Origin of the sequence: Streptomyces rectiverticillatus, from assembly GCF_013394065.1 — a bacterium.
Lineage (GTDB): Bacteria > Actinomycetota > Actinomycetes > Streptomycetales > Streptomycetaceae > Streptomyces > Streptomyces rectiverticillatus.
In genome coordinates this window covers 5647777-5705447 of the sequence record NZ_CP040752.1, presented here as the reverse complement: position 1 = coordinate 5705447, position 57671 = coordinate 5647777, and the positions used below count along the sequence as shown (strand labels likewise).

Sequence of the window (57671 nt, the reverse complement as noted above, 5' to 3'; positions counted from 1 at the left end):
AGCAGCTCGCCCGCGACGCCGTCGAGTTCCTCGAAGCTGATGGCGTTGTCCATTCCATTCCCCTTCTCTGATTACGGATTGCGGATCAGTGCTCAACGGGTGGAGATGGCCGCGGGAATGCACGTCGTCGTATAGCCGGGCTCCTGGGAGGCGAGTCCCAGGAAGACGAGGAGCGGAGGACTTCCCGCGTTCTGCCGGTACTGGCAGGCGTAGGCGACCGTCGTGCCGTGGTCGGTCTTCACCATCGCCGGGTAGACCGGCTGGTCGGTCCCCGCCGACAACACGCTCGACAGCGCGAGCCGCGGGGGGAGCTCCTCGCCCGAAAGGCGTTCGAGCTCCCCGAAGGTGACGGCGGATCCCATGGTTGTTCCCTCCCTAGGGGACGACATCGTCCCGGCGTCGATCCCCGCCGGAGACTAACCAGGAGCGGAATGTCCGACACTTCGCCAATCCTCTGATCACCCGGTCGTGTTGGGATTTGCCCCGGGAGGGTGGAGGGGCGAACGCGCGTGCCGGGGCAGGGGCTCGCACGAGTCAATTGGCTTGAATGACCGCCTACTTCCCGCCTTGTTCGACTTGGCGGCTTCCGGCCCTTTCGACAGACTCACGGCTCCTGTCAACGTGGAGCACGCAACCGGTGGTAACCCCACCGCCGCCCAGAGCCAGGGAAGGGAAGCGACGATGCCTCCGATTCCGGTCAAGCCCGGCATCTACCGTGTCTACGCCCACATCATCGGCCCGCCGGCCCTGATCACCGCTCGCGAGCACGCCGTCGACCACGGCCTCCCGGTCAACACCGACCGGCCGCTGTATCCCCCGATCCTCCAGGAGTGGACGATCCAGCCGGCCGAGGCCGTCCCGGGCTCCCCCTATGTGATCACCCTTGCCGACGACTTCGACGAGGACGGCGCGACCAACCCCGGGCTCGTCGTCGCCGCCCAGAAGCTCTGGGCCAACAATGTGAACCGTGACCAGCTGACGAAGTGGACCTTCGCGCCGGGCATCGGCGGCATCCAGATCGTCGACGAGAAGGACCAGCTGGCGCTCAGGGCCGGGCACTTCGGTCAGCAGATCGAGCTCGTCACCCCCAACAAGGCCGACTTCCACCAGATCTGGACGCTGGACTTCCTGCGCCCGATCGACGCGTAGCCACCCGCCCCGGCAGGGCGGCCCGAACGCGCGAGGGCCGCACCCCGTACGGAACGGGGTGCGGCCCTCGCTGCTGTGCTGCCGGAACCGCTTACTTGCGGATCAGCGAGCGCAGCACGTACTGCATGATGCCGCCGTTGCGGTAGTAGTCGGCCTCACCGGGGGTGTCGATGCGGACGACCGCGTCGAACTCCACGCCCGTGTCGGTGGTGACCTTGACCGTGCGGGGCGTGCGGCCCTCGTTGAGCTCGGTCACACCGGTGAAGGTGAAGGTCTCCTCGCCGGTCAGGCCCAGCGACTCGGCCGAGGCACCCTCGGGGAACTGCAGCGGCAGGACGCCCATGCCGATGAGGTTCGAGCGGTGGATGCGCTCGTAGGACTCGGCGATGACGGCCTTGACGCCGAGGAGCGCGGTGCCCTTGGCGGCCCAGTCGCGGGACGAGCCCGAGCCGTACTCCTTGCCGGCCAGGACGACCAGCGGGATGCCCTGCTCGATGTAGTTGCGCGAGGCGTCGTAGATGAACGACACCGGCGCGTCGGCCTTGGTGAAGTCGCGGGTGAAGCCGCCCTCGGTGCCCGGCGCGATCTGGTTGCGCAGGCGGATGTTGGCGAACGTACCGCGGATCATGACCTCGTGGTTGCCGCGGCGCGAGCCGTAGCTGTTGAAGTCACGACGCTCGACGCCGTGCTCCGTGAGGTACTTGCCGGCCGGGGTGTCGGCCTTGATGGCACCGGCCGGGGAGATGTGGTCGGTGGTGACCGAGTCGCCGAGCTTGGCGAGGACGCGGGCGCCCTCGATGTCGGTGACCGGGGTGGTCTCCATCGTCATGCCCTCGAAGTACGGGGGCTTACGGACGTAGGTGGACTCGCCGTCCCACTCGAAGGTGTTGCCGGTCGGGATCGGCAGCGCCTGCCACTGGGCGTCGCCCGCGAAGACGTCCTGGTAGGACTTGTTGAACATGTCCTCGCCGATGGCGTTGGCCACGACGTCGTTGACCTCGGCCTCGGACGGCCAGATGTCCTTGAGGTAGACCGGGTTGCCGTCCTGGTCGGTGCCCAGGGCGTCCTTGGTGATGTCCACCTTCATGGAGCCCGCGAGGGCGTACGCGACGACCAGCGGCGGGGAGGCCAGGTAGTTCATCTTGACGTCGGGGTTGATGCGACCCTCGAAGTTGCGGTTGCCCGACAGGACGGACGTGACCGCGAGGTCGTGGTCGTTGACCGCCTTGGAGACCTCCTCCGGCAGCGGGCCGGAGTTGCCGATGCAGGTGGTGCAGCCGTAGCCGACGAGGTTGAAGCCGACCTTGTCGAGGTAGGGGGTCAGGCCCGCCTTGTCGAAGTAGTCGGTGACGACCTTGGAGCCCGGGGCGAGGGTGGTCTTGACCCACGGCTTGCGGGTCAGGCCCTTCTCGACCGCCTTCTTGGCCACGAGCGCCGCGGCGACCATGACGTAGGGGTTCGAGGTGTTGGTGCAGGAGGTGATCGCGGCGACGGTGACGGCGCCGTGGTCGATCTGGTAGGTCGAGCCGTCGGGGGCGGTGACGGTGACCGGGTTGGTCGGCACGCCGTTGGACGCGGCCGGGGAGTCGGAGGCCGGGAAGGACTCCTCGCCCGCCTCGTCGGCGGTGGAGACGTAGTTGAGGACGTCACGCTCGAACTGGGCCTTGGCCTCGGCGAGGACGATGCGGTCCTGCGGGCGCTTCGGGCCGGCGATCGACGGGACGACCGTCGACAGGTCCAGCTCCAGCTTCTCGGAGAAGTCCGGCTCGGCGGCCGGGTCCAGCCACAGGCCCTGCTCCTTGGCGTACGCCTCGACGAGCGCGACCTGCTGCTCGGAGCGGCCGGTGAGCTTGAGGTACTTCAGCGTCTCGCCGTCGATCGGGAAGATCGCGGCGGTGGAGCCGAACTCCGGCGACATGTTGCCGATGGTGGCGCGGTTGGCCAGCGAGGTGGCGGCGACGCCCTCGCCGTAGAACTCGACGAACTTGCCGACGACGCCGTGCTTGCGCAGCATCTCGGTGATCGTGAGGACGAGGTCGGTGGCGGTGGTGCCGGCCGGGAGCTCACCGGTCAGCTTGAAGCCGACGACGCGCGGGATGAGCATGGAGACCGGCTGGCCGAGCATCGCGGCCTCGGCCTCGATGCCGCCGACGCCCCAGCCGAGCACGCCGAGGCCGTTGACCATGGTGGTGTGCGAGTCGGTGCCGACGAGGGTGTCGGGGTAGGCCTGGCCGCCTCGGACCATGACCGTGCGGGCCAGGTGCTCGATGTTCACCTGGTGGACGATGCCGGTGCCCGGGGGGACGACCTTGAACTCGTCGAAGGCGGTCTGGCCCCAGCGCAGGAACTGGTAGCGCTCCTTGTTGCGGCCGTACTCCAGCTCGACGTTCTGGCCGAAGGCGTCCTTCGTGCCGAACTTGTCGGCGATGACGGAGTGGTCGATGACCAGCTCGGCCGGGGCCAGCGGGTTGATCTTCGCCGGGTCGCCGCCGAGCTCCTTGACGGCCTCGCGCATGGTGGCGAGGTCGACGACGCAGGGGACGCCGGTGAAGTCCTGCATGATCACGCGGGCCGGCGTGAACTGGATCTCCTGGCTGGGCTGGGCCTGCGAGTCCCAGTTGCCCAGCGCACGGATGTGGTCGGCGGTGATGTTCGCGCCGTCCTCCGTGCGGAGCAGGTTCTCCAGCAGCACCTTCAGGCTGTAGGGAAGGCGTGCGGAGCCCTCGACCTTGTCCAGCCGGAAGATCTCGTACGACTCGTCGCCCACCTGCAGCGTGCTGCGGGCGTCGAAGCTGTTCGCCGACACGACAGTCTCCTTCATGCATGAATTCGCGTACTGCGGCCATCCTGCCGCCCCACGGTCCCGCCGATCCGATAAGGTGTGCCTTAGTTAGGCATGCCTTACTGGCGCGACAGCGGTACGCCTCTCGGCAGATATCTCGATGTCGAGATAACTCTAGTACATCGCCGGGGAACGGTCATGTCCTGGCGGGCCTGCACCCTCCGCGACCGGTGCCCGCCTCCTCAGGCGTGCCCGCCCGGCGCGGCCTCCACCTCGCGCCAGAACTCCGGCACGCGGCTGTTCAGCGCCTTCACCGGAATGCCGTGCCCGGCGCCGGGCACGATCTCCGCCCGCACATCCGGGATCAGGCGGCTTGCCCGCTCCCGGGCACGCTCCGAGTCCATGGCCCGGTCCGCCCCGCCGAGCAGGATCAGAGCGGGGGCGGTCACGGAGCGCAGTTCCTCGTCGCTCATGCGCGGCGGCGGCAGCAGGCGCACGCGGAAGCCGCGCATGGCCTCCAGCGACAGGCGCGTCTGCGCCTCGGCCTCCTCGGGGTCCGCACCCGTGTCACCGATGAGCGCGGTGAACCAGCGGCGCTGGAACTTCTCGGAGCCGCTGAGCATGGCGGCCACCGCGCCGAGGAGGAAGCCCGGCTTCAGCGCCGCCAGGGCGCGGGGCGGATCGTAGGCGGTGACCGAGGCCACGCGGGCGGGCTTGCGGGCCGCGTGATTGAGGGCGACCCAGCCGCCGTACGAGTGACCGGCCAGGTGCGCCCGCTCCAGACCGAGACCCGCAAGGACCTCTTCGAGCCAGCTCGCGGTGGCCTCCGCCGTGGCGATGGGAGCGCTCTGCGTGCTGTACCCCGGCTCGCCGACCCGGTCGACGGCCAGCACGGGACGGCCCTCACCGAGCGCGGCCACGTGCGGCGCCCATTCGGCGGGGGTCGCGCTCTGGCCGTGCAGCAGGACGACCGGGGTGCCGGGGCCGGAGCCGTAGGTGTGCACGCGGGTGCTCCCGAAGGACGTCGCGACGTCCTGCTGCCCGCGCGGCTCCGGCCAGAAGGCCATGGCCGCGTCGTAGGCGCCGAGTATCCGCGCCCGCGCGGCGTCATCGGCGAAGGAACTGACCTGCGCACCCATGAGGTGACCTCCCCCTGCGGCGGCACCCCCGGCCGCTGCGGGATCGATCATGGCAGGGGCCGGATCGGATACTCCGGGCGGGTGCGGCTCACCCGTTCGGGGCCCCGTCCACCACCCCAAGCCCTTCGAACTCGGCCTCGGCACGTCCGACTTCCGACCCCGTCAAGCCAGCCCTGTACGCACCAGGTCCATCACCTCTTCGTCCGACAACCCCAGCGACCGCGCTTCGGCGATGAGGCTGCGGACGACGTCGGCCAGGCGGGCGCGGCCCGGGGCGGCCGGGTCGGCCGTGACGACCGCGCCGCGGCCCCGCCGGAGTTCGATGAGGCCCTCCTCGCGCAGCTGCTGGTAGCCGCGCAGGACGGTGTGGACGTTGACGCCGAGCGAGTCGGCGAGGGTGCGGGCGGCGGGGAGGCGCTCGCCCGGGCGTACGGCGGCGTCGGCTATGGCGCCGCGCACGGAGGCGGCGATCTGATCGCCGAGGGGCACCGGGGAGCCGTGGTCGAGGCGGAAGAGCATGTCAGCCGCCGCCGTTCGCCGGGCGCGGGGTCACAGTCATGGCACCTCCGTGGCACCTCCGAGTTGTACGCATCGTAATAGAACAACCAATGGCCAGAACCGCCATGCGGATGAAATCTCATATGTGAGATAACGTCTACGGCATGACAGACGCATACCTCGCCCGCATCGGCAAGCTGATCCGCGATGCACGTCAGCACCGAGGCTGGACCCAGTCGCAGCTCGCGGAGGCCCTCGGTACCAGCCAGAGCGCCGTGAACCGCATTGAGCGAGGAAATCAGAACATCAGCCTTGATATGATCGCCAGGATCGGCGAGGCGCTGGACAGCGAAATCGTCTCCCTCGGTTACGCGGGGCCCATGCACCTCAGGGTGGTCGGCGGACGTCGGCTCTCCGGTTCCATCGACGTCAAGACCAGCAAGAACGCGTGTGTCGCACTGCTCTGCGCCACCCTGCTCAACGCCGGCCGCACGACCCTGCGCCGGGTCGCCCGGATCGAGGAGGTCTACCGGATCCTGGAGGTGCTGGGCAGCATCGGCGTCCGGACCCGCTGGATCAACGACGGCAATGACCTGGAGATCGTGCCGCCCGCGGAGCTCAACCTGGCCGCCATGGACACCGAGGCCGCCCGCCGGACGCGCAGCGTCATCATGTTCCTGGGCCCGCTGCTGCACCGCATGGACCACTTCAAGATCCCGTACGCGGGCGGCTGCGACCTCGGCACCCGCACCGTGCAGCCGCACATGACGGCCCTGCGCCACTTCGGCCTGGAGGTCACCGCGACCGACGGCACGTACCACGCACAGGTCGACCGTTCGGTCGCACCCACCCGGGCGATTGTGCTGACCGAGCGCGGGGACACCGTCACCGAGAACGCCCTCCTGGCGGCCGCCCGGCACGACGGCGTGACCGTCATCCGGAACGCCAGTTCGAACTACATGGTCCAGGACCTGTGCTTCTTCCTGGAGGAGCTCGGCGTGCGCGTCGAGGGCATCGGCACGACCACCCTCACCGTGCACGGCGTCGCCACCATCGACCGCGACGTGGACTACGCCCCGTCCGAGGACCCGGTGGAGGCCATGAGCCTGCTGGCCGCCGCCGTGGTCACCGAGTCCGAACTGACCATCCGGCGCGTACCGGTGGAGTTCCTGGAGATCGAGCTCGCGGTCCTGGAGGAGATGGGCCTCGACCACGAGCGCAGCCCGGAGTACCCGGCGAACAACGGCCGCACGCGCCTGCTGGACCTGACCGTGCGCCCCTCCAAGCTCCGGGCCCCGATCGACAAGATCCACCCCATGCCGTTCCCGGGCCTCAACATCGACAACGTGCCCTTCTTCGCCGCCATCGCCGCGGCCGCCCAGGGCCAGACCCTCATCCACGACTGGGTCTACGACAACCGCGCCATCTACCTCACCGACCTCAACCGCCTCGGCGCGGACGTCAAGCTCCTCGACCCGCACCGCGTCCTCGTCGAGGGCCCGACCCGCTGGCGCTCGGCGGAGATGATGTGCCCGCCGGCCCTGCGCCCCGCCGTGGTCGTCCTGCTGGCCATGATGGCCGCCGAGGGCACGTCCGTCCTGCGCAACGTGTATGTCATCAACCGCGGTTACGAGGACCTGGCGGAGCGCCTCAACTCGATCGGCGCCCAGATCGAGATCTTCCGCGACATCTGATCCCGCGGCTCCGCCCCGTCCCCCCCTCCCGTCTCCCGTCTCCCGTCACGGGCCGCGGCGAACCGCCGGTGGACGTTTCGCCGTGGTGAACCGGGTCATCACGAGTGATCCGGGACAGGATGGGGGGATGGGATTCCATGTCGATTCCGAGGCCGGGCGGCTGCGCCGCGTCATACTGCACCGCCCCGGCCTGGAGCTGAAGCGGCTCACGCCCTCCAACAAGGACGCTCTCCTCTTCGACGACGTGCTGTGGGTGCGGCGGGCCCGCGCCGAGCACGACGGCTTCGCGGACGTGCTGCGCGAACGCGGGGTCGAGGTGCACTTCTTCCAGGACCTGCTGGAGGAGAGCCTGACGGTGCCGGAGGCCCGGGCGCTGGTGCTGGACCGGGTCTTCGACGAGAAGGAGTACGGACCGCTGGCCACCGGCCACCTGCGGGCCGCGTTCGACCGGCAGCCGGCGGCGGAGCTGGGCGAGTGGCTGGTCGGCGGGATGACCAAGCGCGAGTTCCTGGAGCGCTGGAGCGAGCCGGTCTCCGTGCGCTTCCACGCCATGGAGCTGGACGACTTCCTGATCAACCCGCTGCCCAACCACCTGTTCACCCGGGACACCTCCGCCTGGGTCTACGACGGGGTATGCGTCAACGCGATGCGCTGGCCCGCGCGTTGGCACGAGACCGTGCACTACGAGGCCCTCTACCGCTACCACCCGCTCTTCTCGGACGGCGGCTTCCACGTCTGGTCCGAGGGCCAGGCCGCCTACCCGTCCACGATCGAGGGCGGCGACGTGCTCGTCATCGGCGAGGGCGCCGTGCTGATCGGGATGAGCGAGCGGACCACCCCGCAGGCGGTGGAGATGCTCGCCCACCGGCTCTTCGCGGCCGGATCGGCCCGCACGATCGTGGCGCTGGACATGCCCAAGCGGCGCGCGTTCATGCACCTGGACACCGTGATGACCATGGTGGACGGCGACACCTTCACCCAGTACGCCGGGCTGGGGATGCTCCGCTCGTACACGATCGAGCCGGGCGCGGGCGAGCGCGAGCTGAAGGTCACCGACCACCCGCCGGAGCACATGCACCGGGCGATCGCCGCGGCCCTCGGCCTGGACTCGGTGCGGGTGCTGACCGCGACGCAGGACGTGCACGCGGCGGAGCGGGAGCAGTGGGACGACGGCTGCAACGTGCTGGCCATCGAGCCGGGCGTGGTGGTGGCCTACGAGCGCAACGTGACGACCAACACCCACTTGCGCAAGAACGGCATCGAAGTGATCACCATCCCGGGCAGCGAGCTGGGCCGGGGGCGGGGCGGGCCGCGCTGCATGAGCTGTCCGATCGAGCGGGATCCGGTGACCGGGCCGCCCGCCGGGCCGCCCGCCGGGTCTCCCGCCCCGGGTGGCCCTTCGCACATCTGATTGCATAGCAATGCGGAAGCATGTATAGAATTCCATTTTTCCGCAGTAGTGAGCCCCGCGAGCCCGAGCCAGCTAGGAGTCCATCCCCATGACGACAGACCTCAAGGGCCGTCACTTCCTCAAGGAGACGGACTTCACCGCCGAGGAGTTCCACAGCCTCGTCGAGCTCGCGGCCGAGCTCAAGGCCGCGCGGCGGACCGGCGTCGAGGAGCAGCGGCTCCTCGGCCGGCACATCGCCCTGGTCTTCGAGAAGACCTCGACGCGCACCCGCTGCGCCTTCGAGGTCGCGGCGGGCGACCAGGGGGCCCGTACGACCTACCTCGACCCTGCGGGCTCCCAGATCGGGCACAAGGAGTCGGTCAAGGACACCGCGCGCGTGCTCGGCCGGATGTTCGACGCCGTCGAGTACCGGGGCCACGGCCAGGACGTCGTGGAGGAGCTGGCCGCGCACGCCGGAGTGCCCGTCTACAACGGCCTGACGGACGAGTGGCACCCCACCCAGATGCTCGCCGACGTCCTCACCATGTCCGAGCACACCGCCAAGTCCCTGGACCACGTCTCCTTCGCCTACCTCGGCGACGCCCGCTACAACATGGGCAACTCCTACCTCGTCACCGGCGCGCTCCTCGGCATGGACGTGCGCATCGTGGCCCCCGAGGAGCTGTGGCCCGACGCGGACGTCATCGCGATGGCGCGGCGGCTCGCCGAGGCGAGCGGGGCGCGGATCACCCTCACCCCGGACGTCGCCGAGGGCGTGAAGGGCGCGGACTTCGTCGCCACCGACGTGTGGGTGTCGATGGGCGAGCCCAAGGAGGTGTGGGACGCCCGCATCGCCCTGCTCGCGCCGTACGCCGTCACCATGGACGTGCTGCGCGCGACGGGAAATCCGGCGGTGAAGTTCCTGCACTGCCTGCCCGCGTTCCACGACCTGGAGACCTCGATCGCCCGCGAGATCCACGAGCGGCACGGGCTGACCTCCCTGGAGGTCACCGACGAGGTCTTCGAGTCGCAGCACTCCGTCGTCTTCGACCAGGCCGAGAACCGGATGCACACGATCAAGGCGGTGCTGGTGGCGACGCTCGCCGGCTGACGCCGCGGTCAACCCCGGGCCGCCGGCCGCCGTCCGCCCGGGGCAACTCCCCATCTATCGCGTACTCGTGACGACAGTCACGCACCGGTGATAACTTCACAGCGCAGGCACGCACCAGCCCCCCGGCTGAAGGAGGCCGCGCTCGATGAGTCCGTTCACCGGCTCCGCGTCCCGTACCGAGGAATGGCGGCACCTGCGCCTCACCCTCGACGCAGGCGTCGCGACCGTCACCCTCGCCCGCCCCGACAAGCTCAACGCCCTCACCTTCGGCGCCTACGCCGACCTGCGCGACCTCCTGCCCGAGCTGGCCCGCGACGGCTCCGTGCGCGCCCTCGTGCTCGGCGGCGAGGGCCGCGGCTTCTGCTCCGGCGGCGACGTCGACGAGATCATCGGCGCGACCCTGGCCATGGACACCGGGCAGCTCCTGGACTTCAACCGGATGACCGGGCAGACCGTACGGGCCCTGCGCGAGTGCCCCTTCCCGGTCGTCGCCGCCGTGCACGGGGTCGCCGCGGGCGCCGGGGCGGTCCTCGCGCTCGCCGCCGACTTCCGTGTCGCCGACCCGACCGCCCGCTTCGCGTTCCTCTTCACCCGGGTCGGGCTCTCCGGCGGCGATATGGGCGCCGCCTACCTGCTCCCCCGCGTCGTCGGCCTCGGGCACGCCACCCGGCTGCTGATGCTCGGCGAGCCCGTGCGCGCCGCCGAGGCCGAACGCATCGGCCTGATCAGCCGGCTGGCGGACGAAGGGCGGGCGGGCGAGGCGGCACAGGAACTCGCCCGCCGCCTCGCCGACGGGCCCGCCCTCGCCCACGCCCAGACCAAGGCCCTGCTCACCGCCGAGCTCGACATGCCCCTCGCGGCCGCCGTCGAACTCGACGCCGCCACCCAGGCCCTGCTCATGAACAGCGCCGACTACGCCGAGTTCCACGCCGCCTTCACCGAGAAGCGGCCCCCCGAGTGGCGGGGGCGATGACGGCCGCCGCGCGGGTCGCCGTCATCGGCGGCGGGCCGGGCGGCCTCTACGCCGCGGCCCTGCTGAAACGTCTCGTCCCGGAGCGCGAGGTCACCCTCTGGGAACGCAACGCCCCCGACGACACCTTCGGCTTCGGCGTGGTCCTCTCCGACGAGACCCTCGGCGGCATCGAGAGCGCCGACCCGCAGGTCTACGCCGCCCTGCGCCGCGAGTTCGTCCGCTGGGACGACATCGACGTCGTCCACCGTGGCACCTCGCTGCGCTCCGGGGGCCACGGCTTCGCCGCCCTCGGCCGCCGCCGGCTCCTGGAGATCCTCCACGAGCGCTGCCACGGGCTCGGCGTCCGCCTCCGCTTCCGCACGGGGGCGCCGCCCGCCGAAGAGCTCGCCCGCACCCACGACCTCGTCATCGCCGCCGACGGCGTCCACAGCCGCACGCGCGAAACCCGTGCCGACCGCTTCCGGCCCACCCTCACCACCCACCGCTGCCGCTACATCTGGCTCTCCGCCGGCTTCGCCTTCGACGCCTTCCGCTTCGAGATCGCCGAGACCGAGCACGGCCTGATGCAGCTCCACGGCTACCCGTACCGGCACGACGCCAGTACCGTCGTCGTCGAGATGCGCGAGGAGGTCTGGCGCCGCGCCGGCCTCGACCGCGCCGACGAGGAGGGCACGCTGGAGGCCTGCGGCAAGTACTTCGCCGGTGCCCTCGGCGGCCGTCCCCTGCGCTCCAACCGCTCCGCCTGGACCGCCTTCCGCACCGTCGTCAACGAGCACTGGCACCACGGTCGTACGGTCCTCCTCGGCGACGCCGCCCACACCGCCCACTTCTCCATCGGCTCCGGCACCAAGCTCGCCGTCGAAGACGCCCTCGCCCTCGCGCAGGCCCTGGAGCGGCACCCGGACGTGCCCGCGGCGCTCGCCGTCTACGAGGACGAGCGGCGCCCGGCCGTGGCCTCCACCCAGCGCGCCGCCCGCGCCAGCCTGGAGTGGTTCGAGGACCTCGCCGTGCACGTGGACCAGCCGCCGCGCCGGTTCGCCTTCAACCTCCTCACCCGCAGCCGCCGCGTCACCCACGCCAACCTGCGCCTGCGCGACGCGGACTTCGTCGCCTCCGTCGAGGACGAGGCCGGCGTCGCACCCGGCACTCCCCCCATGTTCACCCCCTTCCGGCTGCGCGGCCTGACCCTGCGCAACCGGGTCGTCGTCTCCCCCATGGACATGTACTCCGCGGCCGACGGCACCCCCGGCGACTTCCACCTCGTCCACCTCGGCGCGCGCGCCCTCGGCGGAGCCGGGCTCGTCATGGCCGAAATGGTCTGCGTGAGCGAACAGGGCCGGATCACGCCGGGCTGCTCGGGGATGTACACCCCGGAGCACGAGCGGGCGTGGCGCCGCATCACCGGCTTCGTGCACGCTCAGGCACCCGGCACGGCGATCGGCCTCCAGCTGGGGCACGCGGGCCGCAAGGGCTCCACGCGCCGCATGTGGGAGGGCATCGACCAGCCGCTCCCGGAGGGAAACTGGCCGCTGGTGGCCCCCTCGGCGCTGCCGTACCGGGTCGGCGTCAACCAGACCCCGCACGCCCTGTCGGTCACCGAAATGGGCGCCGTACGGGAGCAGTTCGTACGGTCCGCGGAGGCCGCCGCACGCGCCGGATTCGACCTCCTCGAACTCCACTGCGCCCACGGCTACCTGCTGTCCGGCTTCCTCTCCCCGCTGACCAACCACCGCGACGACGCCTACGGAGGCGACCTCGGCGGGCGGCTGCGCTACCCCCTGGAGGTCTTCGACGCCGTCCGGGCCGTGTGGCCCGCCGACCGGCCCATGACCGTACGGATCTCCGCCACGGACTGGGCCGAGGGCGGCACCACCGCGGAGGACGCCGTCGCCGTCGCGCGCGCCTTCGCCGCCCACGGGGCCGACGCGCTCGACGTCTCCACCGGCCAGGTCGTCGCCGACGAGCGGCCCGCCTTCGGCCGCTCGTACCAGACGCCCTTCGCCGACCGCATCCGTCACGAGGCGGGGGTCCCCGTGATCGCGGTGGGCGCCATCTCCTCCTGGGACGACGTCAACTCCCTGATCCTGGCGGGCCGCGCCGACCTCTGCGCGCTCGGGCGCCCGCACCTGTACGACCCGCACTGGACGCTGCACGCGGCGGCCGAACAGGAGTATGCGGGACCGGGGGTGTCGTGGCCGGCGCCGTACCGGGCGGGGAGTCGGCGGCCACCGACAGGACGCGGGGCCTGACTGCTGTCCGGCACGTATCGCGTCCGGGCTCAGTGAAAACAGAGCCGTCCGGCGATTGAGGACCGGGGGCCGGGGCGGAGCCCCGTGCGACGGCGCGGCAGCCGACAGCAGGCCTATGCCAACTCTCCCGCCACGAACCGTGCCCCCGCCTCCCGCAACCGGGAGTGCAGCGCCCCGAACACCCGCGCCGCCCGCACCCCCGGCCAGTCGGCCGGCAGCAAGCCCCCCGGCAGGCCGGGGTCCGCGTACGGCAGATGCCGCCAGGAGTCCAGCGCGAGGAGGTAGTCGCGGTAGGCCTCGCGCGGCGGCACCACCCGCCGCCGCGCCCAGCGCCGCAGCACCGGCTCGTGGGCGTCGAGGAAGGCGTGGTGCTGCGCGGCCAGGGATTCGAGGTCCCACCAGCGGCCGACGGCCTCCGCGGTCGGCTCGAAGCCCAGGTGGGATCCCCTGAACAGGTCGACGTAGGAGGCCAGTCCGAGCCGTTCGAGGGTGTGCCGCGTCTCGTCGTGGACGTGCGCGGGAGCGATCCACACGCCGGGGGCGGCGGTCCCGAAACCGAGCCGGGCCAGCCGCGAGCGCAGCAGGTGCCGCTTGTGCCGCTCCTCTTCGGGAACGGAGAACACGGCCAGCAGCCAGCCGCCGGCCGTCCGCGTGGAGGCCCGGCCGTAGATGCGCCGGTCGCCGTCGTCGAGGAGCTGCCGTGCGGCTTCCGAGAGCCCGTACCCCGCGGCCCCGTCGGGCGTGCGGTCCGCGACGAGCAGGCCACGCCGTTTGAGCCGTGAGACGGCCGACCGCACCGAGGGCGAGTCCACGCCCACGGCACCCAGCAACCGGATCAGGGCCGCGATCGGTACGGGCCTGCCGCCCGTATGGCGGGCGGCGCCCCCGCGGCCGTACGCGCCGTAGAAAGTGACGATGAGGGACCGAGGAGTATGGAGTGGTTGCTGGTCAGTCACGGGGAAACTGTAAAGCGCCGTGACGCAGCCGGAAGCGCTGCAATTTGCCGGTGGGCGTGCGGGGAAGGGCCTCCGGGAACTCGATCTCGCGAGGGCACTTGTAGGGAACGATCTCCTTTTTGGTGAACTCCCGCAGCGCCGCCGCCGTTTCCGCGGTGCGCGGCACCCCCGCCCGGAGCACCACGTGGGCCACGACGATCTCGCCGCGCCGCTCGTCGGGGCGCCCGACGACGGCCGCCTCCAGGACGTCGGGGTGGCGCAGCAGGGCCTCTTCCACCTCCGGGCCGGCGATGTTGTACCCGGCCGAGATGATCATGTCGTCGGCGCGGGCGACGTAGCGGAAGTGGCCGCCGGGCTCGCGGACGTAGGTGTCCCCGGTGAGGTTCCAGCCGTCACGCACGTACTCGCGCTGCCGTTCGTCGGCGAGGTAGCGGCAGCCGGTGGGGCCGCGCACGGCCAGCAGGCCCGGTTCGCCGTCCGGCAGCGTCCGGCCGTCGGGGCCGACGACGCGCGCCTCGTAGCCGGGGACGGGCAGGCCGGTGGTGCCGGGGCGGATCGCGTCGTCGGCGGCGGAGATGAAGATGTGCAGCATCTCGGTCGCGCCGATGCCGTTGATGACGCGCAGTCCGGTGGCCTGCCGCCAGGCGTGCCAGAGGGCCGCGGGCAGGTGTTCACCGGCGGAGACGCAGCGGCGCAGCGACGAGACGTCGTACGCGTCGTGCGCGCCGTGCGGGCCGGGCCGTTCCAGGGTCTCGAGCATCGAGCGGTAGGCGGTGGGGGCGGTGAAGAGCACGGAGACGCGGTGACGCCGGATGTCGGTGAGGAGGCGTTCGGGGCCGCGCCAGTCGGTCAGCAGGGTGGCGGCGCCCGCCCGCAGGGGGAAGATCACCAGGCCGCCGAGGCCGAAGGTGAAGCCCAGGGGCGGGCTGCCGGCGAAGACGTCGTCGGGGCGCGGCCGCAGAACGTGTGCCGAGAAGGTGTCGGCTATGGCGAGCACGTCGCGGTGGAAGTGCATGCAGCCCTTGGGGCGTCCGGTGGTGCCGGAGGTGAAGGCGATGAGGGCGACGTCGTCCGCGGAGGTGTCCACCGCCGCATACGATGAGGGTTTGTCCGCGGCCAGGCGCAGCAGGTCGCCGGGGGTGTCCCCGCCGTACGGGGTGATGCGCAGAGGTTCCGGGGCCTGCGCGAGGGTGTCCGGGCTGTCAAGGCCGTCGAGGCCGTCGAGCGAGCGGGCGTCGCACAAGGCGTGCCGTATGCGGGCCAGTTCGCAGATCGTGGCGAGTTCGTGCGGGCGCTGGGCCGCCAGGACGGCGACGGCGACGGCGCCGGCCTTCATCACGGCGAGCCAGCAGGCGGCGAGCCAGGGCGTGGTGGGGCCGCACAGCAGGACGCGGTTGCCGGGGACCACGCCGAGGTCGTCGGTGAGGGCGTGGGCTATGCGGTCGACGTGGGCGGCGAGTTGGCCGTAGGTCCACCGGCAGCCGGTGTCGTCGTGCACGGCGGGGCGGTCCGGGCCCAGCCGGGCGATGGTGGTGTCGATCAGCTCGGCACCGCAGTTGAGGCGGTCCGGATAGGCGGGAAGGACGCCGTCCCGCGGGCCGAGGAGGAGGTCGGGCCACTGGTCGGCAGGCGGGAGGTGGTCGCGCGGGAAGGTGTCGGCATGGACCGAGGGCTGAAGCTCCATCGCTGCCATCGCTGTGCGCCCCCTCGCGCCGGGTGACATGGAGGTGAACGGGGGTCTTGCCAGCTGTACGGATCCGCTGTCAGCGTAGCGACTTGGTGACGGCAGTCAACACAGCGCGATAAACGGACGTCGGCGATCAGCCTCAGCGGCCACCGTTACCCCGACCAGCCTCAGCGACCAGAAGGGGCCACCCATGGTCACCCCGTTCGCCCTCGACCCGCGGCAGCGCGCCTGGTGCGACGACCTGCGCACCCTCGCGGCGGAGCGGCTGCGCCCGCTCGCGGCCGGCGGCGAGCCGGGCCGCGTCAACCGGCCCCTCGTCGCCGCCCTCGGCGAACTCGGCCTGCTGGCCCGGCTCTTCCCCGCCGACGGGCCGGTGCGCGCGACGGACCTGTGCCTGCTGCGGGAGTCCCTCGCGCGGGAGTGCACGGAGGCCGAGACCGCGCTCGCCCTGCAGGGGCTCGGCGCCTACCCCGTCGTGCAGTCCGGGACCGCCCGGCAGCGCGCCCGCTGGATGCCGGAGGTGGTCGCCGGCCGGGCCGTGGCCGCGTTCGCGCTGAGCGAGCCGGCCGCCGGGTCCGACGCGGCGGCGCTGGAGCTGTGCGCCGAGCCGGACCCGTCCGGCGCCGGGGACGGCTGGCGCCTCTCGGGCGAGAAGACGTGGATCTCCAACGCCCCCGAGGCCGACGTCTACACCGTCTTCGCCCGCACGGGGCAGGCGCCCGGCTCGCGGGGCGTGACGGCGTTCCTCGTGCCAGGCGACAGCGCGGGACTGTCCGGCCGCAGCCTGGACATGCTCAGCCCGCACCCCATCGGCACGCTGACGTTCGACGGCGTGCCGGTCGGCGCCGGGGACGTCCTCGGGGTGCCGGGCGGCGGCTTCCGCGTCGCCATGCGCACGCTCGACCTCTTCCGGCCGAGCGTGGGGGCCTTCGCCGTCGGCATGGCCCGGGCCGCGCTCGCGGCCGCCGTCGCCCACGCCGGGGAGCGGCGCGCGTTCGGCGGCCCCCTGAAGGACCTGCAGGCCGTCTCCCACCAGCTCGCCGAGATGGCCACCCGTACGGAGGCCGCGGCGCTGCTGGTGTACGCGGCGGCCGCGGCGTACGACGCGGGCGAGCCCGGCATCGCGGCCCGCTCGGCGATGGCCAAGCTCTTCGCCACCGAGACCGCGCAGTACGTCGTCGACGCGGCCGTCCAGCTCCACGGCGCCCGCGCGCTGCGCCGGGGGCACCTGCTGGAGCACCTGTACCGGGAGGTGCGCGCGCCGCGGATCTACGAGGGCGCGAGCGAGGTCCAGCGCACGATCATCGCGAAGGAGCTCTACCGGTGAGTACCCACAAGGCCGGGGGCGCCGAAGTGCGCCGGATCAACCCGCCGGAGCTCTCCCCTCCCACCGGTTTCTCCCACGCCGTCACCGTCACCGGAACCCGGCTCGTCCTCCTCGCCGGGCAGACCGCCCTCGACGGCGCGGGCCGGATCGTGCCCGGCGGGCTGCCGGAGCAGTTTGAGCGGGCCCTGGGCAATCTGCTCGCCGCCCTGCGCGCCGCGGGCGGCGGGCCGCAGCACCTCGCGCGCGTCACGGTCTACGCCACCGACGTCGCCGACTACCGCGCGCACGCCCGGGAACTGGGCGGCATCTGGCGGCGGCTGGCCGGGCGGGACTACCCGGCGATGGCCGTCATCGGCGCGGTGCGCCTGTGGGACGAGGAGGCGCTGGTGGAGCTGGACGGGATCGCGATGCTGCCGTAAGCCGTTAGCCGTTAGCCGTTAGCCGAACCTGAGGGGATCAGAAGCCGGTACAGGTCGCCGTCGTCTCCCGGCCGGACGCCGTCGCGGTCCGCGGCTGGCCGTCGTCCACCGTCACCGAGCAGGAGACCGTACCGCCGCCCTTCCCGGTCGTGACGGCCAGCACGCCGCCCTTTTCGAACCCCGTCGTCTCCAGCTCCTTGCGCCAGGGCAGGTCCCGGGGGCCCTCCTTCTGCGTCACGAGGCCCCCGCCCTGCCAGGTGGTGTACGCGATGGCCACGCCTTTCGCATCGCCGGTGACCTCGTACCGCACCCGGACCTTCTTGTCGCTCTCCCCGGCGAGCACGACGACGATCGCCGCGCACCCGGCGGCCAGCAGGAGCACGGCGGCGAGCAGCACCCACGGCCACTTGCGGTGCCCCCGGTGGCGGACGCGCGGCGGCGCACCGTGCGCGTAGTCGTCGCCCCAGTGCTGCGTGCTCATGCGGCCAGCATGCCGTCGCCCCTGCGGGGTGGCGAGCGGGGGCCGCCCGTACGGGCGGCAGCCCATGCCCCGCCCGCGCCGGAGCGTGCGCACCGGACCCGGCCCGCGGCGCCTACAGCCGCGGGTCCACCGGCTCCGACTCCAGGGCGAGGACCCCGAAGACCGCCTCGTGCACCCGCCACAGCGGCTCGCCCGCCGCCAGCCGGTCCAGCGCCTCCAGGCCGAGCGCGTACTCGCGCAGGGCGAGCGAGCGCTTGTGGCCGAGGTGGCGTGCGCGCAGCCGGGCCAGGTTGTCCGGGCGGGTGTACTCGGGACCGTAGATGATCCGCAGGTACTCGCGGCCCCGGCACTTGACGCCGGGCTGCACGAGCCGCCCGCCGGCGGTCCGCACGAGCGCCTGCAGCGGCTTGACGACCATGCCCTCGCCACCGGCGGCGGTCAGCTCCGTCCACCACCGGATGCCGTCGGCCACGGACGCCTCGTCCTCGGTGTCGACGACGAGCCGGCGTGTGGGGGCGAGGATCCGTGCACCGGACTCCGTTCCCGGCTCCATTCCGGGCTCCGTTCCCGGCTCCGCTGCGGTCTCCGTGGTCTGCTCGGCCGCGACGAGGGGGTCTATCAGGGCGAGCTGCTCGTCGTGCGGCAGCGCGGCGAGGCTGCGCCCCTGTGCGGCCAGGATCTGGAACGGAGCCAGCCGGACGCCGTCCAGCCCGTCGACCGGCCAGCAGTAGCGGCGGTACGCCTGCGTGAACGCGGCCGCGTCCGCGGCCCGCTCGCGCTGCCGCTCCAGCAGCCCGGACACGTCCACGCCGCGCTCCGCCGCCGACTCCAGCGCGGCGATCGCCCCCGGGAACACCGCGCCGGACGCGGCACCGACGGCCGCGTACTGGTGGCGCAGCAGCCCCTGTGCCTTGAGGGACCAGGGCATGAGCTCGGCGTCCAGCAGCAGCCAGTCGGTCTCCAGCTCGTCCCACAGCCCGGCCTCGCCGATCGCCGTGCTCAGCCGCTGCAGGATGCTCTCGGCCGTCGCGCGGTCGTCGAAGAACGGCCGGCCGGTACGGGTGTACAGCGCGCCGCTCGCCCCGCCGGTCGCGCCGAAGCGCTCCCGGGCGGCGTCCGCGTCGCGGCCGACCAGCACCACGGCCCGCGAGCCCATGTGCTTCTCCTCGCACACCACCTGCCGCACCCCGTCGGCCCGGTAGGCGGCGAACGCCTCGGCCGGGTGCTCCAGGTAACCCTCCTCCTGGGAGGTCGCGCACGGCGCCATGGTGGGCGGGAGGTAGGGCAGCAGGCGCGGGTCGACGGAGAAGCGGCTCATGACCTCCAGGGCGGCCGCGGCGTTCTCCTCCTTCACGGCGACCCGGCCCATGTGCCGGGTCTCGACGACGCGGCGGCCGGTGACGTCGGACAGGTCGAGCGGGCGGCCGTCCTCCCCGCCGGGCGCCTCGCTCACCAGCGGCCGCGCCGGCTCGTACCAGACCTGCTCGGCCGGTACGTCCACCAGCTCGCGCTCGGGCCAGCGCAGCGCGGTCATCTTCCCGCCGAAGACGGCGCCGGTGTCCAGGCAGATGGTGTTGTTCAGCCACGTGGCCGACGGGTTGGGGGTGTGACCGTAGACGACGGCGGCGCTGCCGCGGTAGTCCTCGGCCCACGGGTAGCGCACGGGCAGGCCGAACTCGTCGGTCTCGCCGGTGGTGTCCCCGTACAGCGCGTGCGAGCGGACGCGGCCCGAGGTGCGGCCGTGGTACTTCTCCGGCAGGCCGGCGTGGCAGACCACGAGCTTGCCGCCGTCGAGGACGTAGTGGCTGACGAGCCCGTCGACGAACTCCTGCACCTGCGCGCGGAAGGCGGGGTCGCGGGCGTCCTCGCGCTCCAGCTGCTCGATGGTCTCGGCCAGCCCGTGGGTCGGCTGGACCTTCTTGCCCTTGAGCCAGCGGCCGAGCTTGTTCTCGTGGTTGCCCGGCACGCACAGGGCGTTGCCGGAGGCGACCATGCCCATGACGCGGCGCAGCACGCCGGGGCTGTCCGGGCCGCGGTCGACGAGGTCGCCGACGAAGACGGCCGTGCGGCCCTCGGGGTGGACGCCGTCGGCGTAGCCGAGCTCGGTGAGCAGGGTCTCGAGTTCGGAGCTGCAGCCGTGGACGTCGCCGATGATGTCGAAGGGGCCGGTGAGGTGCCGGAGGTCGTTGTAGCGGCGTTCCAGGACGACCTCGGCGGCCTCGGCCTCCTCGGCGCTGCGCAGGACGTGCACCTTGCGGAAGCCCTCGCGCTCCAGGCCGCGCAGCGAGCGGCGCAGCTCGCGGCGGTGGCGCTGGATGACGTGGCGGGGCAGGTGGGCCCGGTCGGCGCGGGCGGCGTTGCGCGCGGCGCAGACGTCCTCGGGCATGTCGAGGACGATCGCGATGGGCAGCACGTCGTGCTCCCGGGCGACGCGGACCAGCTGCCGGCGGGCCTCGGCCTGCACGTTGGTCGCGTCGATCACGGTGAGGCGGCCGGCGGCGAGGCGCTTGCCCGCGATGTAGTGCAGCACGTCGAAGGCGTCGCCGCTGGCGCTCTGGTCGTTCTCGTCGTCGGCGACGAGGCCGCGGCAGAAGTCCGAGGAGAGCACCTCGGTGGGCTTGAAGTGCTTCCGGGCGAAGGTCGACTTGCCCGAACCCGTCGGGCCGACCAGCACCACGAGGGAGAGGTCGGTGACGGCGAGGGTGCGCTTGGCGGCCGCGGGGGCGGTTGCTGTGGTCATGCGGCCTTCTCCTGCTTCTTGTCGTCCTTGCGGCTCTTGTTGTTCTTGTTGTTCTCGGTGTCCGTGTCGTTCTTCTCGTTGCCGGCACGGGTGAAGACGGCCATCTGGGTCGGCGGCCCGACCTCCGGGTCGTCCGGCCCCACGGCCTCGTACGCCACCTCGTAGCCGTACCGCTGCGCAACGCCCGACGCCCAGGCGCGGAACTCCTCGCGGGACCACTCGAAGCGGTGGTCCGCGTGCCGCACGTGCCCGGCGGGAAGGGTCTCCCAGCGCACGTTGTACTCGACGTTCGGCGTGGTCACGACGACCGTCGCGGGGCGCGCCGCGCCGAACACCGCGTGCTCCAGGGCGGGCAGCCGGGGCAGGTCGACGTGCTCGATCACCTCGCTGAGCACCGCCGCGTCGTACCCGGCCAGCCTGCGGTCGGTGTACGCGAGCGAGCCCTGGAACAGCGCGACCCGCGCCGCCTGCCGCTCGGTGATGCGGTCCAGCCGGAGCCGCCGCGCGGCGATCGCGAGGGCGCGCGCCGACACGTCCATGCCGGCCACCTCGGTGAACCGCGGGTCCTTGAGCAGCTCGCCCACGAGCTGCCCCTGCCCGCAGCCGAGGTCGAGCACGCGCGCGGCCCCCGAGGCGCGCAGGGCGCCCAGGATCGCCTCGCGGCGCTGCACGGCCAGCGGGGTGGGCCGCTCCTCGGTGTCCGTCTCCTCGTCGACGGCGTTGTCGAGCTCCTCGGCCTCGCTGTCGTCGGCCTCGGCGAGGCGGGCGAGGGCCAGGCGCTCCAGGGCGTCCCGCGTCAGCGACCAGCGGCGGCCGAGGTAGCGGCCGGCGATCAGGCGCTGCTCGGGATGGTCCTCCAGCCATCCCTCACCGGAGCTCAGGAGCTTCTCCACCTCGTCGGGCGCCACCCAGTAGTGCTTGGAGTCGTCGAGCACCGGCAGCAGGACGTAGAGGTGGCGCAGGGCGTCGGCGAGCCGCTGCTCGCCCTCCAGCACCAGCCGTACGTAGCGCGAGTCACCCCACTGCGGGAACCGCTCGTCCAGCGCGACCGGCTCGGCGGACACCGTCCAGCCCAGCGGCGCGAACAGCCGCTCCACGAGCGCCGCCCCGCCGCGGGCGGGCAGCACGGGCACCTCGATGCGCAGCGGGCGGGCCGTTCCGGGCAGCTCGGGCCGGGCGGCGCACCGGCCCTTGAGGGCGGTGGAGAAGACGCTGCTGAGGGCGACGGCGAGCAGCGAGGACGCCGCGTACGGGCGGTCGTTGACGTACTGCGCGAGGGCGGAGTCGGGCGCGCCGCCGCGGCCGCCCTTGCCCTTGGAGCGCCGCACCAGCGCCACCGGATCGATCTCCAGCAGCAGCGCGGCGGTGCAGCGCTCGGCCGTGGCCTCGGGGTAGAGGACGTGCGCGGTGCCGTGGGAGGTCGAGAATCGCTGCGCCTTGCCGGGATGCTTGTGCAGCAGGAATCCGAGGTCGGTCGCAGGGGATCCGGTCGTGCCGGTGGTGGATATCGTCAGGAACACGCGGTCGAGTATCCCCGGATTTGTGCATCCGTTGCTAATGTTTTTCGTCCGCCGCGTCCGCCGGGTCCGCCCTGTCCTTCGCATCCGCCTTGTCCAGCTTATCCGCCCTGTCCGCCGTATTCCCCTTCCCGCTCTCCGGGTTTCCCAGGAGCCCCTTCAGGAGGGCGCGGGTGAGGACGGCGATGGTGAACGCGCAGGTGATCGTGCCTGCTGCGACCATCTCGGCCACCTCCGGCCAGGGGCGGGTGACGATCCTGCGGATTCCTTCGGAGGTCTCCGGAGAACCGAAGCCGTCGATACGGGTGGCGAACAGCTCGACGTGGTCGCCGAGCAGTCCGCTGTCGGGGTGCAGCCGGCCCAGGGAAATCAATTCGCCGGCCTTCGCACCGATTTCCTCGGCGAGTTCCCGGACGGCGTTCTCCGCGCCGGTGGCGCCCGGTGAACCCATGCCGCGGGGCACCTCCCAGTGCCAGGATCGGGTGGCGTGCCGGTAGTGCTCGACGAGGACGACGTCACCCGTGCCGGTCAGGGGGAGGACGACGGCGCCGGGGCTCGCGGAGGTGGCCAGCATGCGGACGTAGAGCCCGAGGGCGCCGCCGGGGAAGCGGACGGCGTCACGGACGAGGGTGACGAACCGGTCGGCGTACACGACGCCGACCGGCGGCGCCGGGTCCTGCGCATCCGCGGTGCGCCGGGCCTCCTCGACGTCGGCCGGGTCGAGGAGGATGTCGATGCCGCCCGGGGCGTTGTCGAACAACTCGGGGCGGGCGGCGCGCAGGCCCTCGTAGTCGTGGAGGGGCGGCGGGGTCTCTTCCGGCACTGCCTCGTACTCCGGTTCTCAGTACTCAGGGAGCTCGTCCTGGACGGTGGCGGAGCCGGTGGCGGCCGGGGAGCCGCCCTCCTCCCGGTACCCGGGCAGCTTGCGCACCATGTCGTGGAACCTTTCCCACTCCCGCGCGCCGTCGAACCGCACCGCCGCCATCTCCCGTGCGAACTTCTGCTCGCGCCGGCCCTCCAGTCTGTTGCGCAGCACCAGTTGTACGGATCCGCCGTATTTGGCCGAGACCCCGCCGAGGCTGCCGGCCACGCTCCAGGTCTCGTCCCCGGTGACGGCGGTGAAGGCGGCGCCGCCGACGGTGACGACGACCTCGATGACGGGCAGCCACTTGTTCGCGCGGGCCCGGCTGTCGCCGCGGGCCCCGGCGAGGCGGACGATCTCGGAGTTGAGCCTGACGTAGCGGTCGAAGACGGGGCCGACGCGCTCGTGGAAGGAGGCCGGGTCGGCGGTCAGTTCGTCGAAGGCGCGTATGTAGGCGTTCCACGGGTCGCTCTGCCGCAGGCTCCAGATGTCCTCCAGGGCGAGCGCGTCGACCGCGGCGGGGGTGAGGGCGAGCCGGTCCTGGACCGTGGAGAACGCCTGCCGCTGCAGGAACAGCAGGAGCTGCTCGGGGTCGGTGACCGTCCCGGCGGGGGTCGTACGGATGTCGCGCCACTCCTGGAGGGCCACCCTCCGCAGGCTGCCGGCCGGGGTGAGCGGATACATGCCGAGGGCGTCGGCGAGATTGACGTTGTAGATGAGGTCGAGGAGCTGCTTGATCTCCCCTGCGAAGGGCTTGGTCCTGTCGTACCTGCCCTCGGAGACGGGCGTGCCCGGCACCGTCACGAACTCCTCGTAGAGCACGTTCCGCGTGACGAGGTCGCCGCGGATGCTGCGCTCGTTGCTGAGCCGGACCACTTCGCCGATCCGGGCTGCGAACGCCGCGTGCCGCCGCTGCGGGACGCCGACCTGCGCGGCGAGCAGGGGGATGTCCTTCGCGGTGAGCCCCTGGACCCGTGCGGCGAAGGCGTTGAACAGGGCGCTCCGGGTGGCGTCCCGGTTCTCCTGGTCCTCCCAGGAGAACCGGACGCACTTGACGCGCTCGCCGGCCGGCATCCCCTCGAGCGTCTCCTGCCAGGCGGTGAAGGCCCGCTCGTCGAAGTCCAGTCCGGTGCTCGGGCGCTCGGCGGGATCGCGCTCGTTCAGCAGGTAGGGCACGAGGGCCGCCTGCGCCAGCAGCTTCTGGTGGGCGCGGCGGGCCGCGCCGCCCTCGACGAGGTCGCGGCTGACGGCGGCGTTGTTGTAGAAGAACACGCGGTTGGCCACCACTTGGCGGGTGTTGATCAGACTGCGGAAGTACTCGGCCCGCACCTCCTTCTCCCGCGCGCCTCCGACCTCCCCGAGCGATCTTCCTCCTGCGACCATCTCCCTGGTCAGTTCCGCGGTCACCCACTGGTTGTCCAGGGACTGGGCGATCACCGCGCCGGGCGCCAGCTCCGGCGGCCTCACTCTGACGGTCGTCTCAGCGGATTCCTGGGACATTCCCCACCCCCGGTCCTGGATCCCCTACGACGCATCTCTCACGTCCGCCTCCACGCTAGTGGTGAAGCCGTGGCCCGGACCCGAGGTTGCACTAACTGACGGGATCTGAAGCGGAGTTGCGAGCGCTACCGAGTCGGCGGCTGAGACGGCGACTGAGACCGCGACCGAGACGGAGTGCGGGCCAGGGTACGGGCCAGCGACGCGATCTCGGCCGGGCCCACGCGGCAGCAGCCCCCGATGAGGCGGGCGCCCGCCTCGTACCACTCGGTGACGCGACCGGGAGCGAAGGCCGGCCGGCCCGTCCAGGACCGGGCCGCGGCATCCCACTGCTCGCCGCTGTTGGGGTAGACCACGACGGGCTTGCGCGCGGCTTCCGCCGCGAGCCGCACGGCGCGGCCGGCGTCGGCGGGCGTGCAGCAGTTGACCCCGACGGCGACCACCTGATCGTTCCCGGCGGCCAGCGCGAACGCCTCGCGCAGCGGCTGACCGGCACGGGTGCACTCGCCCTCCGCGCTGTAGGACAGCCACACGGGCACCCCACAGCCCGCCACGGCCCGCAGCAGCGCTTCCGCCTCGTCCACGTCGGGCACGGTCTCCAGCGCGAGGACGTCGGGCGCGGCTTCCACCAGGGTCTCGATCCGCGGCCGGTGGAAACGCTCCAGCTCGGCGGTGCTCAGGCCGTAACGCCCGCGGTACTCGCTGCCGTCGGCGAGGAAGGCGCCGTAGGGACCGACGGACGCGGCGACCCGGATCTCCTTCCCCGGGGCTTCGCGCTCCGCGGCGCCGCGCGCCAGCTCCACGCTGCGCCGCAGCAGCGCCGCGGCCTCGGCACGGCCCAGGCCACGGCGCGCGAAGCCCTCGAAGGTGGCCTGGTAGCTGGAGGTGATGAGGACCTGGGCGCCCGCCCGCACATAGGCGGCGTGGGCCCGCTCGATCTGCCCCGGGTCATCGGCGAGCAGCCGGGCCGACCACAGGGCGTCGGACAGGTCGCAGCCCTGCGCCGCCAGCTGGTTGGACAGCCCGCCGTCGAGGACGAGCGGGCCGCGCTCCAGCGCGTCGGCGAGCGGGGTAGTGGGGACGGGCGTCACAGTTGCTCCTCGGGGGTGCGGCGGCGCCGGGCCGGCGTCAGCCCAGCTGGGACTGGACCTCCGAGGAGATCAGCTCCAGGTGGTCGAGGTCGTCCAGGTCCAGGATCTGGAAGTAGACCCGGGAAGAGCCGACAGCCGCATAGCGGCCGATCTTGTCGACGACCTCGGCGGGCGAGCCGGCCAGGCCGTTCTCCTTGAGTTCGGCCACGTCGCGCCCGATGACCGCCGCGCGGCGCGCGACCTCGGCGTCGTCCTTGCCGACGCAGGCGACGAGCACATTGGAGTAGACGAGCTCGTCGCCCTTGCGGCCGGCCTCCTCCGCGGCCGCCCGCACCCTGCCGAACTGCCGCTCACTGTCCTCGACCGAGGCGAAGGGGATGTTGAACTCGTCGGCGTACTTCGCGGCGAGCCGCGGCGTGCGCTTCGCACCGTGGCCGCCGATGAGGACGGGCACCTTCCGCTGCGCGGGCTTGGGCAGCGCGGGGCAGTCGGTGAGCTGGTAGTAGGCGCCGTCGAAGTCGAAGGTCCGGCCGGCCTCCGTCTCCCACAGGCCCGTCACGATCGCGAGCTGCTCCTCCAGGCGCCCGAACTTCTCCTTGGGGAAGGGAATGCCGTACGCCTTGTGCTCCTCCTCGAACCAGCCCGCGCCCAGACCGAGCTCGACCCGCCCGCCCGACATCTGGTCCACCTGCGCCACCTGGATGGCCAGCACACCGGGCAGCCGGAACGTGCCCGCCGTCATCAGGGTGCCGAGCCGGATGCGGCGCGTCTCACGGGCGAGCCCCGCCAGGGTGATCCATGCGTCCGTCGGCCCGGGCAGGCCGTCCGCGGAGCCCATGGCCAGGTAGTGGTCGGAGCGGAAGAAGGCGTCGAAGCCGAGGTCCTCGGTGGCCTTGGCGACCGTCAGCAGGGTGTCATAGCTCGCCCCTTGCTGGGGCTCGGTGAAGATTCGCAGATCCATGCCTCCCATCCTGCACTGCCGCACGCGCGTCAACCGACCGTGCCCTGCCCCGGTCCACCCACCCCGGTCGGGTGAAATTCCGCCGCCCCCGCCGGACGGGTGAGCCCCGGCCAGTGTCCGCCGCGGCCGGTGGTCGTTGGCTCGGGCGGAGCCGGACCGCCCGGCCCGCGCACCGGTGTGCTCTGCCGGAGGCGACGACCGCAACACCGCTCTCCCGCACCGGGAGGGCCGGGGCCGAGGAGGCCGCGATGACCCAGGAAGCCGTGCCCGACGAAACGGTGCCCGCCCAGCCCGCCACCCGGCAGCCCGGCGCGCCCAAGGGCCTGCTGCAGCAGATGGAGGAGCTGATGGCCGCGCTCAACGCCGATCTGTCGCAGCTCGACGCCGATCTGCAGCCACGCGACGAACGCTCGGCGTCCGTCGACGGAGGGGATGCCCGCTGACCGCCCGCGCCTCACGCGGCACCACCCTCCCGCTCGCGCGACGCGAGCCGTCTCTGTAACCAGCGGACTCTGTCGCTCGTCTCGTCGGCGGCGTCGATCGCCTCTATGCACTGCCAGTACATGGCGTCCTCGCCGGAGGAGCAGGCGACGCCCACCAGGGCGATGCCCACTTCGCCGAGGAGCCCGCAGAGCCCCGCCAACGCGGCCCAGGGGTCGCGCACTTCGGTGAGCTGCCCGGCCCGTATCGCTCCGGCGCGCAGCGTGTGACGCAGCGCGCCGGACGCACGGGTGCCGGCCTCGCTCAGACTTCCCGCGGCGGCGCGGGCCTCGAAGGGCCCGTGCACCGCGAGGTGGCCGCCGACCGCTCCCGCCAGCGCCTGGGTCTGCCATGCCTCGGTGACGATGTCGTGGACGGCCCTGGCCTGCGCCAGGGCCGTCCGGGTGGCTCCGATGAGCCGCACTGCATCCATGACCTGAATCCACCATCTTTCCGACTGCGCCTTCGACTGCGCTTCCGACTGTGCCGTGCCCATACCTGCTCACTACCCAGAGTGACGACTAACTGCCGGAAACGCCAGGGGAATTCAGAAATCTGTGGATACCAGATGGGGTGTGGATAACTCAATCACTCCGGAGAGTGACGACCCGGCGTATCCGGAGTGCCTTGGTCCGGCTGACCGGGTCGGCCCGGCCGATCCGGCAGCGGGAACCGCTTCTCGTTGCGCTCGATCTTCGCGGAGAGGGCCGCGGCCGGGTCGATGCCGAGCGTCTGGCAGAACTGCAGGAGATACGCCAGCACGTCCGCGACCTCGTCCTCGACCCGGGCGGCGGTTCCCGGGCTGTCCATCACCTGCGCCGATTCCTCCGGCGTCAACCATTGGAAGATCTCGACGAGTTCGGCCGCCTCGACGCTCAGGGCCGCGACCAGGTTCTTGGGCGTGTGGTAGGGAAGCCAGCGGCGCGCCGTCGCGAAGTCGGCCAGGCGGCGCTGCAGCACCTGCAGCTCGCCCTCTCCGCCGCCGCGTCCCTCTTCTCGGTGTTCAGGATTCACCCCCAAGATCTACCACCGAGATTCCCGGCAGAGCCGGATCCACTGCAGAATCCGTGCCCCCTTGCACCGCCCCCACCAGCCGGACGTGCCCCCGCTCCCCCATCCGTACCGCCAGGGCGAGCAGCTCGCGCGCCTGCCGCGCATCCAGGCAGCGGTCGAAGCCGTCCGCCAGGACGGTGAGGGTCTGCCGCGCCTGCAGCACCTCGGCGGCCGGGTCCATGTCCAGCACGCCCGGCCCGGTCATCAGCACGAGGCAGAGGGCGAGGTAGCGCAACTCGCCGTCCGCCAGCCACTCCAGGGGCGTCGCCGCCCCGGACCGCCGCTCCAGCAGGGCCCGTACGAGGCCGTCACCCAGCTCTCGCACCGCCAGTTCGTCCACGGGCACGCTGCATCCCGCGCCCACCGCCGCCACGAGCGCCGCATGGCGGGTCGCGCACTCGTGGCGTGTACGGCCGAGGACCGCGGCGGCGTTGTCGCAGGAACCGCGCAACAGCCCGTCACCCGCCGCGGCGGGCATCCGCATGAGCTCGGGGCGGGGGTCGCAGGCGAAGACGGAGCGCAGCGCCACGACGACCTGTTCGGCGGCGTCGAGGACGAGGCGCTGACCGGCGGTCTTACCCGCGACGCGCAGGGGCAGCAGGGCGGTCCCGAGCCGGTCGTCCGGCAGGGGTGCGCGGGTGACGGGAACGGCGCCGGCCGTGTGCCAGGCGGCTTCCACGGCGCGGCGGCCGGGATCGCGCAGGGCCGTGGAGAGCAGGGTGCGGCCGGCGGCCGTCATCCGTTCGCCCACGATGCGCAGCTCGGGTTCGGCCTGGACGGCGACGTCGAGGCGGACGGGGCCCAGGGGCCCTTCGACGGTACAGCCGATGCGGAAGCCGCGCCGGCCTTGGGCGTCGGGGCGGGCCTGCTGCGGGACGCAGGCCGCGGGGCCGCCGTCGACGATGGCGAGGGCTTCCTCCAGGGTGTCGCCTCCGGCGAGCCGGGCGAGCGCCCCGTAGGCCTGGAGGGCACTGGACTTGCCGCTGCCGCTCGGGCCCCGGAAGAGGGTGAGCGGGCCGAGCGCGAAGACGGCGTTGCGGTGGGACTTGAAGGCGGAGAGCCGTAATTCGGTCACCGCGGGCCGCTGTCCACCTGAGGGGACAGGCACAGGAGCGGGCACAGGGACAGGAGCAGAGGCGGGGGCGGAGGTGGAGGCGGAGGTGGGGACAGGGGCGGAGGAGTCGGCGGAAGGAGCGACGGTAGCGACGGCGGGAAGGGCGTCCGGTCGGGCACAGCGTGTGTCCATGCCCGGACCGTATGTGACAGATATTCAGCCAAACCGTTTCGGCTGATCACTTTTCCTACGATCGGGGTATCCCGACGCCACCTCCGTCCCTTCCGGGGCCAGCAGGAAGACGTTCGTGTCGACCCGGTGCATGCCGCTGCCCAGGCCGAAGACGACACCGCTGGAGAAGTCGAGGATGCGCTTGGCGACGTCCGTATCGGCGCCGGTGAGGTCCAGCAGGACCGGCACCCGGGCCATCAGGTGCTCGGCGACCTCGCGGGCGTCCGCGAAGACCTGGACCCGCAGCACGACCATGCGCCGCTGGTTGGGATCAGGCTGCTGCTCGTCCTCGGGCAGAGCCCTGTGGTTGGGCCATGACGGCCATGCGTGGTGACCACGGAGCGGGACGACCTCGGCCAGACCCTCCCACTGCTCGTCGGTGGCCTCGGACCTGTTCACCGGCTCACCCCTCCGGGGAACGTGCTCGCTATATGCATCCCACAATCCTAGGGACAATCGTCACCCGTCGGGACCAATGACACGCCTGAGCGCCGGACGGTGGTGACGACCCGTCCGGCGCACCCACCCGGGGGGGTGATCAGCCCTTGTAGACGCTGAAGCGCTTCGTCAGCGCCCGGATGCCGGCGTCCTCGCCGACAACACCCACCGCACAGATCCCGAGCTCTCCGAAGCATGCTCCTTCGGCCATGGCCCGGTAGTCGTCGAAGCTGTTGCTGAGCGCCTGCCCCCGGGTGGTGAACACCACCGGAGCGAGCCCCTCCGCGCGGGCGGACTCAGCCAGTTGCAGGAGGTGACTGGTGCGGCCCGCGAGGACGACGGTGTTGAAGCGGATGCCGGCGTGGTGCGCCCCGTCACCGTCCCGCACGTCGTCCGCGTAGATCCTGGCGTCGATACGGGCCGGCTGGCCCATCACGATGGCGGCCGCGTTGGCGACGGCGCCCGCCTCCACACCCGACCAAGATCGAGACTACGCGAGCACGGAGGGTAACGGGCCCCGGGAGGCCCCTGCCAGCGCAACCGAGCACCCGCACCCCCCGCGCCCCCTAACGCCGCTTCAGCCGCCCCCGTACGGCCTTCAGAAGCTCCACCCGCCCGACGCGCAGAGTCAGCGCGTCCCGCCCCGGCAGCGGCTTCGCGTACCACGGCATGCCGAGCCGCTGCCAGCGCGCCGGCTTCAGGGACGGCTGCGGCGGCACGGGGACGGACCACTCCTTGCCGGCCACGGCGAGGCGGAGCGTCAGCTCCCACTCGCCGGCGGTCGTGCAGGGCACCTGCACCGTGAAGGAGCCGTCGGAGGCCGAGGTTTCGACCGGGAACGTCTGCTCGGCGCCCTCCGGGCCCTTGGGGCCCTTGGCCCGCAGGGTCAGCGCGCCCCGGGGCCGGCTCTCCAGCGTGCAGCGACCGCTCACGGTGAGGGTGGCGGGGCCGTCGGCCGCCCACGTCGCGCCGGTGACGCGCAGGCGCGGCAGTACGCGGTGGCGGGTCTCGCCCACGTCCAGCGTGAGGTTGCCGTAGGGCTTGGTGGTGTAAAGGGCGACCGCCGTGCCCGTGTCCGTGACGAGCATGGTCGTCGCGGTCGTCACGGACTCCGCGCGGCTGCTGCCGAGGCGGGCCTCCTTGACGATGCCCTGGGCGCCCACGGCGAGCGAGATGTCCCACATACCGGCCGTCAGGGACGCGAGGTCGATCGTCGCGTCATACCCGGCGACGTCGTAATCATGGTCGTGATCATGAAGGCCACCGTCTTCCTCGGCGCCCAGGCCCGGAGTGGCGGTGTGATGAACGGGAAGGCGGTGCTCCGTGTCCGTGCCGCGCTTGCGGAGGACGAGCTCGGTGGTGACGTCGCGCGTGGCTATGCGGTGGATGTACGCGTGCCCCGTGAGGCGCAGCCCGGCGGCGTTGATCTCTGCGGAGTCGACACGGTGGCGGGCGCGCAGCTCCGACGTGATGTCGTAGCAGTCGTCGGGGATGTTGAGCGTGGAGTCGCGGAAGTAGGGGTGGAGCGCGTAGGCCCGACCGCCCTCGATCAGCAGGTCCGGGAGGGCGGAGGCGGTGGCGGCGAGGGTGGTGATTCCGTAGCTGGCGGCGCCCCGGTCGAGCTCCCAGCGGACGAGGGTGAGGAGCTCGTCGAGGAGCCTGTGGCGGATGAGATGGCAGCGCAGGCGGACCACCGCGGGCAGGCGGGCGGCCAGGCCCTCGCTCCAGTGCAGCGTGACCAGGTCGGCCAGCTCGTGCAGCAGCTTGTCCTGGACGTCGCGCTGCGGCTCGCGGCTCAGCTGGAGGACGGCGTCGCGCAGTTCGACGGCGAAGTGCCGGTGCATCAGCGTGTCGCGGTCGGGGCCGGCCGGTACGTGCTCGGCGACGAGGCCCGCCATCATGCGGAAGAGGTCTATTCGCATCCGCGCGCCGTGCTCCTGCGCGGTGATGTTGTTCCCGTCCTCGCGCGCGACCCAGTAGAGGCAGTCGTAGTCGGCGACGACGGATATCGCGGCGGCCTGGAGGTAGGCGGTGGCGACGAACGGCTGGTCCTCGCCGATCGACAGCCCGGTGTCGAAGCGGAGCCCGAGCCGGTCTATCAGCTCGCGGCGGAACAGCTTCATGGGATTGAGCGTCCAGTAGACCCGTGAGGCGAAGACATCAGTCTTCGGCTGGTTCCTCCGGAACATCGACTGAGGCGCCCGACGCCCGCCCTCCCCCACGATCCGCCCGAGCACGACGTCGGAGCCGTTCTCGTCCGCCGCCGCGACCATGCGCTCCAGGGCCTCGGGCCCGATCCGGTCGTCCGCGTCGAGGAAGTACACGTAGCGCCCGGTGGCCTGCTCAAGCCCAAGGTTCCGCGGCCCCGCGGGCCCCCCGGAATTCGCCTGATGAACGACCCGCATCACCGACCCGGCCCGCTCCGCGAGCCGGTCCAGCTCGGCAGCCGTACCATCCGTGGACCCGTCGTCGACCACGATCAACTCGATCCGGTCGACCCCCAGCGACTGCTCAAGAACGGAACCGACGCTGCCGGTCACGTACGGCATGGCGTTGTACGCAGCGATGATGACCGTGACGTCAGGCAGAGGCCGAGACATGGCGGAGTGCTCCGTTCCCGCAGTACAAAGTGTCGTTTCAGGGTATAGGAGACATCGAACCGGCGTTCGTGGAAGATCGCCGCCGGGGGGACCGGGTACCTCTCCCGCTCCGTAGGCTCCGTCGGCGATCCACAGCTCAGATGCCCCTGGCGAATGGCTGGAAGTGGCGAGGGGCACCCGCATCGTCCCCCAAGATCGCGTCGTCGCTCACACTCGCCGCTGCCGCACCCAACCCGGCTCCGGCCCTGCTCCACAGCTCAAACGAGCCGCGGAGCAGCAGCCTGCACCGCATCGCATGTGACTAGTCGGCAGTCGGCTCTGCGACCAGCGTTGGGGCCGGGGCGAGAGGCAGGAAGTACTCCTCGGCCAGCTTCGCAAGGTGCAAGGGAAGCGGCCTGGAGAGCGGATGATACTCGTCGTGGAAGCGCAGCTGGTGGACGGCTGCCGCGATCACTGCGGGTCGGTCCGGAAGCGTGTCCGTGCGTCCGGCGGCAGCCAGAGCCTCCTTGGACAAACAGCCCATCACGGTGAGTTCCAGTGCCTGCGGATTCCAGGCCGTGGCCGCGGGACCATGTGGCCAGTTCTTATCCGGAACCAGCTTCCGGAGGTCGCGCCGCACCGTGCCTGCGGTCGGGGGTTTGCCCACCGTACTGGCGAACACCCGATTGTCCGGGCCCGCGTCCCGTGCAGCCCAGAGGCCTGCGGAGAACCCCGGTGTGTCCTCCTCGGTCTCACCGGGCGCATACCACTGGGCCGTCTCGCCACGGCTGTTAGCGTCTCGAAGCAGCACTACGCGAAGGTCCGCTCCATAGAGCGCGAGCCGGGCGGGAGGCTCCCCGGAGAACGTGAACATATCGCTGACCAGCTGTCCATTGCTCAGGCCAGGCCAAACCGCGCGCAGGTTGCCACTGTTCGCCAAGAGCAGGGTCGGTCGGTCGCGCACCTGGTAGAGCAATGACCTGATCCGGCGTTCAGCCTCGTCACGCCGCTCCTCAGTGGTCGAGGCGGGCCGATCTGTCTGGATCGGCACCGCGGCATCCGCCCCGACGCCATCGGCGGCGAGGTTGAGCAGCAGCCGAGCGTAAGGCACCCACTCCTTACGAGCGTCGTCCCATCCACACACGGGGTGTTCAGCATCGCGCGGGCGAATCCGGAGGGCAATCAAGTGCTGTCCGGCTTGCCGGGTCGGTCCAGTGGCCTGTCGCCGGACGTTCCAGAGCGCAAGGTATTGGAGGTCGTCCGGCAGCTCCCCGTCCAGCCGTCGCTCGGGCGGAACCACAGCGCCGAGTTGGCGCATGCCGTCGGCCAATACGGACCGGGCTCGCAGGCCTACGGCCCCGTCGGCGTCCTCCGGTACGACGATGAACTGGCTGACCCGGCGGGCGGCGGCACAGCCGAGCCGCAGCGCCGACTTGGGATCCGAGTCCAGTGTCGAGAATCTCTCAGGACCCAGCGTCTCCAGGATCGCCAGCCCCACCGTGCCGGTTTGGGAGCCGAGCTGAGCGGCCGTACGCGCGGCGCGCTGCCGCACGGCCTCAGCCAGCGCCTGAGCTCGTGACCGCTTGGGTTCCCGGGCGATCTCCAGCGGGGCGCCCAGGGCTCGGAGAGGCCGGGCGCGGAGCACGACACGCAGGTCGCCATACTGCCATTCATGGTCGCCCTCCGCTGCGTCGGAGCCGGCTGGAAGCCCCAGCCATTCACGCAGCGCCGCGATCAACTCATCCCGCGTCTCCTCAGTCTGCCAGAGCAGGTCGACCAGTAGTGGCTGGCCGCCGAGCGCTGCGCGCACTGCGTCGCGCCGAGCTTGGACGCGCCGCCGGGAACGCACCTGCTGCTCCTCCGGGTCCGTCGTCGGCGAGATCGGCAGCAAGGCAGGCTTGGACTTCCGGTGCGCGCGTTCGAGGTCGGACACTCGCCGCAGGAAGGGGTGGAGGCCCGCCTCTATCCATCGGTCGAGCAGTGAGCGTTCGAGCGGCATGAGTCCGGCACCAACACCATGCTGGCCCATCGCAGTGTTGTGAAGGATGCCCGCGGCGACCCCATCCCGGCCCTCAAGCCAGTCGACCGGTTCAGCGATCAGTTCAGCCGGCTTGGGGTAGGTGCGCAGCACGTCGAGTTCGGGCAGCAGGTCGACCAGGCTCTGTCGGTTCCAGGCAAGCATGCCGAGTCGGCGGTCGAAGGCCATGGAGTTCGTGGTGAGCCGTCGGCGCGGGCCGTGGGCGCCAGCCCACGGCAGCGGTGCATCGAGCAGGACGGTCGCACCGCGGCCCTCCGGCATCCACACGGGCGATCCGGTGGCCCAGCGGCGGATCCCGTACGCGACGTGCACCCGGAACCGCGCAGCGAACGGGACCGTCTGAACGGTAACTGTCACCACGGCGGAGTAATACCAGGTGCGCCTTCCCCGTGTGTACGTTCGCGGCGGCCAGCTGACCAGTTCAACACCTTGGTCGCGGCTGACCAGCCGAAAGGAGAGGTCGACCCCGTTGAGGTGGAGCGGGCGGGCGGCGAGCCTGACGCCGATCTGCTCGGGCAGTAGGGAGTAGAGCCTGGGCTCGGGCTGGGCTGTGCCCCCCGGGGAGAATCTCGAAGCCGTGAGGTCCACGGGCTCGCACCGCCATCGTGGAGCGTGCTGATCGATCAGCGCCATCACCCGGTCCAAGGCGGCCTGGTGGTCAACCGCGCGCCGCGCATCGGGATCGGCGGGCGGAAGGGTCATCACCCACGAGGCCAGCAATGGGACGACCAGGTCAGCAGGCATCTCATCGGACGCATAGAACCAAGGCACCTCAGCACTGCCGCTGGACCCCCGGCCGGTGGCCACCAAGCCAGGGGCGGTGGCCCGCAACAGATCGTTGAGCTTGCTGATCGGCAGGCCCACTGGTTGCTGCCGGTGGCGCCATCGCCGCCGGTACAAGTCCAGGAACTCGGTCCGCCATTCCTCGGGGAAGTCGACGACCCGGTACTCCTCGATCCAAGCGCCGGCCGCCGGGTCCGGTTCGTAGGCGGTGGTCCTGATCATGCCGTACACGCAGTGTTCCTTTCGCCGACGGACTGGATGAGGCAGCGGTCGAGGGCCGTCCACATGGGCCGGTAAAGCGCCCGAACGATGTGACGGTCCTCCTCGGGCACCGAGGCCCCCGGGGTGAAGTAGGGCTTGAGCACAGCATGGATGCTGTGCAGGAGGCTGCTCTCTGCGCTGTCCGGCTGGTCGGACGGCTGACCGGAGGCCAATCGAGGCGCGAACGCGGCATCGACGAAGGCAACGCGGGTGGGCACCGCACCTCGCACGGAGCGGCCGATCACTTGCCAGATCAGCACGAGCAAGTCCCAGGTGACCTGCTCCCGGTCGCCTTCCCCGAGCCGACTCCACGCCATGCTCCTCGCGAGCACCCGGTACCACTGGGAACGGGCCAGATCCCTGACCTTGCGAGCACCGAGGCCCAACGTGTCCTCGCCCTGGACCCAGTCGTCGAACTCCCCGTCCACCATGGCCCGGACGATCCAGTCGTTGATCGCATGGACAGCGAGTCCGAGGTCGTCGGGACGCGGGTTGGGGCGAGCGAGGAAATAGATCGACCCGATCGCGGCGTGCCGATGGTCGAGGTCGAGGATGTTATGGCCTCGCTCCACCGCCAGCAGGGGCGCTACCAGAATGTCGGCACCCGTGACGGCAAGCGACTCGACATCACCGCGACGCAGCACGGCCGCGTGGTGCTCGTCGTCCGCTGGCCAGGTGCCGGCATCGTGGTCGTCGTCGGAGACCAGTCGGCGTACCCTGCCCTTCCAGCGCTTGTTGAGGGTATGCAGAGTGTCCGCCACGACCTTGGCCTCGTCATAGCTGCCGACAAGCAGCAGGATGTGGCGGCGGTTCTCCGGGAGGCGCCTCAGTTCCTCCTGCAGGCGGCTGATTCCTGCGTCGTCTTTGCCTAGAGCGATGGCCATCCGGCGCAGGACGTCTGCCCGCTGGTCGAGCGGCTCACCAGAGAGCCGCTGCGCCTCATTGCGCTCACGACACTCACAGCCGACGCGGCATTCACAACCGTCGCGGACGAATTCCAAGCGGAACCGGCTCTGTTCGGCGATCCGCTCCAGCTCCTTCGGATCCGGCTCGATGATCACGCCGATCGGCGCCTGGACGTGGTATCGGCTGGACTTCCCGGCCCAGCTGCTGCCCGACATCAGAAGGACGTTGGTGGAGGGGCGGCCGTCCACTGTAGGCAGATCCGGCATCGCACGGAAAAGTTCCCGGCCGACCCCGCTGCAGCGGAAGAAGCGCAGCTCACCCGTGCGTACTCCGCCGAGGTCCGGACCATCCATCAGGAATTGGAAGCCGATCACATTGCCCATCGGCGCCTCGGGAACCATCGGCCCGTAGTCGAGCGGCCTCCGGTACATCTCGTTGAATCCCAGGTTGAGCGCAGCCGCGACACGCGGCCACATGGCGTTGATCAGCGCGAGTTTGGGCTCCAGTGCGCTGAGCAGCAGGGTGAACTCAAAGCGGGTCATCAACAGGTCCAGCCATGCTTCCGCGTTCTCCGGCAGGCGGTGCTCTCTCCGACGCCTGGCCGGACTGTGACCCGCCACGCGCTGCTCCGGTGCGCGTGACCGTTTCCCGATGGCCAAGGAGCGTAGTTCCTGGTAGTGATCCCGGCCGTCGCCGGTGTGCTCGAGCAGAGGCTGGAGGTCGAAGAGGTCGCGGAGCCGCTCCTCCAAGCGTCCCCGGGTACGCTCCCGGTAGTTGGTGTGCAGGAGCTCGCCGAGCAGGCCAGTGAGTTTGAGACCGTCCTCGGTAGAGGGGCCTCGGTCGCCGAACGGGTTCTCCCGGAAGGCGTCAAGGATCTCGGTCAGCCGCTTTCGTGGCGCCCGGTGAGGGTGCTCGGCGCCGGGCTCAGCGACCTCGGCAGGCATGTCATCACTGTCCTCCGGCAGTGGATACCGCTCCTCCAATAGACGGAGTTGGAGCGTCCACGCACTGAAGTATCCGGTCCTGACCCAACCGCGAAGGTCGCGGTCACGGACCAGCATGGCCACCAGACGGTCGGCCGCTGCCTGCGTAGTGTTGACAGCAGCCGACCAGTTCTCCACATCCCGATCGGACAGCTGGATCCGGCCGGCGCCGGCAAGCTCGCGGATGCGGTGCTGGTTGACGTCGTCGAGAAACGACCGGGTGTCGGGGCCTCCGCCGAGCAGCGGGATAGCTGGCGCGAACATCCGATCGAACTGCATCTGAACCCGGTCGGCCTCGTCGACGATCACCAGGTCACTGCGCCGGCAAGCGAGTTCGAGGTAGCGGATGCGCTCGGGATTCTGAGGGTGTGGTACCGCCGAGTCGACCAAACTGGCCGGCGTAGCGACCCAGAGAGCGGCACCGGCCAACTCGCGGGAGCCATGGTGGCGCGGGCAGCCGGACCAGAACGGGCAAGCCACCCGGTACCGCGTCCAGGGACCGTCCGTGTAGTCGCCATGGCGGCTCGGGGGTTGCAGCCTGGTGCACGGCGCTTCACCGAAGCCCAGCAGGTCATCCGCGAGTTGTCCCTCCGCGTGTCGCAAAGCATTCAGCGCGCAGGACGTGCTCAGGTACGAAAATCCGGGGTCATCGTGGACGAGCAGATTCCGCCGGCCACGGCCGACCAGCCGCCGATGCAGCCGTTCGGCGTGCTGCTGGCGGCCCGACGCTCCGAGCACCGGAGCAGCCGATCCGGGCACGTACGTGTTGTACAGCTGCACCAGCTTGAGCTGCTCGGCGACGTCTCCGACGACAACCGTCACTCGTCGGCCGCGACGAGCCAGGTGCACCGCCAGCACGTCCCGCAGAGTGCTCTTGCCGGCACCGACGATGCCCAGCAAATGCTGGATCCGTGCTACCTCGAAGTGGTCCGCACACTGGAACTTTCCGGCTTGACGAGTGAAGAGATGGATCGCACGTAGCCGTCCGGCCCAGTTCGCATGCTCCACCGAGTCCATGAACGTAGCCGTCCCGAGTAGGTCGTCCCATGGGAAGGACAATGGCTCGCCCTTGTTCGCCGGCAGCGCCGCGAGGTCGTGGCCGGGCGGCAGCGGCAGGGCACAATCAGGTAGCTGGACGGTGGCGAGATGCCGCCCGATCGGGAAGGCGTACCTCCCGGCCTTCGCGAACTCCAGGGGCTGCCCCGCGAACGCCGGTGCCTCGCGTAGCAGTTGCTCGTAGGTCTCCCAGCGGTCCGGTGCCACCGACAGCGAGAGGCGCCGGACGGGGGGACGGCTCGGGTCGGCCACCTCGTAGGCTCGGAGCTGGCGGTCGACCCGCTGATATTCCTGAAGTGCCTCGGTCCATGCCAGACGGCGCCCCCATGTCCACAGCGTGTGCCGGGCCGTGCGAAGGGTCCGCTGCCCGACCGCATCGACGGATCCCCAAGCGCGCGCGAACGGGTACCCGCTGAACAGCGTCCAGGCGTCCGCGGCAGGCGACCCCGCAGCGAACTTCTCATGGAGGAGAAGCCCGACCTCGATCTCGCATAGAAAGACAAGCCGGGCGGCCTTCAGCTGCGGAGCGGCCTCCCGCAGGCGGTCGGTCACCTCTCTCAAGGACTTGGCGGTGCTACGCATGGTTCCTCCTCGGCCGACTGATGTGTCGCGGTGCGATGAACTCGCTCGTGGACAGCAGGCGAACCTGGGCGCCGACGGGCAGCGCGCGGTCAAAGCCTTGTCGGTATCCGGGGCGGGCCACCAGCCTGTCCGGCACCACGATGTCCAGCGGTCCGCCGAGCCGGGAGGCGATTTCAGCCGCTCGCAGGGCGGCCGGCACCGGCTGTATCCGGTCGTGGACCTGGAAAACACGAAGCTTTCCATCCTGACCCGTGATGCGGTGGGCGCCCAGGCCGAACGGAAGCAGCCGGGCCTGCTCCGTGAGCCGGGAGCGAACTGTTCGCTCGGTCCGGCCGGGAAGCGCCAGGAACAACCTGAGCGCGAGCGGAAGGACCAGGGTCTGCTCCGGTTGATGTGACGGTTCGAGTTCGCGTTGATCCAGCGTGCAGCCGCCCTCGCACCAGGGTCCTTCCGCAGTCCTGGGCTTGGCGAGCAGCAGGCAGCCGGTGCAGCGGTGCACCAGCCCGTCGGCCGGGAAACGATCGGGCACGGATGCGTAGAGCTCCTTGACCAGCCTCCAGATCTGGGCCACCCCGGGCTGCAGCAGCTCCATCGGGTCGTACCGGAGAATGACCGGCCGGCTGATGAGGAAGTCTCGGCACACTGCGAATCGATCCACCGTGCCGCAGGCATCGGCGAGTCCGTCCAACAGGCTTTCGGCCTCCTGCTCCAGGACACCATCCGGTCCGAGGGACGCCAGCTCGGCGCAGGTCCGGGTCGGCTCACCCGCCGCGGGGTGAATGAGGCGGGTTCCAGCGGTCAGGAATCCAGTGGGCAGCGTCAACGGCCATCCTGTCGGCTCCCGCTCCCGGCACCAGGACAGCAACTCGGGCACACCGCTGGGCACCGGATGACCTTGCATCAGCCCTGCCAGAACCAATCGGTCCAGGGCTAGTTGAAGGCTCGTCGGGTATGGCAACCGGAAAGCCGCCGACCGGGCTACCGAGAGCAACTCGACCACCCCGCGGGCCACCCCGGCCAGCAGGCCGACGCCCGTCCGCTCGTGCCCGGTCACCTGGGCGCCTCCGGTTCTTCCTCCGGCAACTGCCGCACCGAGCACCATTTGCCCACCTCACAATGGGTGCACCCACGGCCGGGAACAGCCCCGAAGAGCCTCTCAGCGTGCCAGTCCGACACCTGCTCCTGAAGCACTGCCTGGGCGGCCGCCTGGGTTGCCGGTGCGAACGGGTCGACGGTTCGCAGATCGACCCCGCTGGGGCGCAGTACCTCGAGTTCGACCCGTCCTCCGGTTCGGGGCCCAGGCAGCAAACCGCCGCCGATGATCCGAACCGCAAGGGCAAGTTGCGGATACGCGACCAGGACATCACGGCTGGGGCGATCACTGCCGGAAGTCTTCGTCTCCCGCCAAACCCAGGAACCCGCGTCCTGGTACAGCAGGTCAGGTTCGGCCAGCACCAGCAAGTCGGCCGCGGTGTCATCGAACACCAGCCGGGGCTCGGTCCGGATCTCCGACCAGGGATCAACCGTGCGCAGCGCGCACACCTCGGCGTGGTGGCGCAGAAGCTCGGTGCCGAGCCGCCGCTCCTCGTCGGGGAGCCGGTATCCCTCGGGGACCCAGTCCGCCGGTACCTCGGCTGTGCAGGGCGTGCGCGGCTGCCGTCCGTGCCGCTCGGCGAGGAAGGCGTGGATCGCCCGCCCGCGCTCGGCGGCGGCGCCCCGCTCCACGGCATCGTCGGCCGGCAGCCGCAAGCCGCGCAGGTAGCCGCGCGCCGGGCAGCTCCGGTGTCCTCGGCCTGTGGTCGATGACCAGCTGCGTCGCGGCCGACTCCGATCGGCTATCCCGAGCAGTCCCTCGGCCCTCGGAAGCGCCGGGCATACCGGCGCGATGGCACATGAGACACAAGCGGTACCAGGCCTGTACTCCCGACCGTCGAGTAGTGCGCGGACGGCAGGTGCTCCGTCGGCCCGGTATACGGCCAGCGCCTCGTCCCGGGTCCCATCGAAGATCAACTCCGTACGGCCGTCGGATAGGGCGAACTGAACAACCCTGACTCGTTCGAGCCGTGGATCGGAGTTCCCCTCTGCCGCGACCAAGGCGGCCACTGCGCGTTCCGCCGCGCTGCGCGCGCGGAGACGATTGACCGGCAGGCGTAGCTCACGCAGCCGTCCATCGGCCGACTCGAAACAGCGTCCCCATGCAGTGATCCGGTACTTCAGGTGGCCCGACCCGTCACCGACTGGGCGGTGGTAGCGGTAGACCCAGGGCGTATGGGCGGGAAGGAGCTCCGGGTCCGGCGAGAAGGCATCTTGGTACATCCGCAGCGCATGCTTGGTCCATTGCCGTACGCCATCGTGCAGCGGGCGCTGGCGACCACCACGCGGCGCGCTCGGCAGTGGCTCGCCCACCGGCCGTTCGAGTCCGTCGGCTGCTGCCATGAACGGGCCGTTGGGGAACGTCTCCAGCGCCTCCGGCTTCCAGGCGGCTCGCTCCTGCGGCCGTAGTCCGCGTGCCTTGAGAGCGTCGGATGCTTGGCACCGATACCTCTCTGGGCCGAACATGCCGAGGCGTATGTCGATGACGTCGGAATGCCCGACTAAGCCGTCAGGCGGCCAACTCACTGTCATAATGTCCTCACTCCTCTACACACCGAGCCAGGTGGGTCGCACTGGCCGGTGACTTCCTTTTCCGTATGGAGCGGATTCATTGATTCCTGGAACTCTCCTTGACGGTCGATACCGGGTACTGCAAAGGCTCGGCCGCGGTGGCCAAGCGGATATTTTCGTCGCCCGGGACGAGCATCGGCGACAGAACGTGGCGATCAAATCTCAGTTCCCCCGGACCTTCGAGTCGACAACCGAATACGCCTCCCTCGCCTTTCCCCTGGAGGAAGAGCTGGACCGACTGAAATTCATGGCAACCGTTCCAGGAATACCCAAGGTGCTGGGGCACGGACACTACGGGCGAAGCGGATGCCGGTACATCGTGATGGAACTCATCGAAGGTTCCACGGTCTCTTCCTGGATCAGGGACCACGAACCGGTTCAGAGCGCGGAGGCGGTTTCGGTCATCGGGCAGCTTTGCGAGATCCTCACCCGCCTCCACGCCAAGGGGTACGTCCACCGCGACGTCACGCCGAACAACACGATGGTGCAGCCCGACGGCCGGGTCCGGCTGCTGGACGTCGGCATCTCCGTCACGGCCGGAGAAGTCAACACCTATCCCGGCGGCAGCCCCGGCTATGCCGCGCCTGAGCAGTACGACCGGTCGGCGTCGCTCACCCCGCAAGTCGACGTCTTCGCCCTCGGCGCGATGCTGTTCGCGATGACGGTCTCCGAACTGCCGTACACCAGCCTGGAGCACCCCCTCGACCACGCGGCCCCGGCCTTCCCGGAGGATTTCTCGGCCGAGATGCACGAACCGCTGCGGACTCTCGGGCTGGCCATGGTCTCCATCGACCCACGGGAGCGACCGAACGGCGTGGCAGAAGTGTTGCGCTCCGTACGGCCGATGCTGCCCGTCCTCGGCGCGCCCGCCTCCCCCAAGGCCAGTCGCCCCGACCCGACGACTCCGTACCGTCTTGGGTTCTCAGTGCCGTGATCCGCTTGCGGATCGGTCGACCCGCGGTCACGGCAGACACCTCAACCGCTGGACCGCCGCGTCGAGGTCGCTCTCGCCGAGCTCTCCCAACAAGGCCTCAGCCTGTTCGATCACCAGCTGCGCCTCGGAGGAGCGGCCGCCGCCTCGGAGCGCATCCGAGAGCCAGACCAGCACCCTGGCCTCCCTGCTCCCGTAATTCAGCGACTGGTAGAGGTCACGTGCGCGTTGGAAGTCCGCGATGGCGGCCTGGTGCTCTCCCACTGCCAGCCTGATCCGGCCCAGGCTGAACAGCACATGCGCCCGGCCGTTGAGATCATCGGTGCGGTCCAGGACGCTGAGTGACCGCAGGCAGTACTCCAGAGCCTCGTCGTGCTGGCCCAGGTCGTAACGGGCACTCCCGATCCCGTTCAAAGCGGCGCCTCGGCCGAGGAGGTCGCCGAGCTGCTCGAACGCGGACAGGGCTGTGGTGAAGTGTTCCAGAGCCTCGCTGAATACACCGCGCTCGCGCAGCAGAACACCGAGGACGTGCCGACCCATGGCCGCACCGAGGACATCCCCGTCATCCTCGCTCCCACGTACCGCGCTGCGCAGTTCTCGCGTCGCCTGTGCAAGATTTCCAAGGCCACGGTGAGTACCGGCAAGCATCCGGTGGACCATCGCCACATCGGCCGGGCCTGCCTCCCGCCCAGCAGCCGCCAGAGCACTGGTCAGGTACTTGAGCGCGTCCAGATTACGGCCGGAGCGCCACTGAAAGGTCACCAAGGTCATCGCCAGCAACCATGTGTAACGGTCGAGCCCTTGTTTTTCGGCCAGCCTCACCGCAGCCGTCAAGGTCGAGTACTCGGCTTCGAACCAGGACATCGCATCGGCCGCGTGGGAAGGGGCGACAATTTTGATGCCCCGTGGTTCACCGATCAGTAGCCGGCGGCCTGGATCCAACTTACGGTCGCAGGCCCAGGCATTGTGCAGCAGGAAGTGCAGCACCCGGTCCACCACCCGGGACCGCTCGGCCTCATCTTGCCGATCCGCCAGTTCGCCGGCATAGACGCGGACCAAATCGTGTAGGGAGTAGCGTTCAAAGGTCGGCTCAGTCACCAGACTCATTCGCGTCAGGTTGTCGATCGCGTCGCTGACACCAGAGGCATCATCCGGTTCGAGCGCCCGCAGCGCCGCCCAGCTAACCGTCGGCCCCGGGTGAACCGCCATCTGCCAGAGGAGCTTCGCCACCGGCGCTGACAGCATTTTGTAGGACGTCTCCAGAGACAGGCGGACGCTCAGGTTCTCCGAACCCAGGTCGAGGAAACGCAACCTGGTGCTCTCCTGCCGCAACTCGCGGACCATACCTCCGAGCGCCTGGGGTGGGCGCTCGGCAATCCGTGCCGCCGTGATCCCCAGTGCCAGAGGCACACCGCCACAGTGATCGACCAAGTCGCCGAGGAACGGGCCCACCGTGCGCATCCGCTCGCTACCCAGCCGAGTGCGCAGCAGTTCAACGGCGTCCTGACGCTCCAGCGTAGCCAGGTCGACGAGCTCAGCTCCTTGCCTGATCGCCAGCCCGTGCAACTGACGACGGCTGGTGACGATCGCCGCACTGGCCCCGACGCCTGGAAGCAACAACCGGACATGTTCCTCGTCACGGGCGTTGTCCAGGATCAGCAGGACCGCACGATCGGCGAGCGCGCTTCGATAGGTGGCGACCATGCCGTCCATCGTCGGAGTCGCAGGCCGCACTTTGAGATCATTCAGCAGTCTGGCCAGTACAGGGCCGTGCCGCTCCGGCTCTCCTGGCGAGAATCCACCCAGATCGACGTAGAGAATCCCGTCCGGAAAGCTCGGCTCGACGTGGGCCGCCGCCCGGACGGCGAGAAAGGTCTTCCCGACACCGGGCATGCCTGAGAGCACCACAATCCGGCTCCGGCCGACGATCCGGCCTAAGAGAGCAGCCTCAAGCAAGGCGAACTCGGGCCGACGGCCGACCATATCGACGGGCTGCGAAGGAAGCTGTCGGGGCCTCGAAGCAGCTGATACAGGTGAGGCATCGGCCGCCGCACAACCCAGGCCCTCCTGCTCGTCGGCGAGCAGGAGGTGGGCGGTAGGCCGGCCAAGCCGGTAGCCCCAGCCGGCGAGCAGCGGCTCGATCTGATCATGCCTGCCGAGGGCACGCAGGGCACGCACCTTGAGTTCGAGCAACGCCTCGTTCTCCGGCCACTGGGCCAGCGCCGCGTTAACCCGTTCGAGCGCGGCACGCGCCTCTCCGCCTGCCAGCTCGGCGAAGACGCAGGCAGCGGTGACATCCTTCAGCTCATCGGTGAGTTCGGCTTGTTTCTGGCCGAACCCCTCGCCGGGCATGTCCTCAAGAGGCGTTCCCCGCCACTCGTCGAGCGCGAACCGGAGCGCCTTCAGCCGTGCCGGCGCATCCTCCGCGGTATCCGCGGCGCGCCGGTGTTCCTGGAAGCGAATGTAGTCGACACTCCGCGGATCGATCGGGAGCCGGCAAAATCCGCGCTCGTTCGGCTGGCCGATGCCAGGCAAAGAAGCCCGCAATTGATAAAAACACTGGCGAATTCGATTAGAGTTCGATTCTTCGCCGGGCCACAGGTAGTGCATGACATCGGCATGCGAGGCGCGATGGCCTGGCGCCAGTAGCAAGACCGCGAGGAGCTCGCGGGCTTTCGGCGACTTCACCCCGACCGACACTCCATCCTGCAGGGCATCCACCGGCCCTAATACACGAAACTCCACGCCCTCCCGCCCCCAATCTCCGCGACTGCGCGCCAGTTCGGCCCGCCCTCGACCTGCACGAGAATCATGCCACGGGGCATCCGGCGCCCATTAACGCTCGGCTAACGCTTGCGGTTTGGCAGCGCCCTGGCAGATCTGCAACGCTGCGATCACCTCGCCCCAACCATTCCGGAAAATCACCGGGATACGTGGGTGCGTACGCCTGGACACGACGACGGACGATCCCTAACTCGGCCCGAAGGCGCGAATCCAAATGTCGAACAAAACACGCAATGAGGGAGAAATTCATGCATCGGAAGCATCTCCAGCGCGGTACTCAGCGCCCCGCACCGAGGCGGCGGACCAAGGCCACGGTGCCCCCTCGGCGCCGGAGGAGGCCTCGCCCGGCACCTCAGCCGACCCCCCACCCGGCCGCAGCCGCGCGGCGCTGTCAGGTGTGGAAGCCGGTTCGCCCGACAGCCCAGCGGGTCTATGAGGCAGACCTGTTCACTGAACTCGACTAAGAACAACGTAAGTCGGGGCCTGATCCGCGAGAGCGTGTCGGGCCCCGACTGCCAGGCGGCCGTCGTGCGTCATGCGCTCGTCACAGTCACACTGTCTCGCAGCGGACTGAGCGAGTGTCGGGGTAACCGGCTCGACATGCAGGTGGGAGCGGGCCCAGCGCAGCTCAGTACGGCCGAGGTGGCGACCGAGAGGTCCCGCGCCACCTCCTGGTATCGATGTAAGGCCTTCGCTAAACCTTGCTGTCCAGGACAAGGCCGCCGCTCACACGGCCTCCCCGGCCTCCGGACTGCCGGACCGCGCTCCTCATCGAAGGCAGTAATCAGCTTCCAGGTGGAGGCCCGACCGGCATGATCCCGCTTTCCGTCTCCACCAGGCGTCCCTCGGCGATCAATGCATCGATGTCCGCCGTCAACCCATGACGGATGTCGGGGCCTATCCGGGTCCAGCCGAAGAGCCGCGCCGTTTCGCGGATCAGGTCCTGGCGGTGAGTGCCGGGCCCTTCGTCCACTACACGGCACAGAGCAAACCGTCGCTCGACCGCGGGGACAAGCCCGACCTTCCGGTTGCACTCCGGTGTCGGCGTTCGCATGCAAGCGATCTCCCGCCCAGGCCGGTCGTAGGCCGTCCCGCTCCGCACGATCTTGCCTTGGCGCGCAAGGCTGCGCAGCGCCCACTGGATTCTGTCCCGAACGACCTGCCCCGCGCGATTGAGGCCCCACGCCGTGCGGACCCTGGTGAAGATCATCTCCTCCTCGACCGGCCCCTCCACTTCGATAGCGCAGAGGGCCACTTCGGCGATGGCCTCGGCTGCGCCGGGGTCCTGGAGCTCGATCCCCGGCACGCCCAGCCGGGCGCACGCACGTGCACGCACCTCGGCCAGCAGCGCAGTTTCGGCCTCCTGGTACGGCCGACTCCATGACGCAGAGGTGACGACCACCGGTACGAAATGAACAGGCTGTACGGCTTCGGGAGGACCTTCGGTAACTGGTGCATCCGTGGATTCGACCGATGGTGTCACCGGTGGAGCGGATGATGCGTGCGGGTCGGCCACGCAGGCTGCTTCCACTGCAGCCCGCAGCCGCTCCATCGCGTCCCTGCGGTTCCGGTACCAGTCCGTACCCCAGATCCGGTGCAGACGCCAGCCGAGCTCACGGAGCACCGACTCCCGCAGCCGGTCCCGGTCCCGGGCCGCCCGCGAGGAGTGATACATGGCGCCGTCGCACTCGATGCCGAGTGCGTATGTACCGGGGGCATCCGGATGGCGTATGGCCATGTCGATCCGGTAGCCGGCGACACCCACCTGAGGCTGTACGGAGTACCCCCAGCCACGGAGGAGTGCGAAGACCTCTTCCTCGAAGGGGCTCTCCGGTCCGGCGTCCGGAGCGGCGGCTTCGGTCCGGAGCACTCGTGGGCCGTTCGCGGCGTACTCCAGATACCGCTGGAGCGCGCGCACACCGCCGTTGGTGCTCTCTTTCAGATCGCCTCCGTGGAAGGAAGCGACGACCTCCATGCGCCGACGGGCCCGGGTCACGGCCACGTTGAGGCGCCGCCAGCCACCCTCCTTGTTGAGCGGGCCGAATGTCGAGAGCAGCCTGCCCTTCTGGTCAGGGCCGTAACCGACCGACAGGATGATGACGTCGCGCTCGTCGCCCTGCACGGTTTCGAGGTTCTTCACGAAGAACCCGTCGAGACGGTCCTCGGTGAAGTACTGATCGAGGTCAGGACGTCCGGCCCTGGCTTTGTGGAGCTCCTCCTCGATGGTTTCTGCCTGCGCCTTGGAGAGTGCGACCACGCCGAGCGTGAGGTGGGGGCGGGTGGTGAAGTGGTGGATGACTCGCTGTGCCACCGTCGCCGCCTCGATGGGATTGTTGCTCTGCCCGCCCCTGTCGTAGACGCCGTCGGCCTTGATGAACTCCACGCCGATGTCCGGCGCCTGTTCCAGGGCTCCCGGGAACGTGATCAGATCTCCCTCGTAGAACTCGTGATTGCTGAAGGCGATGAGGTTCTCGTGACGGCTGCGGTAGTGCCAGCGCAGGGACAGACTGCGCAGTACGCCGCTGCCCTTGCAGATATCCAGGACGGACTCGAAGCCGACGGGGGCGTTCTCGTCCCACTCGTCCTCGTCGTCGTCTTCGGCCCCTGTGCTGAAGAACGACGTGGGTGGTAGCTGCTTCTGGTCTCCGGCCACGATGAGCGCGCGACCGCGGTACACGGAGTTGACGGCGTCCTGCGGGAGGACCTGCGATGCCTCGTCGAAGATGACCACGTCGAAGGTGAAGTCCATCGGCAGGAACTGACTGACCGTGAGCGGGCTCATCATGAGGCAGGGCTTGGTGAGTTGTGCGACCTCACGAGTCTCTGCCAGCAGCCGGCGCACGGGCATGTGCCGTCGCTTCTTCTCGGCCTCTCTCCGGATCACTGCCGCCTGCCCCACCGACGTGCGGCGAGGGCGCCGGGCGTTGCACGCGCTGATGACCTCGGCATGGGCTGCTTCCACAAGGTCGCGGTCGGCCGCCCGGAAGGTGTCCACCAACTGGTCACGCTCGGTGGCTCGTACCGGCTTCAAACGGGCATCGAGCGCCAGATGGTGCTCGATCCACGCTGTGAGCACGGCACGCTCCACCGCCGCGGGGAACGCCTCGGCCTCGACCCGTCGCTCGGTCAGTTGTCGAGGCATGCCTCCGAGCCCGAACGCTCCCAGCCGGTCCAGGGCCACGGCGCACTCGGTCCATGCCTCCGGACCGTGCCGGTCCTCGTCCAGACGCGCCAACCCCTCGTGCGCGGCCTCCAGAGACCGGGCGAGTTCGCGCCGCAGCTCATCGGCGCGTGCGGGAGCGAAATGGCTGACCAGTACGTCTCGCTGGCGGCGCCAGTCATCATTCCGCGTCGTGACGGAAGCGTCGGCCGGCGCGGTCAGCATCATGCGCGCTGACGCTGTGGACAGCGGCGCCGCGTGGCCGCCGTGCGCGGTCCGCCGGACCTCCTGCGCCCAGTCCACCGCGGCCCGCACCTCGTGTCGGTCCGTGTCCACGTCCCGGTAAAGGGGGCCAAGCAGGTTCCGGTGGTCCGCCGCATGCTCTCTGAATCGCGCCTCGGCCTCACGTGCTGACATGACCGCCGCCACCGCCTCGCGGGCTCGGGTGAGGGTCACGGCACGGTCACCCATGGCACGGGCCGCGGAGTGAACGAGATCGGCCGCGTCCTCCAGCGGTTCCACGTGAGCGCGCAACCACGCGGCCGCACCACTCAGCGGCAGCGTGAGGAGTACAGACCTCCTTGATACGAGGTGCGGCTTCCTGGTGAACGCTTCCCATTCGTCCAGAGCACGACGAACCGCCGCCACGCTGTCGAGCAGTTCGTGGTGCACGAGCGCGCCATCGGCCAAGACGTCGGCCAGGCGAGATCTCCGCGCCGGATCGGCGAGGGTGGCGGGGACGAGTCGCGCGACCAAGTCGGCGGATTCGAGCGCGCCGCACAGGGCCGCCGTGTCGATCCGGTCCCCGTCGGCGTACCGGCCCAGCAGATTGCGCTGCTCGGACGTGGCCGACGGCTCCGGCTGCCCACCGTCCCGGGCCCGGCGCAGGAGCTGCCCGATGGACTCGTAACCCGTGATGCCTTGAGGGCTGCTCTCGTCGATGCTGCCCGGGTCCGTTTCGAGGCCGCGGTACCAGGGGCCGAGGAGAGTCATGTCGTCCGCTGCCCGGGCGTCGAACGCGGCGGTCTCCCGCTGCGCGGCGTGCGCGGCGACGATCGCGGTCCGAGCGGAGGCGAGGGTGTGTTCCGGGACGCCGTCACCACCGGCCGCCGAGACAGCGCCCAGCAGGGCGACGGCCTGCCGCAGCGGCGCCATGTGGGCGCGGAGCCAGGCTGCGGCCTGGGCCGGAGGCGTCTTGGCCAAGTCGTCGGCGTACGCGTCGAGGTCCGGTTCCTCCAGGCCGTGCTTCCACCTCTCCAAGCCGCGGCGCAGCTCCGGCTCGCTGTCACGCAGCTCCGCGCCGAGCTCCCGTCCGGCGGCGACATGGGCCGCGAGCCGTGCCCGTCTCCGGGGATGGGCGACGGCGTCCGGTGCCAGCCGGTGCACGGTCTCCGCGTGCGCCAGAGCATCCCGCAGGGCTTCTACGTCAGGCAGATCCGCGGTGGCGTAATCGCCGATCAACCCGGCATGACCGGTCGCGAGAGCGCACATGTGCCGGTGGGCCTCGTACCAGTCCCGCGCCCGCGGAAGTTCGGCGTAGAGCTCTCGTCGCCACGCTCCGCCGTGTGTCAGGTGCGCGATGAACTTGCGGTCCGCGCGTGTACGGCTGGACAGCAGGGCGCTTACGCCACGGCTGCCCTGTGCGAGTCGCTGTACGGTCTCGGGGAGGTCCTCGGCGGACACCACGGCGTCGGCGAAGGTGTCGCGAGCGGCGGCCTCGGCGGCTCGCAACGTCTCCGCCGCGGCGACGATCTCCGTCACGGCGGACCGGACGCGGGGCAGGACCTCCGGGTCGAGCCAGGCGCCCGGACACCTGTGCGGGGCGGCGGCCGAATCGATGACCGCGATCAGGTCCTCGGCTTCCGCCACCGATCGCGGCCGGGGCATGCCCAGCAGGTCCGCGGCGTTGTCCATTCGCCCGCCCCAGGCATCGAGGCATCGGCTCAGTTCCTGGAACCGCTCGGCGAGCCGCTCCGCCTGCGGCCGGGTGAATGCCACGACATCGGCGCCGCGCGGCTCCAGTACGGCCAGTGAGATCTCCTCGGGGGAGGGCTCCGCGCTCAGCTCCGCCGGCACGTCCCGCCAGCCGGGACCCGCCGCCGATACGGCAAGCGCCTGGGCGGACAGCGCACGGTCCCGGCGGGAGAAGAAGGACCGCAATCCGTCGGCGACCGCGCCCGTCGCCGCGGTCTCGGCCCGGGCCACCCCGCCGGGCGTCAGCCAGGCTGCCGGCGGGCGGTGCTCCGCGCCCGCCGTGGCCAGGAGCGTGCAGAGACTCCGGGCCTGCTCAAGGCCGGCTGCTTGCTCGACGCCCGCGCGATCGCAGAGCTCCGCCAGAGTCCGCTGCGCGTGCTCCACAAGGGCACCGGCGGCCTCGCATTCGGCCGCGATGGCACGGGCCTGCTCCTCAGTGAGGTCCGCGAGATCGAGGCCGGCCGGCGACAAGAGCCTCAGAGCCCGCTCGGCGTCCCCCGGCTCGGCTCGCAACCGGGGGGACAACTCCTGCCAGCGCACGCCGACCGCGATCCGGGCGGCATCGCGTGCCCGTCCGGTCCTGCTCAGGTCCCCGAGAAAGGAATCGACGGGGTCCTGAACCGCGTCCGCGAACCGTTCCGTCGTCAGCCAGCTCTCCGGGACCGTGACGCGGGAGTCGAGCAGTCCCAGGAGCCGGATCAGGCGGTCGACGGCAAGCTGCTCGTCGATGGGCTCGCCGTCGGGTGAGAGATCCCGGTACCGGGCCACGGCGGCGGCCAGCGCCTCCCGGGCCGCCACGGCCTGCTCCAGCGCGGGGCGGGGATGCGGCGCGTCAGGCCGCAGATCCCGCCAGGGAAAGTCCGGATCGGCGACTGTGTCCCAGGACCCGGCGATGACCTGGGCCGCCTGGTTGATGATCTCCAGGTCCTGGGCATCCAGCGCGTCCGGCCGGAAGGTGGCCGAACCGTGAGACGCCCCGGCACTGCCAGGGCCGAGGTAGGCCACAGGCGCCTCGGACAACTGGCCGACCCTCCCGATCACGTCGTGCAGGGTGCGCCTCAGTGGCTCCCGCACCTCGTTCATCGCGTCCGCGTACGCACTGAGCGACTGCCGGGCCTCCCGGGCCCGCGCCACCGCCTCGTCGGCCAGCCCCGGCGCCTGCGGCTCCTCTGTGAGGGCCCGGCCCAATTCCCGGGCGACGGACTGACGGGCGGTGTTGTGACTGTGGAGGGCGAGCGCGTACGAGTCCAGGCCGACGGCCTTGAGACGGTTCAGCACGACGTCGAGCGCCGCGGCCTTCTCACTGACGAACAGCACGGTGCGCCCGGCGTGCATGAGGCCGGCGATCATGTTGGTGATCGTCTGGCTCTTGCCGGTGCCGGGAGGCCCGTCCAGCACGAAGGACCGCCCGGCCACGGCCGCGGCGATCGCCTGTCGCTGTGATGCGTCGGCGTCGAGCACGAGCGGGCTGTCCTCGGGCGGGCTCAGCTCGTCGACGCGATCCAGGTCGATCTCTTCGAAGTCGAACCGGTCGGGCGCCAGCCCGTTGTCCGGCCCGAGCGCGAGTGCTCGGACGAGATCGCTTCTGACGACCCGCTCTTCGTTGTCCAGCAGGTCCTGGTACATCGACTCCTTGTGCGAGGCGAACAGAGCGACGACCGCCCGGGAGGAAACGGCCCACCCCGCCTTCCCCTCCACGGCACGGGCGGCGGCTTCCAGGACGGCGGTGATGTCGAGGGGGTCCAGATCGGTCACCGGCGTCCAGTCGATGCCGAACTGCTCCAGCTTCACCTTCAGCGCCGGGTTGAGCCGGGGTTCCTCGTCCTCGTTCGCCCGCAGCCGCATGCGCCCGTTCGCCAGGCGCTCGATCCGTACCGGCAGCAGCACGAGGGGTGCGTCACTGCCGGTATGTGCCCCGTCGTCGCGCCAGTGGAGCATGCCCACACCGAGTTGAAGCGTCCACAAGCCGTAATCGTTGAAGATCTGCACCGACTTGCTCCGCAGGTTGCGCAGAGCACGCAGCAGCGCGTGGCTTGTCTTCTTCTGGGTAACGATCCCGCCGTCGGCGTCGGCGCGCCGCGTATCCGGCAGGTTGTCCGGTTCCGCCGACTCGCGCCCGTTCTCATCGAGCAGCGGCTCTTCCTCGGGCAGCGGAGCGAAGTCCCATCCCCGGCCGAGACGGTCGCAGAGAGTGTCGGCCGACGGCGACAGGATCTCCAGGGTCGCCGCCTTGGTGTGCCGGAAGTTGAGCAACCGGTTGCGTCCGCTCAAGTCGACGAGGGAGGACCTCCACCCCGCCAGGATCACCTTGAGTCGTTCGACTCCGTCGTCGGCGCCCAAAGCTCCCGGATCCGCCACGCTCTTCCCCACTGGTCGTCACTCATGAGGGGTGCTCACCAGAGTTCCCCGGACCGCGGCACGGCATGGGACCAGGCGGTTCTCCCGCTCGAACCCCACACAACGTCAGCTGGCCCCCCTCGCTGATGGACAGGATTATACGATCCGCACATACAGCTGGAGATCGGCTTGCCTGAATTATCCCGTTCGGGAGGGACGGCAGGCGGGCAGCCGTTCACCACAGAGATCAAGATGCGGGGGGACAGTGCATGCGTGAAGGCCGGTGGACCACGGTCACCGAGTCCGAGTTCGTCCATGAGCGCCGGGGCCTGGACTCCCTCCGCGGGCGGCTGCCCGACTCCGACCCCTGGCGTGCCTGGTCGAACTTCACCTTCACCGCGAACAGCGGTCACGTCCGCGAGGTCGACCTCCTCGTCGTCGCCCCCGGTGGCGTATACCTGATCGAGCTCAAGGACTGGCACGGCTCGGTCACCAGCGAGAACGGCACCTGGGTCCAGACCACCCAGAACGGCCACCGCCGCACGCACGGCAATCCCCTGCACCTGGCCAACAAAAAGGCGAAGGAGCTGGCCGGGCTGCTGAGGCAGCACTCCAAGCGCGTGTGGGTCGGCGAGGCCGTCTGTTTCACCGATGACGCGCTCCGCGTTCGCCTTCCGGCCAACGACCTCAACGGCGTCCACACCATCGCCGAGTTGGTCGACATGCTGAAGCGGCCACCGCGCGACGAGCGGCACCGGATCACTGCTGTCGAATCGCGCGAGATCAAGGCCGCGCTCGAGCGGATCGGCATCAACCGCAGCCAGGCCGAATACAAGGTCGGCCCGTACCACCTGGAGCGGAAGTCCTTCGACTCCGGACCGACCTGGGCCGACTGCCTGGCCCGTCACAGCGAGTTACCCGAACTGGCCCGCGTCCGCATCTACCTGCGAGAGCGTGGCTCGGACGCCTCGATCCGGCAGTCGGTGGAGCGCGCCGCCCGGCGCGAGGCCGCGGTCCTGCGGCGCTTCCGCCACCCCGGCGCCGTCCAGCTCAAGCAGTACGATCCGTCCGGGCACTCGGCGGGGCCCGCGCTGATCTTCGACTACCACCCGCAGACCCTGCGTCTGGACGAGTACCTGCTCCAGCACGGGCAGCAGCTCGACATCCTCGGCCGCATGGCGCTCGTACGCCAGCTCGCCGAGACGATGCGATCGGCGCATTCCAGCCGTATCCACCACCGGGCCCTGGCGGCGCGCTCGGTGCACGTCATTCCACGCAACCGGGGGCCCAAGGAACAGGCGATCGGCGAAGAGGCGGCATGGCTCGCCCCGTACCTGCAGATCTCCGACTGGCAGATCGCGGCGCAGCGCAGCGTCAGCGGCCGTTCCGCACAAGGCGCGAGCCGGTTCGCGCCGACGGCGCTGTCCGCCATGCACGTGGCCGAAGGCTCCGACCCGTATCTCGCCCCCGAGCTGACCGCGCTCGAAGCCGACCCGGTGTCCCTGGACGTGTACGGCCTCGGTGTCCTCACCTATCTGCTGGTCACGGGCAGGGCGCCGGCCGCGAGCCAGGCCGAGCTCCTCGCCCGTCTCGAGGCGGGCGAGGGCCTGCGTCCCAGCTCGCTGGTGGACGGCCTGTCCGAGGACATCGACGAGCTGGTGCAGGCGGCCACTGCCTACCGCCCTGAACAACGCCTGTCCTCTGTAGACGAGTTCCTGGAGATGCTGGAGCTGGTCGAGGACACGCTGACGTCCCCGTCCGCTCCCGAGGTCTCCGAAAAAGATCCTCTGGAGGCTGTCGCGGGCGACGTCCTCGGGGGCCGCTGGGAGGTCCGCCGCCGCCTCGGTACGGGATCGACCAGCCGCGCCTTCCTGGTGCGCGACTTCGAGGCCGAGGCCCGCAGGACCCGCCCACTGGCCGTGCTCAAGGTGGCGCTCTCCGACAGCAGGGGCGAGATCCTGGCCCGTGAGGCCGCGGTCATGAGGAGCCTGCGTCCCGACTCCCGGATCATCCGCCTGGTCGAGCCGGAGCCCCTGCGCATCGCGGACCGCACGGTCCTCGCTCTGGAGTACGTCGGCGACGAGCGGGAGGGCAACGGCGAGGGCACCGAGTCCGGCGCCCGCGCGCGGCGCCGCGAGGAGACGGTCGCCCTCCAGCTGCGGGAGCGGGGCCGCCTCCCGATCGACCAGCTGGAGGCGTACGGGGACTATCTTTTCGGGGCTGTCGACTTCCTGGAGGGCGAGAGCGTCTGGCACCGCGACATCAAGCCGGACAACATCGCCATTCGCGTCCGCCCGAACCGCACCCGCGAACTGGTCCTCATCGACTTCTCGCTGGCCGGCTACCCGGCCACGGACCACGACGCCGGCACGGAAGGCTACCTGGACCCGTTCATCGGCTCGCTCACCCGCGGCGCGTACGACTCGCACGCCGAGCGGTACGCGGTCGCGGTCACCCTGCACGAGATGGCCTCGGGCGAGCTTCCCAGATGGGGTAACGGTGCTGTCCTCCCCAGGATGACGGACCCGAAGGAATTCCCCTGCCCGACGATCGCCGCCGACGCCTTCGAGCCCGCTGTCCGGGACGGCCTGGTCGCCTTCTTCCGGAAGGCCTTGCACCGGGACGCCACCAAGCGCTTCCCCGAACTCAAGCCGATGCGGGACGCCTGGAAGAAGATCTTCCTGGACGCCGGGCAGACCGTCACGTCCAGCCATCGCTCCCGCCACCCGGAGGCGCCTGCGCAGACGCCTGGCGGGCGGGCCGCTATCCCGGACGCCGAGCCGCTCACCGCCGAGCAGCAGCGTGAGCGGCTGGCCGAGCAGGTCACCCGTGACACGCATCTGTCGGCCGCCGGTCTCACCCCGGCCGCCGAGTCCTTCCTCTACGGCCTCGGCATCACCACGGTCGGCGACCTCCTCGACTACAGCCGCCGCAAACTCCTGAACGCGCCGGGCCTGGGGGCCAAGACCCGCGGCGAGGTGCAGCAGCGCCAGCGTGAGTGGGGCGAGCGGCTGCGCGAGGCTCCGGTTTCGCCGCTGACCCCGCGAGGCCGGGCCGAGGCCAAGGAAGAACTCGCGCAGCTGTCCGCCGCCGAGTCGGCCGTCCTCGACGCCCTTGCGGAGCGTGAGAACGCGGGTGGCCTGGCCGGCGCCGCACTGCGCCAGGTCAGCCTCGACACCCTCGCCACGATCTTCGTCCCGGAGCTGAACAACAACGGTTCCAATCGCAACAAAGTCGAAATGGTCCGCTTGCTGCTGCGCCTGCCCGACGAGCGCGGCGAGCTGCCCGGCATCGGCGTCTGGCCCAAGCAGAAGGACGTCGCGGAGGAGCTCGGCCTGTCGGCCGGGCGCATCCCGCAGATGCTCAAGGAGGAGCGCGGCCGCTGGAAGAAGCACCCGGCGGTCCAGGCACTGCGTGAGGAGGTCATGGATCTGCTGGCCGGCCTCGGCCGGGTGGCCTCGGCCGTCGAAATAGCCGACGCCCTGGCCGTACGGCGCGGCACACAGCTGCCCCGGCGCGAGCAGCGGCGGAGTCTCGCACTCGCCGCGGTACGGGCCGTGGTCGAAGTGGAGCAACTCAACCCCCAGGACGCCGAGTTCCAGCACCAGCCCAACCGCAAGGCCACGGAGGAAGCTCTCGGCGCGGGCCTGCTCGCCCTGGACGTGCGGGAGAACGACGCCCCGGACACCCCGACCGCGCCCGGCCTCCTCGACTACGCGACACGGCTGGGCCGCACCGCCGACCGGCTCGCCAAACTGGACACTCTCCCCACCGCCACGACGGTCCTCGCCGAGTTGGGCGCGCTCACCCTGCCGCCGGGCACGTTGGACTGGGACGAACGCCGGATTGTGGACCTGGCGGCGGCGGCCTCGCTCAACGCCGCGGCTACCCCGCGTCTGGAGATCTACCCACGCGATCTGCCCCTGGTCCGCGCGCTGCGCCTCACCCAGGCCGGCCTCGTACCCCTGATCCCCGGAATGCCCGAGGCCCGCCAGCCCGGGCTGACCGGCATGGACATCCACGAGCGCGTACGGGCGCGCTTCCCCGAACTCGTCGTCCGGGACAGCCGCGGCATCCTCACCCACGAGCTGCCGACCGATGGCCCACTGACCAAAAGGCTGCGAGAGGCGGGCTTCGACCTCACCCTGTCGAGGCACGAGGACACGGGGACCTTGCGCTATCTGCCCACACGCGTCGACAGCTCGTCCAGCTACCTGACGAGCGGTGCCTGGCGCCGGGCCACCGATGTGGGTGCGGTGACGCGCTACTCCGACGATCCGCTGCTCGCGGGGGCGGTCCGCGCGGAGGAACGGCTGGCGGACTCGGCGCGACGGGACGGGTACCGCGTTCTGACGGTGCAACAGGACAATGCGTGGAAGGCGGCGGGACAGCTGAGGCGGGCGGACCGGTTCGGTGCCGAAGTCGTCTCGGTCACGGAGCTGTTCCTGGAGGCCATGCACGCCCTGGTCCCGCCGGGGACGAAGCCGACCTGGGAGACGCTGCTCAAGGCGGACGTCGCCGATCCGGGGTCGCGCGGCGCGATGAAGTTCGCCGAGTACGCGCGGACGGCGTGGGGTGCGGTGGAGCCACGGGTGCGCACGCTGCTGAACGTCGGCGGGTCGGACTCGTCGTCGGGCCCGGTCCTGCTGACCGAGACCGCGGTGTTCGCCCGGTACGACGCCATGAGCGTCCTCCACCGGCTCGCGGAGGCCGCCCGGCAGGGCGGGCGTGGCCTCTGGCTCCTGGTCCCGCAGGGAGATCCGGCGCGGGAGCCGAAACTGGGCCATGTCGCAGTGGCGTACCAGGCGGGCCTGGGCGAGTGGATAGAGATTCCGGACTCGTGGGTGGACAACG

Annotated in this window: 37 protein-coding genes (2 of these 37 only partly in view); 11 read left to right on the top strand and 26 right to left on the bottom strand. The window is 70.7% G+C overall.

Features of this window, described 5'->3' with window-relative positions; translation table 11 throughout:
* A protein-coding gene (locus tag FGW37_RS24870; protein WP_179083073.1) for a hypothetical protein crosses the window boundary here: on the bottom strand, positions 1-53 show its beginning. 292 nt of this gene lie to the left of the window's left edge; only the first 53 of its 345 coding nucleotides appear in the window; it begins with the start codon at positions 51-53; its stop codon lies off the left edge, out of view.
* Between the two features lie 39 nt (positions 54-92).
* Positions 93-362: a hypothetical protein gene (locus tag FGW37_RS24865; RefSeq protein ID WP_179083072.1), complete on the bottom strand. Its 270-nt coding sequence runs from the start codon at positions 360-362 to the stop codon at positions 93-95.
* Between the two features lie 319 nt (positions 363-681).
* Between FGW37_RS24865 and FGW37_RS24860 the strand changes: the two genes are divergently transcribed.
* Entirely contained in the window at positions 682-1149 is a 468-nt protein-coding gene (locus FGW37_RS24860) for a hypothetical protein (protein WP_179083071.1), read from the top strand.
* 91 nt (positions 1150-1240) lie between these two features.
* Here the strand turns inward: FGW37_RS24860 and acnA are convergent, their stop codons facing one another.
* The 3 genes from acnA to FGW37_RS24845 form a co-directional block, all read right to left on the bottom strand.
* Positions 1241-3955 carry an aconitate hydratase AcnA gene (acnA, locus tag FGW37_RS24855; protein ID WP_179083070.1) on the bottom strand — a complete coding sequence of 905 codons (2715 nt, stop codon included), beginning with the start codon at positions 3953-3955 and terminating at the stop codon, positions 1241-1243.
* Positions 3956-4173: 218 nt separating this feature from the next.
* On the bottom strand, positions 4174-5070 hold the full coding sequence (locus tag FGW37_RS24850; protein ID WP_179083069.1) for an alpha/beta fold hydrolase: 897 nt from the start codon (positions 5068-5070) through the stop codon (positions 4174-4176).
* A gap of 162 nt (positions 5071-5232) precedes the next feature.
* Positions 5233-5589, bottom strand: coding sequence for a GntR family transcriptional regulator (locus tag FGW37_RS24845; protein WP_179083068.1), 357 nt, complete (start codon positions 5587-5589; stop codon positions 5233-5235).
* A 143-nt stretch (positions 5590-5732) separates the two neighbouring features.
* Here FGW37_RS24845 and FGW37_RS24840 point away from each other — a divergent pair, with 143 nt between their 5' ends.
* From FGW37_RS24840 to FGW37_RS24820, 5 genes are all read left to right on the top strand, one after another.
* The gene (locus tag FGW37_RS24840) at positions 5733-7262 is read left to right on the top strand and encodes a helix-turn-helix domain-containing protein (protein ID WP_058042297.1); all 1530 of its coding nucleotides are present in this window, start codon (positions 5733-5735) and stop codon (positions 7260-7262) included.
* A 127-nt stretch (positions 7263-7389) separates the two neighbouring features.
* Positions 7390-8673 carry an arginine deiminase gene (locus FGW37_RS24835; protein WP_179083067.1) on the top strand — a complete coding sequence of 428 codons (1284 nt, stop codon included), beginning with the start codon at positions 7390-7392 and terminating at the stop codon, positions 8671-8673.
* Between the two features lie 88 nt (positions 8674-8761).
* Positions 8762-9763 (top strand): ornithine carbamoyltransferase, encoded by a 1002-nt coding sequence (gene argF, locus FGW37_RS24830; protein ID WP_179083066.1) that lies wholly within the window; start codon positions 8762-8764, stop codon positions 9761-9763.
* 145 nt (positions 9764-9908) lie between these two features.
* Positions 9909-10736, top strand: a complete 828-nt coding sequence (locus tag FGW37_RS24825) for an enoyl-CoA hydratase family protein (RefSeq protein ID WP_179083065.1) — start codon at positions 9909-9911, stop codon at positions 10734-10736.
* On the top strand, positions 10733-12985 hold the full coding sequence (locus tag FGW37_RS24820) for a bifunctional salicylyl-CoA 5-hydroxylase/oxidoreductase (protein ID WP_179083064.1): 2253 nt from the start codon (positions 10733-10735) through the stop codon (positions 12983-12985). Before FGW37_RS24825 ends, FGW37_RS24820 begins: the two co-directional genes overlap by 4 nt.
* A 113-nt stretch (positions 12986-13098) precedes the next feature.
* On the opposite strand, the gene FGW37_RS24815 is transcribed toward FGW37_RS24820, so the two are convergent.
* Positions 13099-13941 (bottom strand): PaaX family transcriptional regulator, encoded by an 843-nt coding sequence (locus tag FGW37_RS24815; RefSeq protein ID WP_179083063.1) that lies wholly within the window; start codon positions 13939-13941, stop codon positions 13099-13101.
* Entirely contained in the window at positions 13934-15625 is a 1692-nt protein-coding gene (locus FGW37_RS24810; RefSeq protein ID WP_179084892.1) for an AMP-binding protein, read from the bottom strand. Before FGW37_RS24810 ends, FGW37_RS24815 begins: the two co-directional genes overlap by 8 nt.
* A 193-nt stretch (positions 15626-15818) precedes the next feature.
* Here FGW37_RS24810 and FGW37_RS24805 point away from each other — a divergent pair, with 193 nt between their 5' ends.
* Together FGW37_RS24805 and FGW37_RS24800 are read left to right on the top strand one after the other, a co-directional pair.
* Positions 15819-16955, top strand: a complete 1137-nt coding sequence (locus tag FGW37_RS24805; RefSeq protein WP_179083062.1) for an acyl-CoA dehydrogenase family protein — start codon at positions 15819-15821, stop codon at positions 16953-16955.
* Entirely contained in the window at positions 16952-17374 is a 423-nt protein-coding gene (locus tag FGW37_RS24800) for a RidA family protein (protein WP_246430534.1), read from the top strand. Before FGW37_RS24805 ends, FGW37_RS24800 begins: the two co-directional genes overlap by 4 nt.
* A gap of 37 nt (positions 17375-17411) precedes the next feature.
* Here the strand turns inward: FGW37_RS24800 and FGW37_RS24795 are convergent, their stop codons facing one another.
* The 7 genes from FGW37_RS24795 to FGW37_RS24765 form a co-directional block, all read right to left on the bottom strand.
* On the bottom strand, positions 17412-17855 hold the full coding sequence (locus tag FGW37_RS24795) for a hypothetical protein (RefSeq protein WP_179083061.1): 444 nt from the start codon (positions 17853-17855) through the stop codon (positions 17412-17414).
* Positions 17856-17967: 112 nt separating this feature from the next.
* Entirely contained in the window at positions 17968-20595 is a 2628-nt protein-coding gene (locus tag FGW37_RS24790) for a polynucleotide kinase-phosphatase (protein ID WP_179083060.1), read from the bottom strand.
* Positions 20592-22115 carry a 3' terminal RNA ribose 2'-O-methyltransferase Hen1 gene (locus FGW37_RS24785; RefSeq protein WP_179083059.1) on the bottom strand — a complete coding sequence of 508 codons (1524 nt, stop codon included), beginning with the start codon at positions 22113-22115 and terminating at the stop codon, positions 20592-20594. The genes FGW37_RS24790 and FGW37_RS24785 overlap by 4 nt, the downstream gene beginning before the upstream one ends.
* A gap of 34 nt (positions 22116-22149) precedes the next feature.
* Positions 22150-22935: an NUDIX hydrolase gene (locus FGW37_RS24780; RefSeq protein WP_179083058.1), complete on the bottom strand. Its 786-nt coding sequence runs from the start codon at positions 22933-22935 to the stop codon at positions 22150-22152.
* Positions 22936-22953: 18 nt separating this feature from the next.
* Positions 22954-24474 (bottom strand): hypothetical protein, encoded by a 1521-nt coding sequence (locus FGW37_RS24775; RefSeq protein ID WP_179083057.1) that lies wholly within the window; start codon positions 24472-24474, stop codon positions 22954-22956.
* Positions 24475-24599: 125 nt separating this feature from the next.
* Positions 24600-25562, bottom strand: coding sequence for a homocysteine S-methyltransferase (gene mmuM / locus FGW37_RS24770; protein ID WP_179083056.1), 963 nt, complete (start codon positions 25560-25562; stop codon positions 24600-24602).
* Positions 25563-25599: 37 nt separating this feature from the next.
* Positions 25600-26523 carry an LLM class F420-dependent oxidoreductase gene (locus FGW37_RS24765; RefSeq protein WP_179083055.1) on the bottom strand — a complete coding sequence of 308 codons (924 nt, stop codon included), beginning with the start codon at positions 26521-26523 and terminating at the stop codon, positions 25600-25602.
* Between the two features lie 248 nt (positions 26524-26771).
* Here FGW37_RS24765 and FGW37_RS24760 point away from each other — a divergent pair, with 248 nt between their 5' ends.
* Positions 26772-26966: a hypothetical protein gene (locus FGW37_RS24760; RefSeq protein ID WP_179083054.1), complete on the top strand. Its 195-nt coding sequence runs from the start codon at positions 26772-26774 to the stop codon at positions 26964-26966.
* Positions 26967-26977: 11 nt separating this feature from the next.
* Here the strand turns inward: FGW37_RS24760 and FGW37_RS24755 are convergent, their stop codons facing one another.
* From FGW37_RS24755 to FGW37_RS24710, 10 genes are all read right to left on the bottom strand, one after another.
* On the bottom strand, positions 26978-27436 hold the full coding sequence (locus FGW37_RS24755; protein WP_179083053.1) for a DUF6099 family protein: 459 nt from the start codon (positions 27434-27436) through the stop codon (positions 26978-26980).
* 155 nt (positions 27437-27591) lie between these two features.
* On the bottom strand, positions 27592-27969 hold the full coding sequence (locus FGW37_RS24750) for a nucleotide pyrophosphohydrolase (RefSeq protein ID WP_179084890.1): 378 nt from the start codon (positions 27967-27969) through the stop codon (positions 27592-27594).
* 37 nt (positions 27970-28006) lie between these two features.
* Positions 28007-29302, bottom strand: a complete 1296-nt coding sequence (locus FGW37_RS24745; RefSeq protein ID WP_246430533.1) for an ATP-binding protein — start codon at positions 29300-29302, stop codon at positions 28007-28009.
* Positions 29303-29326: 24 nt separating this feature from the next.
* Positions 29327-29740 carry a cell division protein SepF gene (locus FGW37_RS24740; RefSeq protein ID WP_058042284.1) on the bottom strand — a complete coding sequence of 138 codons (414 nt, stop codon included), beginning with the start codon at positions 29738-29740 and terminating at the stop codon, positions 29327-29329.
* Between the two features lie 139 nt (positions 29741-29879).
* Entirely contained in the window at positions 29880-30251 is a 372-nt protein-coding gene (locus tag FGW37_RS24735; protein ID WP_179083051.1) for a DUF2000 family protein, read from the bottom strand.
* A gap of 94 nt (positions 30252-30345) precedes the next feature.
* Positions 30346-32379: a glycosyltransferase family 2 protein gene (locus FGW37_RS24730; RefSeq protein ID WP_179083050.1), complete on the bottom strand. Its 2034-nt coding sequence runs from the start codon at positions 32377-32379 to the stop codon at positions 30346-30348.
* Positions 32380-32680: 301 nt separating this feature from the next.
* Positions 32681-35401: a pPIWI_RE module domain-containing protein gene (locus FGW37_RS24725; protein ID WP_246430853.1), complete on the bottom strand. Its 2721-nt coding sequence runs from the start codon at positions 35399-35401 to the stop codon at positions 32681-32683.
* Positions 35398-38967, bottom strand: a complete 3570-nt coding sequence (locus FGW37_RS24720; RefSeq protein WP_246430532.1) for a pPIWI_RE_Z domain-containing protein — start codon at positions 38965-38967, stop codon at positions 35398-35400. The genes FGW37_RS24725 and FGW37_RS24720 overlap by 4 nt, the downstream gene beginning before the upstream one ends.
* Positions 38960-40021, bottom strand: coding sequence for a pPIWI_RE_Y domain-containing protein (locus FGW37_RS24715; protein WP_179083048.1), 1062 nt, complete (start codon positions 40019-40021; stop codon positions 38960-38962). Before FGW37_RS24715 ends, FGW37_RS24720 begins: the two co-directional genes overlap by 8 nt.
* Positions 40018-41403 carry a PD-(D/E)XK nuclease family protein gene (locus FGW37_RS24710; RefSeq protein ID WP_218650602.1) on the bottom strand — a complete coding sequence of 462 codons (1386 nt, stop codon included), beginning with the start codon at positions 41401-41403 and terminating at the stop codon, positions 40018-40020. Before FGW37_RS24710 ends, FGW37_RS24715 begins: the two co-directional genes overlap by 4 nt.
* A gap of 268 nt (positions 41404-41671) precedes the next feature.
* Between FGW37_RS24710 and FGW37_RS24705 the strand changes: the two genes are divergently transcribed.
* A complete protein-coding gene (locus FGW37_RS24705) occupies positions 41672-42565 on the top strand; it encodes a serine/threonine-protein kinase (RefSeq protein ID WP_179083046.1) in 894 nt (297 codons plus the stop codon).
* Between the two features lie 27 nt (positions 42566-42592).
* Here the strand turns inward: FGW37_RS24705 and FGW37_RS24700 are convergent, their stop codons facing one another.
* Positions 42593-45283, bottom strand: coding sequence for an ATP-binding protein (locus tag FGW37_RS24700; protein WP_246430531.1), 2691 nt, complete (start codon positions 45281-45283; stop codon positions 42593-42595).
* An 847-nt stretch (positions 45284-46130) separates the two neighbouring features.
* On the bottom strand, positions 46131-52751 hold the full coding sequence (locus tag FGW37_RS24695; RefSeq protein ID WP_246430530.1) for a DUF3320 domain-containing protein: 6621 nt from the start codon (positions 52749-52751) through the stop codon (positions 46131-46133).
* Between the two features lie 335 nt (positions 52752-53086).
* On the opposite strand from FGW37_RS24695, the gene pglW reads away from it, so the two are divergent.
* Positions 53087-57671: the 5' portion of a BREX system serine/threonine kinase PglW gene (gene pglW, locus FGW37_RS24690; protein ID WP_179083044.1), read on the top strand. The gene runs 62 nt beyond the window's last position; only the first 4585 of its 4647 coding nucleotides appear in the window; it begins with the start codon at positions 53087-53089; the stop codon falls past the right edge of the window.

Bases quoted from the DNA above. Each gene is read 5' to 3' on its own strand.
- FGW37_RS24865 (WP_179083072.1), bottom strand. From the start codon at position 362: ATGGGATCCGCCGTCACCTTCGGGGAGCTCGAACGCCTTTCGGGCGAG.
- FGW37_RS24860 (WP_179083071.1), top strand. From the start codon at position 682: ATGCCTCCGATTCCGGTCAAGCCCGGCATCTACCGTGTCTACGCCCAC.
- FGW37_RS24850 (WP_179083069.1), bottom strand. From the start codon at position 5,070: ATGGGTGCGCAGGTCAGTTCCTTCGCCGATGACGCCGCGCGGGCGCGG.
- FGW37_RS24845 (WP_179083068.1), bottom strand. From the start codon at position 5,589: ATGCTCTTCCGCCTCGACCACGGCTCCCCGGTGCCCCTCGGCGATCAG.
- FGW37_RS24840 (WP_058042297.1), top strand. From the start codon at position 5,733: ATGACAGACGCATACCTCGCCCGCATCGGCAAGCTGATCCGCGATGCA.
- FGW37_RS24835 (WP_179083067.1), top strand. From the start codon at position 7,390: ATGGGATTCCATGTCGATTCCGAGGCCGGGCGGCTGCGCCGCGTCATA.
- argF (WP_179083066.1), top strand. From the start codon at position 8,762: ATGACGACAGACCTCAAGGGCCGTCACTTCCTCAAGGAGACGGACTTC.
- FGW37_RS24825 (WP_179083065.1), top strand. From the start codon at position 9,909: ATGAGTCCGTTCACCGGCTCCGCGTCCCGTACCGAGGAATGGCGGCAC.
- FGW37_RS24820 (WP_179083064.1), top strand. From the start codon at position 10,733: ATGACGGCCGCCGCGCGGGTCGCCGTCATCGGCGGCGGGCCGGGCGGC.
- FGW37_RS24810 (WP_179084892.1), bottom strand. From the start codon at position 15,625: ATGGAGCTTCAGCCCTCGGTCCATGCCGACACCTTCCCGCGCGACCAC.
- FGW37_RS24805 (WP_179083062.1), top strand. From the start codon at position 15,819: ATGGTCACCCCGTTCGCCCTCGACCCGCGGCAGCGCGCCTGGTGCGAC.
- FGW37_RS24795 (WP_179083061.1), bottom strand. From the start codon at position 17,855: ATGAGCACGCAGCACTGGGGCGACGACTACGCGCACGGTGCGCCGCCG.
- FGW37_RS24790 (WP_179083060.1), bottom strand. From the start codon at position 20,595: ATGACCACAGCAACCGCCCCCGCGGCCGCCAAGCGCACCCTCGCCGTC.
- FGW37_RS24775 (WP_179083057.1), bottom strand. From the start codon at position 24,474: ATGTCCCAGGAATCCGCTGAGACGACCGTCAGAGTGAGGCCGCCGGAG.
- FGW37_RS24765 (WP_179083055.1), bottom strand. From the start codon at position 26,523: ATGGATCTGCGAATCTTCACCGAGCCCCAGCAAGGGGCGAGCTATGAC.
- FGW37_RS24760 (WP_179083054.1), top strand. From the start codon at position 26,772: ATGACCCAGGAAGCCGTGCCCGACGAAACGGTGCCCGCCCAGCCCGCC.
- FGW37_RS24755 (WP_179083053.1), bottom strand. From the start codon at position 27,436: ATGGATGCAGTGCGGCTCATCGGAGCCACCCGGACGGCCCTGGCGCAG.
- FGW37_RS24745 (WP_246430533.1), bottom strand. From the start codon at position 29,302: ATGGACACACGCTGTGCCCGACCGGACGCCCTTCCCGCCGTCGCTACC.
- FGW37_RS24730 (WP_179083050.1), bottom strand. From the start codon at position 32,379: ATGTCTCGGCCTCTGCCTGACGTCACGGTCATCATCGCTGCGTACAAC.
- FGW37_RS24725 (WP_246430853.1), bottom strand. From the start codon at position 35,401: ATGATCAGGACCACCGCCTACGAACCGGACCCGGCGGCCGGCGCTTGG.
- FGW37_RS24720 (WP_246430532.1), bottom strand. From the start codon at position 38,967: ATGCGTAGCACCGCCAAGTCCTTGAGAGAGGTGACCGACCGCCTGCGG.
- FGW37_RS24710 (WP_218650602.1), bottom strand. From the start codon at position 41,403: ATGGCAGCAGCCGACGGACTCGAACGGCCGGTGGGCGAGCCACTGCCG.